57 protein-coding genes and 2 tRNA genes (2 of these 59 only partly in view) are annotated in these 57,457 nt (G+C 41.1%); 32 read left to right on the top strand and 27 right to left on the bottom strand.

Annotation, left to right across the window (positions count from 1 at the left end; all coding sequences use genetic code 11):
- The 10 genes in view from JWG41_RS03570 to ispH are tightly spaced (at most 48 nt apart) and all read right to left on the bottom strand, a layout consistent with a single transcriptional unit that may run on beyond the window.
- Positions 1–415, bottom strand: partial view of a protein-glutamate methylesterase/protein-glutamine glutaminase gene (locus tag JWG41_RS03570; protein ID WP_205268576.1) — the 5' portion only. Its footprint begins 638 nt before the window's first position; the window shows 415 of its 1,053 coding nt (coding positions 1–415); its start codon is at positions 413–415; its stop codon lies off the left edge, out of view.
- 4 nt (positions 416–419) lie between these two features.
- On the bottom strand, positions 420–908 hold the full coding sequence (locus JWG41_RS03565) for a chemotaxis protein CheD (protein WP_205268575.1): 489 nt from the start codon (positions 906–908) through the stop codon (positions 420–422).
- The gene (locus JWG41_RS03560) at positions 909–1,385 is read right to left on the bottom strand and encodes a chemotaxis protein CheW (RefSeq protein WP_205268574.1); all 477 of its coding nucleotides are present in this window, start codon (positions 1,383–1,385) and stop codon (positions 909–911) included. It lies immediately after the preceding gene.
- 13 nt (positions 1,386–1,398) lie between these two features.
- A complete protein-coding gene (locus tag JWG41_RS03555) occupies positions 1,399–4,113 on the bottom strand; it encodes a methyl-accepting chemotaxis protein (protein ID WP_205268573.1) in 2,715 nt (904 codons plus the stop codon).
- Positions 4,114–4,123: 10 nt separating this feature from the next.
- Positions 4,124–6,328 carry a chemotaxis protein CheA gene (locus tag JWG41_RS03550; RefSeq protein ID WP_205268572.1) on the bottom strand — a complete coding sequence of 735 codons (2,205 nt, stop codon included), beginning with the start codon at positions 6,326–6,328 and terminating at the stop codon, positions 4,124–4,126.
- Entirely contained in the window at positions 6,319–6,699 is a 381-nt protein-coding gene (locus tag JWG41_RS03545) for an STAS domain-containing protein (protein ID WP_205268571.1), read from the bottom strand. Before JWG41_RS03545 ends, JWG41_RS03550 begins: the two co-directional genes overlap by 10 nt.
- A 2-nt stretch (positions 6,700–6,701) precedes the next feature.
- Positions 6,702–7,067 carry a response regulator gene (locus JWG41_RS03540; protein ID WP_205268570.1) on the bottom strand — a complete coding sequence of 122 codons (366 nt, stop codon included), beginning with the start codon at positions 7,065–7,067 and terminating at the stop codon, positions 6,702–6,704.
- On the bottom strand, positions 7,060–8,367 hold the full coding sequence (locus JWG41_RS03535; RefSeq protein WP_205268569.1) for an ATP-binding response regulator: 1,308 nt from the start codon (positions 8,365–8,367) through the stop codon (positions 7,060–7,062). The genes JWG41_RS03540 and JWG41_RS03535 overlap by 8 nt, the downstream gene beginning before the upstream one ends.
- Before the next feature lie 48 nt (positions 8,368–8,415).
- Positions 8,416–10,038, bottom strand: a complete 1,623-nt coding sequence (locus JWG41_RS03530) for a sensor histidine kinase (protein WP_205268568.1) — start codon at positions 10,036–10,038, stop codon at positions 8,416–8,418.
- A gap of 1 nt (position 10,039) precedes the next feature.
- The gene (gene ispH / locus JWG41_RS03525; protein WP_205268567.1) at positions 10,040–10,987 is read right to left on the bottom strand and encodes a 4-hydroxy-3-methylbut-2-enyl diphosphate reductase; all 948 of its coding nucleotides are present in this window, start codon (positions 10,985–10,987) and stop codon (positions 10,040–10,042) included.
- 235 nt (positions 10,988–11,222) lie between these two features.
- On the opposite strand from ispH, the gene JWG41_RS03520 reads away from it, so the two are divergent.
- From JWG41_RS03520 to JWG41_RS03510, 3 genes are all read left to right on the top strand, one after another.
- Positions 11,223–12,071: a flagellin N-terminal helical domain-containing protein gene (locus JWG41_RS03520; RefSeq protein WP_002974229.1), complete on the top strand. Its 849-nt coding sequence runs from the start codon at positions 11,223–11,225 to the stop codon at positions 12,069–12,071.
- Positions 12,072–12,291: 220 nt separating this feature from the next.
- Positions 12,292–13,524, top strand: coding sequence for a threonine ammonia-lyase IlvA (gene ilvA / locus JWG41_RS03515; protein WP_205268566.1), 1,233 nt, complete (start codon positions 12,292–12,294; stop codon positions 13,522–13,524).
- Positions 13,525–14,122: 598 nt separating this feature from the next.
- Positions 14,123–14,968, top strand: coding sequence for an Lcl domain-containing protein (locus tag JWG41_RS03510; protein WP_232373651.1), 846 nt, complete (start codon positions 14,123–14,125; stop codon positions 14,966–14,968).
- Positions 14,969–15,040: 72 nt separating this feature from the next.
- On the opposite strand, the gene metW is transcribed toward JWG41_RS03510, so the two are convergent.
- From metW to JWG41_RS03495, 3 genes are read right to left on the bottom strand one after another with little or no spacing between them, the layout of a single operon-like run.
- Entirely contained in the window at positions 15,041–15,658 is a 618-nt protein-coding gene (metW, locus tag JWG41_RS03505) for a methionine biosynthesis protein MetW (RefSeq protein WP_205268565.1), read from the bottom strand.
- Entirely contained in the window at positions 15,655–16,791 is a 1,137-nt protein-coding gene (gene metX, locus JWG41_RS03500) for a homoserine O-acetyltransferase MetX (protein WP_205268564.1), read from the bottom strand. Before metX ends, metW begins: the two co-directional genes overlap by 4 nt.
- 8 nt (positions 16,792–16,799) lie before the next feature.
- A complete protein-coding gene (locus JWG41_RS03495) occupies positions 16,800–18,104 on the bottom strand; it encodes an O-acetylhomoserine aminocarboxypropyltransferase/cysteine synthase family protein (RefSeq protein WP_205268563.1) in 1,305 nt (434 codons plus the stop codon).
- A 157-nt stretch (positions 18,105–18,261) separates the two neighbouring features.
- On the opposite strand from JWG41_RS03495, the gene JWG41_RS03490 reads away from it, so the two are divergent.
- On the top strand, positions 18,262–19,860 hold the full coding sequence (locus JWG41_RS03490) for a hypothetical protein (protein ID WP_205268562.1): 1,599 nt from the start codon (positions 18,262–18,264) through the stop codon (positions 19,858–19,860).
- Here JWG41_RS03490 and JWG41_RS03485 read toward each other — a convergent pair.
- The 4 genes from JWG41_RS03485 to JWG41_RS03470 all read right to left on the bottom strand — a co-directional run bounded on the left by JWG41_RS03485 (position 19,850) and on the right by JWG41_RS03470 (position 23,286).
- Positions 19,850–20,578, bottom strand: a complete 729-nt coding sequence (locus tag JWG41_RS03485; RefSeq protein ID WP_205268561.1) for an RsmE family RNA methyltransferase — start codon at positions 20,576–20,578, stop codon at positions 19,850–19,852. The genes JWG41_RS03490 and JWG41_RS03485 overlap by 11 nt on opposite strands.
- Positions 20,579–20,581: 3 nt before the next feature.
- Entirely contained in the window at positions 20,582–21,028 is a 447-nt protein-coding gene (locus tag JWG41_RS03480) for a hypothetical protein (protein ID WP_205268652.1), read from the bottom strand.
- Between the two features lie 52 nt (positions 21,029–21,080).
- On the bottom strand, positions 21,081–21,914 hold the full coding sequence (gene fcpB, locus JWG41_RS03475) for a flagellar-coiling protein FcpB (protein WP_205268560.1): 834 nt from the start codon (positions 21,912–21,914) through the stop codon (positions 21,081–21,083).
- A gap of 121 nt (positions 21,915–22,035) precedes the next feature.
- A complete protein-coding gene (locus JWG41_RS03470) occupies positions 22,036–23,286 on the bottom strand; it encodes an AAA family ATPase (RefSeq protein ID WP_205268651.1) in 1,251 nt (416 codons plus the stop codon).
- A gap of 86 nt (positions 23,287–23,372) precedes the next feature.
- Between JWG41_RS03470 and fliN the strand changes: the two genes are divergently transcribed.
- The 3 genes from fliN to JWG41_RS03455 all read left to right on the top strand — a co-directional run bounded on the left by fliN (position 23,373) and on the right by JWG41_RS03455 (position 25,040).
- Positions 23,373–23,891: a flagellar motor switch protein FliN gene (gene fliN, locus JWG41_RS03465; protein WP_205268559.1), complete on the top strand. Its 519-nt coding sequence runs from the start codon at positions 23,373–23,375 to the stop codon at positions 23,889–23,891.
- Between the two features lie 35 nt (positions 23,892–23,926).
- On the top strand, positions 23,927–24,370 hold the full coding sequence (locus JWG41_RS03460) for a GNAT family N-acetyltransferase (protein ID WP_205268558.1): 444 nt from the start codon (positions 23,927–23,929) through the stop codon (positions 24,368–24,370).
- 202 nt (positions 24,371–24,572) lie between these two features.
- The gene (locus JWG41_RS03455) at positions 24,573–25,040 is read left to right on the top strand and encodes an RNHCP domain-containing protein (RefSeq protein WP_205268557.1); all 468 of its coding nucleotides are present in this window, start codon (positions 24,573–24,575) and stop codon (positions 25,038–25,040) included.
- A gap of 6 nt (positions 25,041–25,046) precedes the next feature.
- Here JWG41_RS03455 and JWG41_RS03450 read toward each other — a convergent pair whose 3' ends face one another.
- From JWG41_RS03450 to JWG41_RS03440, 3 genes are all read right to left on the bottom strand, one after another.
- The gene (locus tag JWG41_RS03450; protein ID WP_205268556.1) at positions 25,047–25,967 is read right to left on the bottom strand and encodes an SPFH domain-containing protein; all 921 of its coding nucleotides are present in this window, start codon (positions 25,965–25,967) and stop codon (positions 25,047–25,049) included.
- Position 25,968: 1 nt separating this feature from the next.
- Positions 25,969–26,889, bottom strand: coding sequence for an SPFH domain-containing protein (locus JWG41_RS03445; protein ID WP_205268555.1), 921 nt, complete (start codon positions 26,887–26,889; stop codon positions 25,969–25,971).
- Positions 26,890–26,979: 90 nt separating this feature from the next.
- Entirely contained in the window at positions 26,980–27,435 is a 456-nt protein-coding gene (locus tag JWG41_RS03440) for an NfeD family protein (RefSeq protein WP_205268554.1), read from the bottom strand.
- A gap of 92 nt (positions 27,436–27,527) precedes the next feature.
- Between JWG41_RS03440 and JWG41_RS03435 the strand changes: the two genes are divergently transcribed.
- The 7 genes from JWG41_RS03435 to JWG41_RS03405 all read left to right on the top strand — a co-directional run bounded on the left by JWG41_RS03435 (position 27,528) and on the right by JWG41_RS03405 (position 34,446).
- On the top strand, positions 27,528–27,956 hold the full coding sequence (locus tag JWG41_RS03435) for a heme-binding domain-containing protein (RefSeq protein ID WP_205268553.1): 429 nt from the start codon (positions 27,528–27,530) through the stop codon (positions 27,954–27,956).
- Positions 27,953–29,383, top strand: coding sequence for an argininosuccinate lyase (gene argH / locus JWG41_RS03430; RefSeq protein WP_205268552.1), 1,431 nt, complete (start codon positions 27,953–27,955; stop codon positions 29,381–29,383). Before JWG41_RS03435 ends, argH begins: the two co-directional genes overlap by 4 nt.
- A 2-nt stretch (positions 29,384–29,385) precedes the next feature.
- Positions 29,386–30,267, top strand: a complete 882-nt coding sequence (locus JWG41_RS03425) for a peptidylprolyl isomerase (protein ID WP_232373648.1) — start codon at positions 29,386–29,388, stop codon at positions 30,265–30,267.
- Positions 30,264–30,863: a hypothetical protein gene (locus JWG41_RS03420; protein WP_205268551.1), complete on the top strand. Its 600-nt coding sequence runs from the start codon at positions 30,264–30,266 to the stop codon at positions 30,861–30,863. Before JWG41_RS03425 ends, JWG41_RS03420 begins: the two co-directional genes overlap by 4 nt.
- 61 nt (positions 30,864–30,924) lie before the next feature.
- Positions 30,925–31,911, top strand: a complete 987-nt coding sequence (locus tag JWG41_RS03415; RefSeq protein WP_205268550.1) for a hypothetical protein — start codon at positions 30,925–30,927, stop codon at positions 31,909–31,911.
- Positions 31,908–32,933, top strand: a complete 1,026-nt coding sequence (gene fliM / locus JWG41_RS03410) for a flagellar motor switch protein FliM (protein WP_002974265.1) — start codon at positions 31,908–31,910, stop codon at positions 32,931–32,933. The genes JWG41_RS03415 and fliM overlap by 4 nt, the downstream gene beginning before the upstream one ends.
- A 67-nt stretch (positions 32,934–33,000) precedes the next feature.
- Positions 33,001–34,446, top strand: a complete 1,446-nt coding sequence (locus JWG41_RS03405) for an alkaline phosphatase family protein (protein ID WP_232373647.1) — start codon at positions 33,001–33,003, stop codon at positions 34,444–34,446.
- A 37-nt stretch (positions 34,447–34,483) separates the two neighbouring features.
- Here JWG41_RS03405 and JWG41_RS03400 read toward each other — a convergent pair whose 3' ends face one another.
- Complete coding sequence (locus JWG41_RS03400) at positions 34,484–35,152, bottom strand: type 1 glutamine amidotransferase domain-containing protein (protein WP_205268549.1); 669 nt, start codon at positions 35,150–35,152, stop codon at positions 34,484–34,486.
- Between the two features lie 127 nt (positions 35,153–35,279).
- Between JWG41_RS03400 and JWG41_RS03395 the strand changes: the two genes are divergently transcribed.
- Positions 35,280–36,164, top strand: coding sequence for a LysR family transcriptional regulator (locus JWG41_RS03395; RefSeq protein WP_205268548.1), 885 nt, complete (start codon positions 35,280–35,282; stop codon positions 36,162–36,164).
- 3 nt (positions 36,165–36,167) lie between these two features.
- Here the strand turns inward: JWG41_RS03395 and JWG41_RS03390 are convergent, their stop codons facing one another.
- Genes JWG41_RS03390 through queF form a run of 3 tightly spaced genes read right to left on the bottom strand, consistent with a single transcriptional unit; the run spans position 36,168 to position 37,039 of the window.
- The gene (locus tag JWG41_RS03390; RefSeq protein WP_205268547.1) at positions 36,168–36,386 is read right to left on the bottom strand and encodes a ferredoxin; all 219 of its coding nucleotides are present in this window, start codon (positions 36,384–36,386) and stop codon (positions 36,168–36,170) included.
- Complete coding sequence (locus JWG41_RS03385; protein ID WP_205268546.1) at positions 36,383–36,637, bottom strand: SemiSWEET transporter; 255 nt, start codon at positions 36,635–36,637, stop codon at positions 36,383–36,385. Before JWG41_RS03385 ends, JWG41_RS03390 begins: the two co-directional genes overlap by 4 nt.
- Positions 36,638–37,039 (bottom strand): preQ(1) synthase, encoded by a 402-nt coding sequence (queF, locus tag JWG41_RS03380; RefSeq protein ID WP_205268545.1) that lies wholly within the window; start codon positions 37,037–37,039, stop codon positions 36,638–36,640. It lies immediately after the preceding gene.
- A gap of 42 nt (positions 37,040–37,081) precedes the next feature.
- Between queF and guaA the strand changes: the two genes are divergently transcribed.
- Entirely contained in the window at positions 37,082–38,881 is a 1,800-nt protein-coding gene (guaA, locus tag JWG41_RS03375; protein WP_205268544.1) for a glutamine-hydrolyzing GMP synthase, read from the top strand.
- A gap of 30 nt (positions 38,882–38,911) precedes the next feature.
- Here guaA and JWG41_RS03370 read toward each other — a convergent pair whose 3' ends face one another.
- Positions 38,912–39,325 carry an LIMLP_04285 family protein gene (locus JWG41_RS03370; RefSeq protein WP_205268543.1) on the bottom strand — a complete coding sequence of 138 codons (414 nt, stop codon included), beginning with the start codon at positions 39,323–39,325 and terminating at the stop codon, positions 38,912–38,914.
- A 132-nt stretch (positions 39,326–39,457) separates the two neighbouring features.
- Here JWG41_RS03370 and JWG41_RS03365 point away from each other — a divergent pair.
- Both JWG41_RS03365 and JWG41_RS03360 read left to right on the top strand, forming a co-directional pair.
- A tRNA-Cys gene (locus tag JWG41_RS03365) sits at positions 39,458–39,528 on the top strand.
- A gap of 15 nt (positions 39,529–39,543) precedes the next feature.
- Positions 39,544–39,627 (top strand) — tRNA-Leu (locus JWG41_RS03360).
- A 310-nt stretch (positions 39,628–39,937) separates the two neighbouring features.
- Here JWG41_RS03360 and JWG41_RS03355 read toward each other — a convergent pair.
- Entirely contained in the window at positions 39,938–41,818 is a 1,881-nt protein-coding gene (locus JWG41_RS03355; protein ID WP_205268542.1) for an O-antigen ligase family protein, read from the bottom strand.
- A gap of 30 nt (positions 41,819–41,848) precedes the next feature.
- Here JWG41_RS03355 and JWG41_RS03350 point away from each other — a divergent pair, with 30 nt between their 5' ends.
- From JWG41_RS03350 to JWG41_RS03305, 10 genes are all read left to right on the top strand, one after another.
- The gene (locus JWG41_RS03350; protein WP_205268541.1) at positions 41,849–42,670 is read left to right on the top strand and encodes a glycosyltransferase family 2 protein; all 822 of its coding nucleotides are present in this window, start codon (positions 41,849–41,851) and stop codon (positions 42,668–42,670) included.
- On the top strand, positions 42,657–43,430 hold the full coding sequence (locus JWG41_RS03345; protein WP_205268540.1) for an LBBP_01157 family protein: 774 nt from the start codon (positions 42,657–42,659) through the stop codon (positions 43,428–43,430). Before JWG41_RS03350 ends, JWG41_RS03345 begins: the two co-directional genes overlap by 14 nt.
- Positions 43,420–44,007: a D-sedoheptulose 7-phosphate isomerase gene (locus JWG41_RS03340; protein ID WP_205268539.1), complete on the top strand. Its 588-nt coding sequence runs from the start codon at positions 43,420–43,422 to the stop codon at positions 44,005–44,007. Before JWG41_RS03345 ends, JWG41_RS03340 begins: the two co-directional genes overlap by 11 nt.
- Positions 43,994–44,749 (top strand): ATP-binding cassette domain-containing protein, encoded by a 756-nt coding sequence (locus JWG41_RS03335; RefSeq protein WP_205268538.1) that lies wholly within the window; start codon positions 43,994–43,996, stop codon positions 44,747–44,749. Before JWG41_RS03340 ends, JWG41_RS03335 begins: the two co-directional genes overlap by 14 nt.
- Positions 44,709–46,172 carry an FHA domain-containing protein gene (locus JWG41_RS03330; protein WP_205268537.1) on the top strand — a complete coding sequence of 488 codons (1,464 nt, stop codon included), beginning with the start codon at positions 44,709–44,711 and terminating at the stop codon, positions 46,170–46,172. Before JWG41_RS03335 ends, JWG41_RS03330 begins: the two co-directional genes overlap by 41 nt.
- Positions 46,173–46,184: 12 nt before the next feature.
- Positions 46,185–47,000 carry a hypothetical protein gene (locus tag JWG41_RS03325; RefSeq protein WP_232373646.1) on the top strand — a complete coding sequence of 272 codons (816 nt, stop codon included), beginning with the start codon at positions 46,185–46,187 and terminating at the stop codon, positions 46,998–47,000.
- A 77-nt stretch (positions 47,001–47,077) separates the two neighbouring features.
- Positions 47,078–48,475: a 3-isopropylmalate dehydratase large subunit gene (gene leuC, locus JWG41_RS03320; RefSeq protein ID WP_205268535.1), complete on the top strand. Its 1,398-nt coding sequence runs from the start codon at positions 47,078–47,080 to the stop codon at positions 48,473–48,475.
- A gap of 1 nt (position 48,476) precedes the next feature.
- On the top strand, positions 48,477–49,103 hold the full coding sequence (gene leuD, locus JWG41_RS03315; RefSeq protein ID WP_205268534.1) for a 3-isopropylmalate dehydratase small subunit: 627 nt from the start codon (positions 48,477–48,479) through the stop codon (positions 49,101–49,103).
- A 7-nt stretch (positions 49,104–49,110) separates the two neighbouring features.
- Entirely contained in the window at positions 49,111–49,488 is a 378-nt protein-coding gene (locus JWG41_RS03310) for an FKBP-type peptidyl-prolyl cis-trans isomerase (RefSeq protein WP_205268533.1), read from the top strand.
- Positions 49,488–50,489 carry a PLP-dependent cysteine synthase family protein gene (locus JWG41_RS03305; RefSeq protein ID WP_205268532.1) on the top strand — a complete coding sequence of 334 codons (1,002 nt, stop codon included), beginning with the start codon at positions 49,488–49,490 and terminating at the stop codon, positions 50,487–50,489. Before JWG41_RS03310 ends, JWG41_RS03305 begins: the two co-directional genes overlap by 1 nt.
- Here JWG41_RS03305 and JWG41_RS03300 read toward each other — a convergent pair.
- Positions 50,486–52,192 (bottom strand): patatin-like phospholipase family protein, encoded by a 1,707-nt coding sequence (locus JWG41_RS03300; protein ID WP_205268531.1) that lies wholly within the window; start codon positions 52,190–52,192, stop codon positions 50,486–50,488. The genes JWG41_RS03305 and JWG41_RS03300 overlap by 4 nt on opposite strands.
- Before the next feature lie 129 nt (positions 52,193–52,321).
- On the opposite strand from JWG41_RS03300, the gene recN reads away from it, so the two are divergent.
- The 4 genes from recN to JWG41_RS03280 form a co-directional block, all read left to right on the top strand.
- Entirely contained in the window at positions 52,322–54,031 is a 1,710-nt protein-coding gene (gene recN / locus JWG41_RS03295; RefSeq protein ID WP_205268530.1) for a DNA repair protein RecN, read from the top strand.
- Positions 54,032–54,106: 75 nt separating this feature from the next.
- Positions 54,107–54,724 carry a MotA/TolQ/ExbB proton channel family protein gene (locus JWG41_RS03290; RefSeq protein WP_205268529.1) on the top strand — a complete coding sequence of 206 codons (618 nt, stop codon included), beginning with the start codon at positions 54,107–54,109 and terminating at the stop codon, positions 54,722–54,724.
- Positions 54,725–54,730: 6 nt separating this feature from the next.
- Positions 54,731–55,162, top strand: a complete 432-nt coding sequence (locus JWG41_RS03285) for an ExbD/TolR family protein (RefSeq protein WP_205268528.1) — start codon at positions 54,731–54,733, stop codon at positions 55,160–55,162.
- Positions 55,163–55,166: 4 nt separating this feature from the next.
- On the top strand, positions 55,167–57,457 hold the 5' portion of the coding sequence (locus JWG41_RS03280; protein ID WP_205268527.1) for a BamA/OMP85 family outer membrane protein. Its footprint extends 586 nt past the window's final position; 2,291 of the gene's 2,877 nt are visible here — the first part of the coding sequence; its start codon is at positions 55,167–55,169; its stop codon lies beyond the right edge, outside the window.

Here is a 57,457-nt window from a genome sequence, read left to right as displayed (position 1 = left end):
GCAGTGACTTTAAAGAAACCGCTGCCGCTGCGATCACGGCATCGGTGAGTTCAATGGTTGATTCATGTAAAAAATCTTTTAATCCGATTTTTGGTTTTGTGATGATATCAATGGCCCCAAGACTCATCGCAAGCATGGCAGTATCTGAACCTTCTGTGGTCAAGGTGGAACAAATGACAACAGGGGTTGGTCTTTCCGACATGATTTTTTTTAAAAAAGACAATCCATCCATTCTTGGCATTTCGATATCCAAAACAATGACATCGGGCCAATCATTATTCATTTTATCTAAAGCAAAAATAGGATCGGAAGCGCTGCCTAAAAATTCGAAAACCGAATCTTCTTTGAAAATTTCAGCTAATACCTGTCTTACGACAGCAGAGTCATCGATTACAAAAACTTTGATTTTTTTCATAAGTTTATTTTTTTTCTACCCAAACTTCACCGTCCCAAACTGTAAAATAGACTTTTCTTGATAAAGTCCCGCCAGTGTCTTCTGAGATGATTTTGATTTCATTTTCTTTTAGAACCTTCTTCGCAAACTCGGCATTCCTTGTTCCAACAAGGGAGGTGGAATTGTCTTTTAGAATTTCTCTTTCTTCATGGAGGAACATATTTGAACCTCCGAAAATTTTAGCATAATACTCATTTGGTTTTGATTTATGTTTTTTAATTTCTGTTAAAAAAAATGCAACGGCATCTTGTCCATATTTATGTGTTTTTTCTGAATGAAGATCGGCAGGAGTGGGTAGGAGGTAGTGGCACATCCCTCCGATATGGCGATTGGGGTGCCATAAAACAATGGAAACACAAGACCCAAGTAAGGTACGAACTCTAAATTCTGCTCCGCCGAAAAAAATTTCTCCGGGGTTCAAAAACCGGTCTGTGACTTCCTTGGGAGATTCCATTTAAGTAACATTGGACGAAGTTTCTTGGATGGCTTGTAACTCAGAAAGCTCCAAAATTTGGTTCACCTTTAAAATAATCACAAATTTGTTCTCTAACTTTCCCAGTCCTTGGATAAAATCTAAACGGATTTTAGATCCGAAACTTGGCGGTTCTTCGATGGATTCAGGTACGATGTCTACCACTTCATTCACAGCATCCACAAGGAGCCCGACATCAATGATTTCTGTTTCTAGTTTGATTTCAGTGATGATGATACAGGTTTTGCGAGTGGTTTCTGTTTTTCTTTTGTAGAATCTGGTATTGAGATCAATGACTGGTACTACATTTCCTCTGAGATTAATTACCCCAGGAATGTAATCGGGCATCATCGGGACATGGGTCACCGATTCAAATTCGATGATCTCTTTGATGTACAATATTCCCAAACCAAAAAGTTCTTCCGAAATGAGAAAGGTTAAGTATTGGAGTTCCTGCATATGGATATCCTATTTAATACTTCTGAAACTTATCTGTTTCATCGGACGCACTGGACTTTCTTGCAACTGGTACTGGTTGCCGTCCCGAAGGTTTGGCAACTGGTTTTGATTGTTTCGATTCAAACGTTGGTTGGAAAGCCGATTGTTTTCCTAATTTGAAGAAACTAATGGAAGAGAGTAATTTCTCTGCTTGTGCTTGGAGTTCTTCCGCAATCGCTGCAAGTTCTTCCGAGGCAGTGGCTGATTGTTGAGAGACTTGGTCGAGTTGGCCCATGGCTTTATTGACTTCGTTCACACCAGAGGACTGTTCCTGACTTGCCGCAGTGATTTCTTGTACTAAATCCGCAGTTTTATTGATGGCTGGAACAATTTCTTCAATGAGTTTTCCCGCAGACTCGGCAATTTGTACGGAATTTCCAGCCAAACTTCCGATTTCATTTGCTGATTTTTGCGAACGTTCTGCGAGTTTTCTAACTTCAGAAGCGACAACAGCAAATCCTTTTCCATGTTCCCCAGCTCTTGCCGCTTCAATTGCAGCATTTAACGCAAGTAAGTTGGTTTGGTAAGCAATGTCTTCGATGATGGAAATTTTATCTGCAATCTCTTTCATTGCTGATACAGTATTTCGGACCGCTTCTCCTCCTTGTTTTGCATCTTTGGCAGATTTGGTGGCAATGGTATCTGTTTGTTTTGCATTCTCTGCATTTTGGTCAATGGAGGCTCCCATTTCTTCTAAGGAAGCGGATGTTTCTTCTACTGAGGCTGCTTGTTCGCTGGCTCCTTGGGAAAGAGTGCTCGCAGTAGATGCCACTTCGTCGGCGGCATTTACCAAAGCGTCCGTATTGGTTCTCACATCGTTAATGATATCCACAAGTTTTTTGGAAGTATTGTTAAAGGAGTCTCTAAGTTTTGCAAATCCTCCATCATATTCGTTCGTGATGAGTTGTGTGAGATCTCCACTTTCTAAAGCAGCAAGTCCAATCACAAGATCGTCTACAATGCGAGCTGTTTCGATTGCGATGTTTTTTTGATCAGTGATGTCTGTTGCAAATTTAATGACTTTATAAGGTTTTCCATTGAGATCAAGGATAGGGTTGTAGGTGGCTTGGAGCCAAACGCCTTTTCCTCCCTTGCCGATCCTTCTGTATTCTGCTGTTTGGTATTCACCTCGATTGAGTGTAATCCAAAATTGACGGTATTCTTCTGAGTTCACCATGGAAGGTTCCACAAACATTCTGTGGTGTTTTCCAGCAATTTCTTGTAAGCTGTATCCCATTGTTTTTAGGAAGATGTCATTGGCTGTGATGATGGTTCCATCCATATTGAATTCGATGGTTGCTTGCGCTTTGTTGATGGCTTCAATTTGACCGACAAACTCTCGAACCTGTTTTTTATTTTCAGTGATGTCTGTCGCAAATTTGATCACTTTATAAGGTTTGCCATTGGCATCCAGGATTGGTGTGTAAGTAGCTTGGAGCCAAACGTCTTTTCCATTCTTACCAATTCGTTTGTATTCAGCGACTTGGAATTCCCCTCGGTTGAGAGTCGCCCAAAATTGGCGGTAAGGTTCTGAGTTTGCCTCTTGGGTTTCCACAAAGAGTCTATGGTGTTGCCCTTTAATTTCATTCAAACTATAACCAATGACATTTAAAAAGTTCTCATTGGCAGTGATGATGGTTCCATCCATATTGAATTCAATGGTTGCTTGAGATCTTTCGATAGCTCTTGAGTTCGCGTTGGTCTCTGTAACATCGGCCCATTCCACAACACTTCCGAGTCTCTCTCCAGTAGGTGTAATGATGGGATTGGCGATCAAACTGAATTCACGGTTTCCAATTTTAATACTGGTTTTGTGTTCGGAAGTAAAAGATCCAAGAAGTTTTCTTTGGTGGCTTGGATCTTTATGGTAACCATCAATATTACTTCCCATTAAATCTTTCAGTGAGAAGTTTCTAATTTGCGTTTTGATATCTGCTTCCGATTTGGCGAACATAGTGTGAATGGCTTTATTCATATACACTACATTCAAATCTAAATCGGAGATCATCACATTGGTGGATACACTATCAAGGGCTGTTTTGATTTGGATGGCATCTTTTAAAGGTTTTCCCACTTGTTTTAATAAGAGAAATAGTAAAACTGCAGTGATCAAAATAAAGATTCCACCAGAAACTAATATAGGGAAAAATTTCTCTTGGGAAGAGTTCGTATTTTGGATCGATGCAGAAAGGTTATCCTTCGTTAGTTGTGTATTCCAACGAGAAATAGAGGTCGAATAAACTTTCCAAACTTGCGGTAAGATCGATTTGAGAAGCTCTTTTTTTGAAATATCTTCCGGTTCATTTAAGTAGGACTGAATGTTGTTTACATAGTCCTCTTTTTCTGTAGATAAAACTTTCAGAATAGTAGATTCTTCTTTAGAAGAGGGGAGGGTAGATGTCTGTTCAAAGGAAGAATTTAGTTTTTCCAAATCGTATTTTATTTTAGCGATTAAGGTTTTATCTAGTTCTTGGGATTGTAGGACTATGAAAAGATCGGACTGTATGGATTGGCTTAAATTCCAAACCGTTTCCAGTGTTTCCGATTTTTGAATTTGAATTTTTGTGGTTTCTTCTGAGGGCAAAGAGTTTGTCAAAGTTCCCCAAGAATAAACGGAAGTCCAAATCACAAATAGTAAACCCGTAAGGAAAAAAACTATCAGCTTCGTGTTTATCTTAAAATTTTTCATATCATCCTCTTCATTTATATAATCTTTCGTTTTCTATCGCTATGGTTCTTTCAAAAAGAGAAGGGATGTCTATGATGAGAGCCACATTTCCATCTCCTAAAATACTCGACCCACTCACACCTTTTACATGTCGAAATACAGAACCCATGGGTTTGATTACCGTTTGGTATTCTCCGAGAAGTCGTTCTACAACGATTCCCGCTTTTTTTTCTCCATTTCTCACAATCACAATGTTTTCACGGAATGTATTTCCCTCTGAGTTCGTTGGATAATAATCCCTCAATCGGAGGAAGGGAATTAATGTCCCGCGAAGGGCAAAGAACTGATTGGAATCGGTTTTGTGTTCATCGGTAAAATGCAAACATTCCAAAACCATATCCATCGGAATGATGAATTGGTTTTGTCCTACTGCTACTAAAAATCCATCGATAATGGCTAAGGTTAATGGCAACCTAAGAATGAAACGGCTTCCCTGGTTTGGAGTGGATTTGACTGTGATGGCTCCGCGTAAGGACTCTATATTTTGTAATACAACATCAAGACCTACACCACGTCCGGAAACATTGGTGATTTGAGAAGCAGTGGAAAGGCCAGGGTGGAATAGGAGTTTGAATACCTCTTCTTCTGAGTCAGGTATGGGGCCGGAAACAAGACCTTTATCGATTCCTTTTTGCCAAACCTTTTCTTTTTGAATTCCATTTCCATCATCTGTGATTTCAATGATCACACTTCCTGCTTCATGGTAGGCATTCAGTTTGATTGTGCCTTGTTTTGGTTTTCCTTTTTTTTCTCGTTCTTCAGGAGTTTCTAATCCATGATCACAAGCATTTCTTACAAGGTGGGTGAGAGGGTCACCTAACTTATCGACTATGTTGCGATCAAGTTCAGTTTCATTTCCTTCGGTAATGAGTTTGATATCCTTACCCAGTTCTTTTCCCAAGTCACGAACGGTCCTTGTATACTTTTGAAAACTATCTCCAATGGGAACCATGCGAAGTTTGAGAGAAATTTCCCGAACTTCATTGAGAAGCCTCATGGCAAGCATAGAAGATTCTTGTAAGTTAGAATCTTCAGTTGAGCCAATGAGTTGGTTCATGTTGGCACAAGAAACAACCAATTCACCTACTCGGTTGATTAGATTGTCAATTCTTTTGGAATCAACTTTGATGGTGGCAGATTTGTTTTGGTCTTTGTTTTGATTGGATAAAAGTCTTTCCTCTGTTTCTTGGATCTTTGGATCGATAGAAGGGAGATTGGATGGAAGTTTGGCCGCCGGAGAAGGGAGTCCGGTTTTACGAGATTTTAATTCTTCAAAGTAATGGATAAGACTAGCGTCTGTTAGGATACCAATTTCTTTCCAAGTATTTCCGAGTAGGATTTCTTCCTCTGGGAGTTGGCCGGAAAGATCAGCCAGATCTTCGACAGAGGCCCCTTCTGGTAAAACATGTAAAAAGGAATCGTTTTCAATGAAGTTAAATACTTTACGAACAGTTTCTAAATCCGATTCAGAAATAAAGTGAATTTCAAAGCCTAAATAACAAGATTCGGGATCAAACCCGTCCAAATGAGAAATGATTTCGGGAATTGTTTTTAGGGAACGAATGGTTCCTATTTTTTTTAAATATCCAATAAAAGAAATGGGATCCAAACCTTGTGAAAACACATTCCGGTTGGGGCGAAAGGAGATCAGGTAACCAGGGATCCTGTAACCAGAGTTTGGTTTTGACGCTACATTAACGGAATAAGTCCCGTCTTCATGGTTCTCCGTTTCATTTCGTGTATCGTTTTGATTTTGGCCTTCTTTTTCCTTCGAAAGATTGGTAATGTTTGCTTTCAGAAAAGGTTTCATCAATTCTAAAATCGAATTTCCCTGTATGATTTTGGATTCTGGGATTTTTCCTTTGGTTTCTTCAGAAACTAAATAAGAGAGATGGTCTTTGGCATTGAGTAGAATTTCTGTGAGTTTTTGTTGGAAAGGAATTTCGTGGGAACGCAAACGATCTAAAAGATTTTCTACCACATGGGTGAACTTTACAGTGGATTCGAATCCAAACATTCCCGCAGTTCCTTTGATGGTATGAACCGCTCGGAAGATGGCATTTAAATCATTATCGGATGGACTGGAAACTTCTGTACGAAGAAGGATCGATTCCATATCACGAAGAAATTCTTCGGATTCTACTAAGTAGGCATCGATAACCTCTGTTAGATCCATAATCCGACTTTCCTCGTCCCGTATCGAAATTCTACTTCGTTTGCATGTTCTTTCTTTACTTTCACTCGGTCGCCAAAAAAACTAACAAGACCCAGTAGGTCTAAAACTTTAAGCACAGCAAGGGAATGATTTTTGAGTTGGAAAGATTTGTGTTTTTTTTCGCTCAAAACTTTTAGATACATTAAAAATTGAATCCCTGCCGAATCAATTCGTTGGATTCCACTTAAGTCTAACTCTATGACTTTCCCCTTATTGTCTGTCCAAATTGTCGATAGTTCCTTCCATTCCTTTACAAAGGGTACAGTTAGATACCCTTGCCAAACGATTTCGAAACCAAGATTGGATTCTCGAAGGGTCTGGACTGGTTCCATGGTTAGGGAAGAAGTTTGGAAATCGTATCTAACAACTCTTCAGGAGAGAAGGGTTTTGTGAGCCATGCTTTTGCACCAGAATCAAATCCTTGTTGTTTTTTTTCCGGTTGGGATTCTGTGGTTAACATGATGATGGGAGTGAATTTATATTTAGGATTCTCTTTTACTTTTTTGATAAAACTAATTCCATCCATATTTGGCATATTCATGTCGGAAACAATCAAATCCACTTCCGTCGTTTCTAGTTGTTTTAATCCTTCCAAACCATCACCAGCTTCAATTAAATCAAAGTCAGCGTTCTTTAGGTGGACAGAGATGATCTTTCTAAATACTGCCGAGTCATCAATAATCAGGATTTTTCTATTCATTGTTTGATTCCTTTTCGTTTTGGATTGGTAAAAATATTTCAGCGATAATGCAGTCCGCTTTGACTTCCGTTGTGTGATCAATGGCATTTCTGATAAAAAACATTCCATTATGTCTATGGAGAATGAAATCAACCATAGTTAGACCAAGGCCTAAACTGAATTTTTCCTTTGAGTAAAAACTTTCTACAGGCGGATGGATTCGGTAAAATGGTTCCACTAATTTTTTTTCATAATGAGTTAATTGTTTTGCATATTCATCTTCAATGATATTGTTTTTTGCAGACAAACAAAAATATCCATCTACAAAAGTAACAAAAACATCAAAGTGAGATTTTTTTTTGGAATATTTTAGCCCATTGGTGAAAACTTCATGAATCGCTAGTTTCATCGCTTCAAGATCAAAGTCAAGGGATACCGATTGTTTGACTACTGGTAGGTTTACTTTTAGTTCTCGCTCTTCAATTTCATCTTTGAATGCTTCTACAAGAGCAGGTAACAGATTGAGAAGATCTTCGCTTTTTGATCTTACTAAGTTTGTATGATTTTGAATGATGTCAACGGCAAGATCAAGACCAGACATCATCGCCATATTATGTTCATGGTTCTCATACAACAAATCCCAAAACTCTTTGTTGATTGAATAATCCTTTCCTTGATCCACTTTAATTTGTTGGATGGAGTCAATGATGGTGGACATTGCACCAAGGCCAGAACCTTGCATGAGAGTCGTTTTTAAATTTAAGATAGAGTGGAGTTCGGAATTAATTTCGTTCGTTTTGCGATGTGACTCTTTGTAATTCAACCATTCCAATTGGCTTTTTAGTTCTTTCGATTCCTCATCAACGAGAAGATATTCCATTCTCTTTAAATAGACGTATTCTAATGCTTTTTCCAAACGATCGGATACAATTTCTACATGTAAGGGCTTTAAAAGATAATCATAAACACCAAGTCTCATCACTTCGATGATTTCCTCTGTTTGATCAATGGCAGTTTGCACAATGAATACGGCAGAGGGTTCTAGTTTTTTTCTTTCTTGGATGAATGATTTTCCATCCAGAACCGGCATCATCAAATCCACCAAATAAAGGCTATATGGTCGTTTTGCAGCCATCTCAAGAGCAATTTTTCCATCCTCGGCAATGTCTGTTTCCATACCGATTCGTTTGCAAATGGCCTCTAAAAGGACTTGGTTTTCCTTTTTGTCCTCAATGATGAGGATGGGTTCCTTGGGACGCCTAAGGTTTTCCTTCGTCCGAGTCGGAGAGGGATTCATTGGATTTACATTCGATTCCACCATATAGATTATCGGAAATCCTAAGGGAGAATTCTACAGGGTTCAATTCCTTTATTTTATAATTTCAGGTAACTGGAGTTTAAAATTCGATCCCTGTCCCACTTGAGAAACAAGTTCAATACTACCACCAAGCCGGATCGCAAGTCCCTGTGAAATGGAAAGTCCAAGCCCTGTTCCTTCTATATTTCCATCATCGTTTAACCGAGTGAAGGTATGGAAAATGCGATTTTGATCTTCTTCGGAGATTCCTGGGCCGAAATCTCTTACAGAAATAGTCAATAAGTCATGATTCCATTCACAATCCACTTCAATATAAGGTTGATTGGCGTATTTGATCGCGTTGGAAAGTAGATTTAAGAGGATTTGTTGGATCTTTCCAGAATCTGATGTTAGAGGTTTTGATTCGATGGGGGGACGAAAACGAATGTCCATACCTTTTGCATTGGCTTGTGGTTGGATTAATTCTAAAGTTTGGCGACATAGATCTTCTGGTTTAAACGTTGTTAATTGGATTTTAATTTGTCCCGATTCGATTTTCATCAAATTCAGGATTTCATTGATCATGTTTAATAGTCTTGTCCCTCCGGTATAAATATAATTTAAATATTCTTTTCCTGTTTCGTCTGTGTCTGGTAAGTCGATGAGTTTCGAAAATCCAATGATTGAGTTTAAGGGGGTTCGGAGTTCATGGCTCATATGTGCTAAAAATTCCGTTTTGGCCCTATAGGCTCTTTCCAACTCCTCTTTGGTTTTCGTGAGATCCAAGGTTCTTTCTAAGACCAAAGATTCCAGAGTAGATTTATACCGATTGAGTTCGGTAATATCCATATCCCTTTGCACAAAAAGTCCCATCCACCGACTCACACTTTGGTAAATCAAAAGATTCTCATGATGGATCGGAGAGTTCTGTTTGTATTTGAGAAAACCCATCACACCTAAAAATTGATTCTCAAAACGAACAGGAATGAGGAGGAGGGTTTCTGCTTTAGTTTGATCGAAAAACCATTGTTCTCGAGGTAAAGCTTTATCCCGAGTGAGGTAAATGGATTTTTCTTTTTTTAATTTATGAACCCAACGACTAAGTCCTAAATCATACCAATCGGTATTATGAATTTCCTTTGGGAGTGGTGGGTATTTTGTAGTTTTTCTTTCATTGACCCAAACATGGAACTTATCTTTATTTTCTGCCGGTTCATATTTAAGAAAAAAAATGGAATCCATCTCAGTAAAATATAAAAGTTGGTAAAGGGCATGTGGTAAACCATCTCGAATGGACGGTTGTTGGATGAGAATTTGAATGGAGGAGGCAACCCCGAGTTCAAATCGTAATCGCCATGCAATCTCTTCTTCTTGTCTTTGTTTGGTGGTGATGTCTTTGAGACAAAACTTTGTGTATTCTTTGTTTTTATTTTCTTCTGGGAGAGTAAACTTTCCAAAAGAAGATTCTAAAATGGTTTTGTTTTCTTTATAGATCAGCTCTCTAGAAAAATCAGAATTCTCTATTTTTTTCGAAAGAAAACCATTTAAGTCAAATCCAGATTCTAAGGATTCAAAAAGCTGATTCTTTAGAATAAATTTAAATTCTTTTGTGGTTTTATCAATGGATAGGATGCTGGTTCCAGAGTCGTCCCCTTCGAGAGAGGCTTTCAGAAGTGACCAAGGATCCAAATCCATACTAGTATTGTTTGAGTAGTTCTTTGGGCAGTCGGAAACTCATGGTATCTTCTCTGCTTTCAGGAAAAAGAGATACCTTGGCATCGGGGAAGTGTTTCAAAATTTCTCCGACGATTTCGTCTACTAATACTTGGGGGCTTGAGGCTCCGGCAGTAATTCCTAATATTTTGATTTTCGAATTTATGATATGATCAGGGTTCACATCTTCCTTTCTAGAAATTTGAAAGCTATCTGGTCTCGTTTTTTTTGCCAATTGGCAAAGTCGTACGGAGTTAGATGAGTTTTCGGCTCCAATCACAAGCATGGCATCCACTGATTCCAACATGGATTGGACTGCTTCCTGTCTTTCTGTTGTCGCATAACAAATATCATCTTTTTGTGGGTGTTCTACATAAGGGAAAACTTCTTCAATTTTTTTCACAATGCTCTTTGTATCAGCCACAGAAAGTGTGGTTTGCATGAGATAAGTGAGAGGTTTGTCTTTTACGATTTTACCTTTTAGGTTTTCTACATCTTCCGGAGATTCCACGAGAAACATCTCGGCTTCTCCCATGGTTCCGATGGCTTCGTCATGGCCTCTGTGGGCGATATAGATGATTTGGTGAGAGTCTTTGATGTTGCGGGCTTTTTTATGGACTCTTGTGACGAGGGGGCAGGTGGCATCCCCAATTTTCATTTTCCTTTCTGTGGCCTCTTTTACCACTTCGGGGGAGACTCCGTGAGCAGAAAAAACCACAGTCGCTCCATCCGGGACTTCCGAGAGTTCACTAATGAATTGGATCCCTCTTTTCTTCATTTCTTCCACAACTCTTTGGTTATGGACAATTTCTTTACGAACATAGAGGGGGGTGTCCGGGTTTTCCTGAAACGCTGTTTCCACGTAGGAAATGGCATATTTCACTCCAGCACAAAATCCGCGGGGGTTCGCTAAATATATGGTCTCTAACACGTAAAAAGCCTGCCTTTTTATGAAATCCAATTCCATAGAATTCCTAGGACATATTTTCGAAAAGGGGAAGTTCTATTTTTATTCAAATTTTATTTCTTTTTCCCTATTATCCTCCCTACCAGAATGACCGATCCTTATCTTGAAAGGGCCAAGGATGGCCTCTTCGAAAATTCATCAATTTTTCGGACTCAGTGAAAACTGGGTGGCGAAGGAACGGATTCAAGGAGGAACCCGGATGATTATCAACCACAACGTAAGTGCGATCTTTGCACACAGAACTTTGAAGTCTAACGACGCGAACCTGAGCAAAGATATCGAAAAGTTGTCTTCTGGTATGCGTATTAACAAAGCCGGAGATGACGCATCTGGACTTGCAGTGTCTGAGAAAATGAGAACTCAGATTGCTGGTCTTCGACGTGCAGAACAGAATACTGAAGATGGTATGTCCCTCATTCAAACGGCGGAAGGATATCTTCAAGAAACACACGAAATCGTTCAACGCGTTCGTGTACTCGCGGTGCAAGCTGCGAACGGTATCTACTCGGAAGAAGATAGACAACAGATCCAAGTCGAGGTTTCACAGCTAGTGGACGAGATCGATCGTATTGCTTCTCAAGCAGAATTCAATAAAATGAAACTGCTTACAGGAGCATTTGCTCGACTCAACCCAACTGCTAGTATGTGGTTCCATATTGGAGCTAACATGCACCAAAGAGAGCGCGTGTACATTGAAACAATGAACACTGCGGCATTGGGATTAAGAAACCCTACGGTTCTTACTTTCATCTCTCTTTCGACTGCAGGTAAAGCAAACTCCGTAATCGGACTTTGTGATGATGCATTAAGAGTGATCTCTAAACAAAGAGCTGACCTTGGTGCTTATTACAACCGTATGGAGCATGCTGCGAAAGGACTTATGAATGCTTATGAAAACACACAAGCTTCTGAGTCTCGTATCCGTGATACTGACATGGCTGAACAAATGACCAGCTTCACGAGATACCAAATCTTAACTCAGGCTGCAACTTCAATGCTAGCGCAAGCGAACATGAAGTCTCAGTCAGTGATGAGATTGCTCCAGTAATAGGATAAGAGAGACCAAAGGTTGGGCAGGGTGGTTGGGGCCCTTCCTCTGGTTTCTCGATTTTCTGAATTTCCATTCGATTGCAACTCAAGAACTCATCTCCAATACAATCCGTTTTCACTTTCCATCATTCTTCGGTTTTCATTTTTTTCGATTCAAAAGATAAATTCATTCTCCAAAAACGGAACTTAAGATTTATTAGAGATTGTGAGTATACTCTATGAAATTAGATATTGATTCCGCTTACAATGCAATCCATTCGATTGTTTTAAAAACTCCATTACAGTTTCATACAAAACTATCTGAAAGTTTTGGTGCTAGTATTTATATCAAACGAGAGGATTTACAAGTAGTTCGTTCTTATAAAATTCGAGGTGCTTACAACTTAATTCAGAGTTTAAGTTCGGAAGAAAGAAAACAAGGTGTGGTTTGTGCGAGTGCAGGAAACCACGCACAAGGTGTCGCTTTTTCCTGTAAACTTTTGAATCTCCATGGGGTGATTTATATGCCAGGGGTCACTCCGAAACAAAAAATCAACCAAGTAAAGATGTTTGGCGGGGACTGGATTCAAATTGTCCTTGTGGGTGATACCTTTGATGAATGCCAATCGGTGGCCCTTGAATTCGCTCGTGCTAATAAAAAAGTATTCATTCCTCCCTTTGATCATATCAAAATTATGGAAGGGCAGGGAACTGTTGCCAAAGAAATTTTAGAAGAAGAATCAAATATTGATTATGTGTTTGTTCCAGTCGGAGGAGGGGGACTCTGTGCAGGTGTTGGAAGTTATTTTAAAAATCACTCTCCAAATACAAAGATCATCGGTGTGGAACCGTTAGGTGCCCCTTCCATGACGGAAGCCCTGAAACAAGGGAAACCTGTTACATTGGAAAAAATCCAAAAATTTGTGGATGGAGCTTCTGTTAAAAAAGTAGGTGATCTCACTTTCCCGATTTGCAAGGAAGTGTTGGCAGATATGTTACTTGTTCCAGAAGGAAAGGTCAGTTCCACTCTTCTCAAACTATACAATGAAGATGCGATTGTTGCCGAACCCGCAGGAGCTCTCAGTATTTCGGCACTGGAGCAGTATGCAGATCAAATTCGTGGGAAACGGGTTGTTTGTATCTTAAGCGGTGGAAATAACGATATTGATCGGATGCAAGAAGTAAAGGAACGTTCCCTATTGTATGAAGGCCTAAAACATTATTTCATCGTAAGATTTGCGCAAAGACCCGGAGCTCTCAAACAATTTGTGAATGAGATTCTTGGACCAACTGACGATATCGTCAGATTTGAATTCATCCAAAAGAATAATAAAGAATCAGGGCCAGCCCTCATTGGCATTGAATTAAAATCGAAAGATGACTTCCAGACTCTATTGGAAAGGATGGATAACTTTCATCTCAATTACACCTTGGTCAACCAAGATGAAAATTTATTTGAATATCTGATTTAGTTGAATTCCTTTTCACATTTTTGTTGTTAGTTGGTCGTGTTGCCTCTTGCTGAATTGAATTTTTAAAGAATGTTTTTTATTGCTTTTGAAATCCGATCACTCCTTTGTTTTTTCAAATAATTTCAGGAAATCCCTAAAGGATTTTAGAATTCGTTCGATATCTTTACTGATTGAATGATCGCCGTACAGCTAAAAAGCCCGGAGTGATTGCCGGGCTTTTTTGTATAAATATGAACTTTTAAGAATAAAAAAACGTTTTGTAGGTAAAGGAATTTCCATTTAGGGGATAGTGTGGTAAACAGGCGTTATTGGGTGGCGGGTGGATAACCCCACCCAATTCGAATAGGGCGGGGATAGTATACCGTTGCCTCCCTCCGAACCAATCCAAAACCTCCTCCCTCCACTAAAACTATCATTGTATTCAAATCTTTCTCTGAAAGCATTGGCTCGATGGAGAAAGCTCTTGGTTCTAAACAATCGAATCCTTTTTGGTAATTGCTTTTTCATTTTAGGGATTATCCTTTCGATTCTTAGTTGCACACCCGATTGGAAAAAAAATGCGGGAGATCCCTATGCAAATGAGTTTTGGGAAACTCGATTGGTAGAAGAATGGATTGTTGCTCATCCCCGCGCTTTCATTATCAGAGGAACTGTAACCGGGCTTAACAATTCGGCAGTGGTGGTTCGTTCTCCCACTGATGGAAGTTTTACGAATGTTGCTGTCAATGGAACTTTTTCCTTGTCCGTTTTTGCCTCTCCTAAATACATCCAACTCGATTTTCCTACACAGCCTACAGATGTTCATTGTATGGTTTGGGATATGGGGGCTTGGACAGGAGAAGGTTTTATTAATGCTAAGATTACTTGTCCTTTTGTTCGCACTGTCGTTGGTGGAAAAACCCTCCTTTGGGATCGTTGTACCTATGGTTCTTCTTGGAATCCAGATGGAACTAGTATTGGTGTTGGGAAAGGGGATTGTTCTACTGGAGCTCCACAATCATTGAGCTTCTGTACTGCTGCCAATGGTTACAATGACACCACAAATCCCAATGCCTGTAATGGAGGATTGAATACGGAATTAGTGAATTCAGGACCAGTATATTCTTCCTGCGTTGCTAGAAATGTTTCTGTTTCTTATGGGCGAAGCCAATGGCGGCTTCCTTTCTATGCAGAGATGTTTTCCGTGATTCGCTGTAGCGCAACTAATACAGGAGTCATTACCGGTGAAGATGGCTGTGCCGGAGTAGGTGACACGACCAAGTATTCCGGCGCTACTGCCGACCCCATTCTATTTCCCAATGCGCAGGTGGCAAGGTATTGGAGTTCCCAAACCTTCCCTGCATTAGGTGATCAGCAAACTTATATGGTCGACTTTAATCTGGGAAATCAATCTTACGAATTTAAAGATGCAACTGGTTTTGTGCGTTGTGTTTCTGAAAATTGAATTAGTTTGATTTATCTTAAGTGATCTCGAAGTTATTATATTTATTCAGAATTATAACAAACGGGAAAGTGTTTAAGCCCGAATCACAAATAATGCTAAAGTCGCAAATAAATTGGGAAATAGTTTGATTTGTCTTGTTCGATTAAAGTAAGCTCTATGTAAAACTTTGATTCGTTCAAACCCGCAGAAATCCTCAAAGTCTTGACCTGACAAGTAATGTAGGTTCGGTGTGTCATACCAATGGAAGGGCATAAGTTCCGTCACAGGAGTTTTTCCACTGAGTAAGATCGAAGAACGAATTTGCCAATGAGAAAAATTTGGGAAAACAATGATGACTTGTTTCCCGATGCGCAAACATTCTTTAATGATCTCACCCGGATTTAAGGTCTGTTGGATGGTTTGATTCAGAATGACAAAATCAAAACTATGATCTAAGTGATGTTTCAATCCATCATCGATGTCGCCATGGTGAACATATAAACTTTTTTTTACACATTGGATGATACATTTGTCGTCTTTTTCGATTCCCTGAACACGAACCCCTTTATTCTTTAGGATTAACATCAGTTCACCGTAACCACAACCCAAATCCAAAACTCTTTCTCCCGGTTTGATTAAATGGGCAATATAAGAGATATCGGGGCGATTTTTTAAATCTAATCCAAGTGCTTCATTCGTATGGATATTCAAAGGAAAACTCCTTCTTCCGTAGAACTTAAAAAATCTCTAAGGATAGAATCCTGTTGTTCGCTTGGTAATAAAAAACTATCATGTCCAGCGGGATTATTCAATTCCACAAAACTAACGGGAACTGCATTGACTTCTAATGATTTTACAATTTCTTCTGATTGGTATGGAGGATAAAGCCAATCCGATGTGTATGCCACAACTAAAAATCGGCACCTAACCTTTGATAGAACTTTAGTCAGTTCTTTTCCTGTCCCCAAACTAAAATGATCCAATGCTTTTGTCACATAGATATAGGAATTAGCATCGAAACGGTCCACAAAGGACTCCCCTTGGTAGATCAGATAACTACCTACAGCAAAGTCAGTAGATTGGATATTCCCCTTGGGTGGTTTACGACCAAATTTTTCTCGCATCATTTCATCACTTAAATAAGTAATGTGACCCATCATCCGGGCAAGTGCCAGTCCCTTGGATGGCCTATTTTCTTGCGTGTATAATCCCTGGTTCCAATTGGGATCGGACAAGATGGCTTGTCTTCCCACTTCATTAAAAGCAATTTGTTGGGCCGAGTGCTCGGAAGAGGATGCCATCACAATACAATTTTTTAATCGGTCAGGGTAGGCCACTGACCATTGTAAGGCTTGCATTCCTCCCATGGAACCGCCAGCAACAGCAAATAATTTGTTGATTCCAAAGTGGCTGATTAATTTTTCTTGGGCACTGACCATGTCCCCAATCGAAACAAAAGGGAATGTTGATTGATAAGGTTTTCCGTTTTTTCCATTTGTTGTGAGTGGACCACTGGAACCTTTACAACCACCGATTACATTGGATGAGATAATAAAATAACGGTTTGTATCAAAGGCTTTCCCGGGTCCAATATAATAATCCCAGTAACCTGGACGTTTGTCCCCTTCGTGGAAACCAGCTGCATGGGCATCACCAGAAAGTGCATGACAAACAAGGATAGCATTGTCTTTTTTTTCGTTCAGAGTGCCGTAAGTTTCATAGGCAATTTCGAGAGGAGTGATGGTCTCACCCCCCTCTAAAGTCAAAGAGTCAAATTGAATCACCTGAGTGTATACGACGCCTACGGATCCGTGGGAAAACTCGTTCTGTTCGGAGGTAGGCATAGTCTTAATCAGATTTTTTTTAATGCCTCTTCCAAGTCTACCAGAATGTCATCAATGTTTTCAAGTCCTACACTCAAACGAACAAATCCAGGAGTCACTCCCGCAGAAATTTGTTCTTCTCCAGTCAACTGTTGGTGGGTTGTGGATGCTGGGTGGATCGCAAGAGATTTCGCATCACCAATGTTAGCAAGAAGGCTGAAAAGTTCGAGTCCATCGATGAATTTTTTTGCCTTTTCGACTCCACCTTTGATTTCAAAACCTACGATGGCTCCAAAGAGTCCACGTTCATGGTACTTTTTCGCAGTCGCATAGTTTTTGTCCGTAGGAAGTCCAGGGTAATTGACCCATTCAATCTTTGGATGTTTCGTTAAAAATTCGGCTACTTTTAAAGCATTCGCTGAGTGGCGTTCCATACGAAGAGGGAGTGTTTCCACACCTTGGATGATTTGCCAAGCATTGAATGGAGAGATGGCAGGTCCTAGATCTCTTAGGCCTTGCACTCTCGCTTTTAGAATAAAAGCAATGTTCACTCCACCAAAAGGTTCGAACTTTCCGAATACTTCCCAAAATTTCAATCCGTGGTAAGAAGGATCTGGTTCCGTAAAGTTTTTGAACTTTCCATTTCCCCAATTGAAACTACCACCATCGACGATGATCCCACCAATAGAGGTTCCGTGGCCGCCTAAAAACTTTGTAAGAGAGTGAACAACGATGTCAGCTCCATGTTTCAAAGGGTTCACTAAATAAGGAGATGGCATAGTGTTATCAATCACTAACGGAACTCCGACTTCTTTTGCAACTTTACTTACTGCTGCAATGTCGAGCGTGTCTAGTTTTGGATTTCCTAAAGTCTCTGCGTAAAACGCTCTTGTTTTATCATTGGAAGCTTTACGGAAGTTTTCAGGATCTGATTGGTCTACAAAGTGTACTTTAATTCCGAGTTTTGGAAAAGTATAATGGAGTAGGTTATAAGTCCCACCATAGAGGGAAGAGGAAGCTACAATTTCTTGTCCAGTTTCTACGATATTCAAAAGTGCTAAGAGTTCCGCACTTTGGCCTGATGCCGTTGCTAGAGCCGCCACACCACCTTCTAACGCTGCCACTCGCTTTTCTAAAACGTCAGTGGTTGGGTTCATTAGTCTTGTGTAGATATTTCCGAATTCCTGTAGGCCGAAAAGGCGGGCCGCATGGTCTGTATCCTTAAATACATAGGATGTGGTTTGGTACAAAGGGACCGCACGCGACGTCGTTGTCGGGTCTGGTTCTTGTCCTCCGTGGAGTGCGATGGTTTCTGGTTTAAAATTACGTGGCATGGTATCCTCCGATGGTCTGGCCAAATTTGACATCTATCTCTTAATAGTCAAGAAAATATCCAATAAAATAGAATATTGATCTGTTTTATTGGACGTTCTCGTTTGGAGATTATTTCTTATTTTCAGGGTAAAACGATACGATAATGATCGTATCGTGATGAAATACCGTCTGACCCAAACCCTTGGACTTTTATTGCTACTCCCACCACTATTTGCTCTGGAAGCGCAGGTGTGGGTGCCTACAGGGACAGAGTCGAGACGTGCTTCGGCCTTACAGTTTGATGCCGGTGGGTCGAGTTTTCAAAAAGACTATTATGGCTATGTATCACCCAATTTCACCTACAATCACGGAAGTAATTTCGGGTATTCCTTTTCCCTTCCCATCAATGCCCTCGCCGTTGACAAAGACCCTCTCCAACTGGATAGCAAAGTCGGAAAAATTCGTGAGATGGACTACAATAGTAAAAATGACTATTCCCGAGTTTTGAATTATATTTCTTACGGGACTTATAACCAACAAGTTCCCGGTAAAGTTACTTACTCAGCTTACGCAGGTAAGATGGTCGATGGATATGTTGGTCACGGAACCATAGTCAACAAATACCAAAGTTCTTCAAGGTTTGATTCCTACAATCCAGGTGTAATGGCAGATTTGAACACAGATTACGTGGGCGTGCAGTATTTTGCCAATTCTGTTGTAAACTTTGAGGTGAATGCCGCAAGGGTTTATATTAAACCTCTTGCCATCGGTAAATCATTATTCTCTTTATTTGATAAGTCTTCTGATTTGGTTTATTTAATGAATCTCAGAGGAAATGTTCTCGATGAATCTGGCCGTTTGAGTGTAGAGGAAGAAGCGGGAACCGAAGAATCCAAAAACAAAAAACTAGAAGAAGCTAGAAAAAAGGAACTTCGCCCCATTAGTAAAGATTCTCGGATGGAACTTGTGGACAATGATCCGTGGTACAACCGTTTGACGATTGGTTATACAAGAGCCTGGGACAGAGCCGCTCCTGTACAAATGTCCTATAATACGAATGGGTCCCCCGTCACAGAAAAGAATTTAGACAATCCCAAAACCGCACAAGTCACTCGGGCTTCCGTGGAAGGGATGGATATTGAATACCGATTACTCAATTTACCTTATGTGGAATTCACTCCCTATTTAGATTTTAATAAAATCAAGGGCCTTGACGGAGCACAAGGAACGCATTACGGGAGTATCTTCCGATTGGGTACTAAAGATTTGAATGTCATTTTAAAACCCGAATTCCGTCAAATGACAGCAAACTATGCACCCATGTATTTTGATAGTTTCTATGAAGTGGAACGATTTCAGAAATTCCCAGTTTCTGCACCCCTTCGCCCCAAATACGATTACTTAGATAACCAATCCAATGCAAAAGTCACGGGTTACTATCATACAATTTATATTAATTTTTATCATTTAGGTTTTGAATTTGCCGTTGAAGATTACGGTCTCAAAGGAAACAAACGTGTGTTTGCTGCCGCGTATATCCCACTCGGATCTTCCTTTTTAATGTCCTTTTATTATACAAAGAAAGGATATGAATCGCAAGGGAAAGCTTTTGAAATGGATAACAACACCCAAGCGGCAGCAGAGATTTCAAAATCCTTTGGCCCCATTGTCCTTAGGTTACAAAACTATCGTAAATACTATTTGGATAGCAGTGAAAAATCTTTTGTGAGTATTGATGAAATTCGATTTTTGGTTTCGGGTGGGATTAGTTTCTAATTCGAAACATTTGGTGTAAAAGGGCAGAATAAGCAAATTCTGTTCTAAGGTTGATTTTACCTAAACTTAAAAGAGGAAATTCATTCTCTTTAAAAAATAAAATATCATCTGGTTTCCATCCGGACTCGGGTCCAAATACAAAAAGAATTTCTTTTTCTTCTGTGAATCCTTTTTCTTCAGTAACATCCGAAGGGAAATTTCTTCCCTCCCTATCTAAAACCAAAACTTTTCCCGCCCATGATTTCAAAAATGATTTCCAGGCTGTGGTTCTTTCTAAGTGAAGAGCAGGGAGTCGGCTATTTCCTGTTTGGTGGAGTCCTGTTTCTAAATAAGAAAGACTGTCTTTGTTGTAAACGGGTGAAGTCCAATATTCCTTATTTTTTGTTTCCGTTGCAAAAAAGTAGAGTGAGTGAACTCCGTAGGCTCCGGCTAAATGCAAAAGTTTTTTTCCCGTTTGTGGTCTTGGGAGAGAAAAGAAGGTATGGACATCCAGAGGTTTTAGAGCTTCAGGAAGTGAATTTTCTTTCTTTAAGGTTGTTGAATCGTTTATAGTGGATTGGATTTGAAAGAGAAAATTTCCCGAACCTGGAATGACAACTTGAACCGTTTCTCCCACTTTTTTTTTGAGAATGGTTTGGATATGTTCGTGTCTATCTCCAGTTAGTTGGATGACCTGATTTGTATTTAGTTCTCTTTCATAGACAAGGATCCAATTCAATCGTTAGATCTCGTATGTTGGTTTGGATGGCCGCGGGACTATTTCTTCCAATGGATCTATCTCTATGGGTTCCGGCTCTGGATTTGGTTTTTCTGGAATCGGAATCTGGTTCTGTATTTCATTTGAATCAGTATCCAATCTTTGCGACTCGGGTCGCGACCATTTCCAAAAATATAAAAGTAAAATGGTAAAGAGTAAAACAGGAATTAAAGGAAACTCGCGTTTCTTTGGTCCGCGTTTTGATTTTAAATAATCAATGGGTGCATAGAGCAAATCTAGAAATAGTTCTTTATAACTTTGGAAAGAAGGTTGGAAGGTAAAGGATGGAATTGGTTCGGAAGGATGCAGTGAATCATCCACCGATTCCAAATCGGGTACAAATGTAAATCTATGAGAACAAACAGGACATTGAACCAAAATGGTTCCCTGTGTGGCAGGGAACCTTAACATCGTGGAACAATTCGGACATTGTTTGACGAGATTCAATTAAGAACCTTCGTTCTTAGTATTTTAAAGAACCTTTCAATGCTTCTACGTTTTTCTTGTAATGTTTATTGGAATCTCGATCGTTATAATCGAAAAGTTTTGTAAACAGTTTGTCGAAGTAATCCAAGTTTTTGAAATAGAATTGTTTTTTGAAATTATTTCTAATTGGGTTGGATTTTGTGTTCTCAACATTTGCGAGAATGTATTTACCAACACCTTTTTCAGAAGGAGTTTCTGGAGTTCCCCAAACAGGATAGTCATCATGTTGGTAGAACAATTCAAGTTTATCGTCATGAGCAGCAGCGCCGTTTGGTGCAACGTCTGCAATCACAGAAATAATTTTATCTTCTAACAAAAAGTTATTTTGGTAGATATAAGTTCTTATCTTTGTTAGGTTCCGTGGTTGTTCTTTTCTTGGGTCTGGATCAGCGTTATTTACACCTTCATAAAAAAGTTCCATTTTTTTGAATTTGGCACCCAGGTTTCTTCCTGATCTTCCATCTTCACTTCCAACGAAATCAAAAACTTCTAAATGCAAACAAGTGTTTTCTTGTGCTTCTTGTTTGTCAGTGGCTTCACATCTTTCTCCATCAGCACTTGGTTTTCCTTTGTAAAGGACAGTGCGGTGTGGAAGAGTTTTCACTCTCATTTTAAATAGAACAGTGTGCAAACGAAGTCGTTTGTTCACTTCAAAGATATTATCATCTAGTTCTTTTTCCGTCACAGTGATGGACTTGCCGGATTGAGTGGAATCAATTCCTGCAGAAGTTGAGCCTGTTTCCGAGCTACCAGTTTGAGCGAAAACCCCAAAATTGAGCAAAAGGATGGGGAGAATTAATTTTATTTTCATGTCCGAATCTTCCTAAAAGGTTAATTTGAGGATACCAAGGAACGACCAATGGTCGTAAACAACTATCCTGTAAAAATTATCGGTAAATCTCCTAGAAGATTGAAGCCGAAACTCTTACTTTTTAGCGTTTCCATCCAAAATCCGGAAAGGATTCCAAATAAAAGGAAATGGTCGGAGCGTGCAATCCTTCCGGTTTTTCCCAATTTTTGGTGATCCAACGACGTTCTACATAGTCACAGTAGTCTTTCAAATTTCTGCCGGAGGCTCCTTCTAAGATTTCGGCGAGTTTTTGGCGGTCGTTTAGGTTTAGTTGTTTGGCATACCCTTCTAAAATTTTGGCACGTTCTTCTTTGTTTGGCAAAGGAAAATAAATCTTTCTGTCAAAACGCGATAAAAGTGCGGAATCTAAGTCGTGTTTTCGATTGGTAGCACCAATCGTGATGGTTCCGCTCCGTTCGGCAAACCCATCCAACTTTCGGAGAAGGACGCTAAGCAGGTTTCTTGTCGCTTCAAAGAGTCCATCTTCCCGAGATGTGGCTAGGGAATCGATTTCATCCAAAAATAACATACATTGAGGGAATAGGGCCGCTGCATCAAAGACCATGGCCAGGTTTTGGGAAGATTCGCCGTAGTATTTACTTAAGATGGATTCGATCGGCACATAGACCATAGGAACTCCACAGAGATGGGAGACAATTTTTGCCATACTGGTTTTTCCAACCCCTGGCTCGCCTTCAAAGAGAACGGCGCGGGGAAGGTTCGGACTTGGTTTCTTTCGGGTGAGTTTAGTAATCTCCAAAAATGGTTCTGGTTTCAAAAGAGGGAAAACCAAACTCTCTAAGATTTGGGCCTTCACCTGGTCGTAACCGAAAACAGAATCAAAACCTAAATCATTTCCTTTGGCTTTTTCTAAATGGGGGTCATAGACTTCGGCTCCCAGCTGGTGGAGGAGGATACGAGGATCTTTGGCTGCCTGGCCTTCCGCTTTTAAAAATTGGAAGAGGCTAAGGATGGTTTGGATTTCTTTTGTGGAAAAATCGCCCAGTTTGGAACATTCCACTTTTAAGTCGGATTTGAAAGAAAAACGAATTCGGAATTTCCCTGTTAGGTTCTTCTGGGGTTCAAACAGATTTTCCCCTAAGGTTTGGAGGCTTAAATACCCTTCTTCAAAATTGTAGATGCGAAAGTTTTCGATATAATTTCGCACAATTCCCAAACAGTCCAAAATTCGGTCTTTGCTTGCACCCTCTGTTCGAAACCGAAACAGGGTCTCTTCCTTTTCGTGAACGAACTGGTAATTGGCATCTTTCAGTTCGGTGGCAAAGAGCTCCTTGGCTTTAAAGTAGTCTGGGTGGGGCAGAGAATTGGACATAAGGAACAAAATGCGGAACTTTCCCTTTTTTTTCAAGGAAGGAATTTGATTTCCTCCGACGAATACATTGGAGAGGTTGTACTCAAATGGGTGAAGGTTCACTATCACAAGAAGATATAGATGCATTACTCGGCGGATTTAGTGGCGGAGGCAATGCTCCTGCAGGTGGTGGTTCCGGAGGCGGAGGCGGTCTAGACGATTTGGACGCTCTCGTTGGCGGAAGTGGCGGGGATGACAACGGTCCTTCCTTTGCAGACATCGCAGCAGCCCTTGGTCCTAGTGCCACTCCTTCTCCTGCAAGATCTGGCGGAAAGTCTCAATCCAGTCCAGGAAGTAATACTGCAAACCTCAACTTACTTTTAGATGTTACCCTTCAACTGACCATTGAGCTGGGTCGCACTACCATGTTTATCAAAGATGTCCTCCAACTCACAGAAGGAACTGTTGTGGAACTGGATAAAAACATTGGAGAAGAACTCGATATCCTCGCCAACGGAAAACTAGTCGGTCGTGGGAAACTCATTATTTTGGATGACTACTATGGTGTTCAGATCACACAAATTGTAGATCCAATGGAAAGACTGGGTGGTCCTGCCTTTTTATAAGCGGATTTCCCTTTCCCAAAGGAATCGATAAACTTATGGAATTTGAATCTCCTTATACACTCGAACGGATCGAAAATCCTTCCGAAGATTTACAAACAGATCTTTGGAATCGGCTCCATGAATTCAGCGTATCGAAGTTAGGTGACCCTTGTCTGGAGAAAAAAGAGTTTTTCGCCATACTCATTAAAGAAGGGGAGACCCTCATCGCAGCCTCCCTCTGTTATTTATTCTTTAAGGGACTAAACCTCCAACTCCTTTGGGTGGCCGAAGAAAAACGGGGGATGGATCTCGGAACCAAGTTACTCAAACAAATTGAAGAAGAAGCAATCCGACTTGGGGCCACTCTTGTGTTTGGTTATTCTTTTGGGTTCCAAGCTCCCAAATTTTATACAAAACTGGGTTATGAGGAAGTGGGAAAAATTCCCAACTACCCAGAAGGTCAGAATTGTTATTTCCTTTGTAAAAAAATTTCCAACTGATCTCACTTGACAGCATTTCACTTTCTTTCCAATTTGGATTATATGTTAACTCTAGCCATTGTGTAGACCGCCAAAACGGTGAACTTGTTTTGGATTCCCCCGCCTAAAATTAATTAGGAGGCGGCTATCTTCGCGCAGGCGGTCTATTCCCTCTCATCCACTGTTTTGGTTTCCTCTTTTTGTTTTGCCGCAAAAACTGGATATGTCACGTGAATCCGATTTATCTAAATTACAAAAGTTCTCTAAGAAAAAACGTTTTGATGACGAAGACGAGGAGCATTCCTTCTCTCATTCCCAAACGAAGTCTTTTCGTTTCCGTTCCGATCCAGGTGAATTTCGCTGTGTGGAATGCAAACAAATGGTTTTTCCTCCCGGGTATGGTACCGGTCAAAGAAATCATTGTCCGAACTGCCTCACTAGTTTGCATATAGACTCTGCCCCAGGTGACAGATCAGCGAACTGCGGAAGTAAAATGGAAGCTATTTCCATTTGGGTTCGGAAGGGAGAATGGGTGATTTTGCATCGCTGTAAGGGATGTGGAGTGATCCATGCCAATCGCATTGGACCGGATGATAATGAATCTTTGTTATTGTCACTCGCGGCCCAAGCTATGGCCAAACCAAGTTTCCGATTGTTTGAAGAAAATCCGGTGGAAGTTCCACCGGATTAAGGTTGGTTATGCTTTTGGTTTTCTTGGTTCTGTTAGGTTGGCAATGAGATTTGGTAAATTCATTACATCGGCAGGAACAAGAATTTCCGTATTCTCTTTGGCTACGTGGAGGAAGTTTTGGATGAAAGCCTTTGTGATCTGGAGTTTGATCGCAGAAGCTCCCCCTTGGTCAGAGATGGCACCGGCGATGGCTTCAATTCCTTTCGCTGTCGCCACGGCAAGGGCTTCAATTTCTGTTGCCTTTCCTTCCGCAGAGTTGATCCTTCTTTGTTTTTCCCCTTCGGATTTGTTCACAGCTTCTTCTTTGAAACCGAGGGAGCGGTTGATTCTTGAATCTCTTTCCCCTTCGGAGAGAAGCACCTGCGAACGTTTGGCGATCTGAGCTTTTTTCTCTTTTTCCATGGCATCCAGTACAGACTTAGGTGGAACAATATTGAGGATCTCATATCGGTTCACTTTGATTCCCCAAGGTTCCGAGGCTTGGTCAATGGCGGCTACAATTGTGGAGTTGATTAAATCTTTTTCCCCAATTGTTTTATCTAGTTCCATCGTTCCAATCACAGAACGCATTGTAGTTTGTGCGAGTTGGATGGCGGCAAATTGAAAGTCTTCAATTCCGTAAGAGGCACGGACAGGATCAATGATTTTTAGATAAATCACTCCGTCCACTTTCACCTGCACGTTGTCATGCGTAATACAAATCTGTGGTTGCACATCAATGGATTGTTCTTTGAGAGTGTGATAATACGCATCACGATCCATAAAAGGGATAAGGATATGAAATCCTGCCCGTAAACTGCGAGAGTATTTTCCAAGTCGTTCTACAATAAGAACATCCTGTGCGGGAATGATCCGAATGCAGCGAAAGATATTGTAGATCAAATAAATGGCAACAATCGCCCAAAATGCTAAGTATACGAATTCCATACTATTCTCCTACCTGCGGGATTTTTGTTGTGATTTTGGAAAGGCCTTCAAAAACTCCACCGATGTTGGCTAGGGTTTCTGGAACCACTGTGGTTTTCGAAATTTTAAAAATTTGACCAAGGGCATCCATATACTCTTGTGTGATCTGTAAACTCACGGCTTCCTTTCCGCCTTTTTTGCTAATGGCTTCGGAGATGAGTTGTAAACCCTTTGCTGTCGCATTGGAAATCACAGTGATCTCTAAAGCTCGTCCTTCGGCTTCGTTGACTAATCGAATTTTTTCCCCTTCAGAAATGTTGATGGATTCTTGTCTTTCACCAATCGAGTGATTGACCCGAGATTCCTTTTCTCCTTGGGAGATGGTGATCTCTGCTCGTCTTTCCCTTTCGGATTTCATTTGGTTTTCCATCTCGAGAAGGATTTGTTTGGGTGGAGTGATATTTCGAATTTCGTATCTTGTGACTTTGATTCCCCAAGGATCTGTGGCACGATCAATATTGGAAACCACGCGACCATTGATTTCATCTCTTTCTGAAAGTAGATTATCAAAAATTAATTTTCCAATTTCGGAACGGAGAGTGGTTTGTGCCAGTTGAGTGGTCGCTAACATAAAGTTATCGATCCCATAAGATGCCTTTTCTCCATCCACAACTTTTAAATACAATACACCATCCACTTCAACGGATACGTTATCCTTGGTAATACAAACTTGTGGATCGATATCAATGGTTTGTTCTTTTAGATTTTGTCGGTAACGAATTTGGTCTACGAATGGAATCATAAAATAAAATCCCGATTTCAAAACACCATTCAATACACCTAATCTTTCTTTTACATAAACACTTTGTTCTGGAACAATGATGATTGTTTTTTTAATAATATAAACAATGACCAAAAATACAACGATGACGGTTGCGCCCATAGTTTCCTCCTCTGTGACGTTTGACCCTATTGGTAGAGGAAAAAGAGAAAAGGTTTTTTTATTTGTATTTAAAAAAAATGAAATCTTTCGTTAAGATTCCACTCGTTCCACAGTGAAGGTAAGATTTTCCCGAGAGAGAATACGAACAAAGTTTCCTTTAGGGATTTTGGAACCAGTGGAGATGGCATCCCATAATGTACCTTGGAACTTGACCTTTCCCCCATGTCTTTGGACAAGGATGTCTGTTTCTACAGGAACAATTTGATTGAGAAAGTCGTCCTGGATAAAAGGATCTACCGAAGATTCTGATTTAAAAAACCGTTTCACAGCAGAACCACCCACAAGGATGGAAACAAGACTAGATAGTACCCAGACCACAACTTGGGTGTAGAATTCGATGGGCACCAAACGGGCAAAAATACCGGTAAAAATGGCTCCAATTCCTAAAAACATCACAAAAGTTCCGGGAAGGAGAAACTCGGAAAACAGTAAAGTGATTCCAAGGAAAATCCATAGATAGGGTGTGTTTGCAAAAATAAAATCCAAAGGGAACCTCTACAGAAAAGGAATACTGGATTCTAGATAAGGCAAGAAAAATAATACTTTGATTTCGGAGGAAGGCTTAGAACCTGTCTTGTGTGAAACGAATTTTTCTCATTCTTTTGGGAGTTTTTCTCATACTCCAATTTTTTCCTGTCTCTAGAACCAATCCTCCCATCACTTCGGAAATCCAAACAAACGCAGAAGTGAAAGATGTCCTCAAACGAAGCTGTTATGACTGCCATTCGAACGAAACCGTTTGGCCTATGTATTCTTATATCTTTCCTGCTTCCTTACTGATTTCACACCATGTAGAGGAAGGACGAGGAGAATTGAATTTTTCTGAGTTTGGACAACTTATCGAAAGAAAACAAAACAAAAAAATATATGAAGTTTGGGAACAAGTTGAGGAAGGTGAGATGCCTCCGAAAGATTATCTTTTACTACATCCCAGTGCTCAGTTATCAGAAAAAGATAAAGAGATTTTGAAAGTTTGGGCGGATACTTATAATAAGGAATCAGAATGAAAGAAAAAAAATTATGGGGTGGGCGTTTTGATGCACCACCATCTTCGCTGATGATTCGCATTGGAGAATCCATTAGTTTTGATAAAGAACTTTATGCCCATGATATCGAAGGTTCTATTTCGCATTCCCGAATGTTGAAACGAATTGGGATTTTATCGGAATCGGAACAAAGAAAAATCGAAACAGGTCTCATCCAAATCAAAAAGGAAATTGATTCCGGAAAGTTCGAGTTTAAAATTGAAAACGAAGACATCCATATGTCTGTGGAATCTCGCCTAACGGAACTTTTGGGAGATTTGGGAAAAAAACTCCACACGGGTCGCAGCCGTAATGACCAAGTTTCGCAAGACGTTCGTTTGTATATCAAATCGGAAGTGGAAGCTGTCCTTGTTTTGCTACTTGATTTACTCACTGCTTGGGTGGGAAAGGCGGAAGCCCATACCAAAACTATAATCCCAGGATATACCCATCTCCAGATTGCCCAACCCATTCGCGCTTCTCATTATTTTTTATCCCATTTTTGGGCGAACGTACGCGACTTCGAAGATTTTCTTGATGCCTACGAAAGAGCCGATGAATTGGTGTTAGGTTCTGGTGCTCTTGCTGGGGTCAATTACGCCACCGATCGGGAGTTTCTAAAAAAAGATTTGTCTTTATCCAAAATCTCCGAAAACTCCATCGATGCGGTAAGCCAAAGGGATCATATTTTTAAATTTCTATTTGCGGCATCCCAGTTTATGATCCATGTATCTCGTTTTTGTGAAGAGATCATTCTCTACACATCCCAGGAATTCAGTTATTTCAAACTCCCTGACCACCTCACCACAGGATCTTCCATTATGCCTCAGAAGAAAAATCCTGATGTGGCCGAACTCATTCGTGGAAAAGCTGGCCGGGTGATTGGAAGTCTAACCCATTTACTTGTGATGGTGAAAGGAACCCCTCTTTCGTATAACAGAGATTTTCAAGAAGACAAACTTCCGTTATTTGACACAGTCAAACAAATCAAGTTGAGTATCGAAGGGGTGCGTGACATGGTTCTTGGAATCCAAGTATTTCCAGAAAATGCACTCCGTAGTTTGCGTTCTGGATTTTCCACGGCAACGGATCTTGCTGACTGGCTTGTCAGTGCGAAGGGAATTCCTTTCCGCTCTGCGCATGAAATTGTTGGGGAACTAGTGAAACATTGTTCGGCTAAAGGCTATGATCTTTTTAATATCCCTAGTGGGGAAAGGGGACAAATCCATGCCGTCCTCACAGATCCCGGATATGATGCTGCCATTTCCCTTGAAACATCTTGTGACAAAAAAGATGTGATGGGGGGAACTTCGTTTTCTCGTCAAAAAGAACAGATCAAACGTGCGAAGGCCAAGGTAAACGAATTGACCAAAAAACTAAAATCGATAGAATCCAAAGGTAAAAAATAAATATGAAACCAAAGTTTTTTCACAAAGTCCCTTTCTTCGCATTTCTCTTTTTACTCGCATCGCAAACCATATTTTGCAGTGACCAACGATTTAAAAAAATCACTTACGAACCTGTTTCGTATTCTCCATCCAAGGTGATTGTCAAACGTGTTGACCAAACTACAGCCAAACTTCCGGAGAAACCAGCCGTTTATGCTGTGTTTTCTACAACCGCTGGTGATTTGGTTTTAGAACTTTATGATACGGCAGCACCAAAAACAGTGCAGAACTTTATTGATCTAGCCCAAGGCGAAAAAGAATTTCAAACGGACAAAGGTTCCGAAAGACGCCCGTTTTACGATGGCCTCAAATTCCACCGAGTCATTGAAAACTTTATGGCACAAGGGGGATGTCCTAGAGGTGACGGAACCGGTGGGCCTGGATACCAAACCGAAGATGAGATCAACGGGAAAGCTCTGGGACTTGACAAATTAAAAATCAAAGACGCCCCACAGTACCAAGCCCAATTGCAACGAGCTGTCCTTGCCGAATTCAAAATCCAATCCCGTGCTGAGTTTGAAGAAAAAAGAACTGAAGTGGAAAAGGCCTACCAAGAGGCTATGGAATTACCGGTTCTAGAAGTTTTGCACCGAGTGGGTTATCGTTACAATGAAGCCCTTCCTAGTAAAAAAGCCCTTCGCGGATCTTTGGCTATGGCCAATGCCGGTCCTAATACCAACGGGTCGCAGTTTTTTATCAACCAAGTTGATACTCCTCATTTGGACGGCCTCCACACCGTGTTTGGATTTTTAGTTTCTGGATTTGATGTACTTGACCGAATCATTGAAAAAGGGAACCTTCAGACGACAATCCGAAAGGTTGTCATCATAGACAAACGACAATGAACTACTTAGAAGGAATCGAAGTCATCCAAAAATACACATCGGGGTCCTCCGTGGAACCGGTGTTAAAATTCATTATGACCGTACCTCATAATGAAGAAGCATTTGCGAATGCCTTGGATGAGATCGGGGGGATCAATCGTTACCCTGATACCTTTGTCGGACTCCTTAGTTTTATCAGCTTCATCCTTGGCCAAAAAACAAAAATGAGCCAACTTTATGAAACTTCTTTGGAAAGGTATGAATCCCTGAACCAAGTGACTGCAAAACGCCGTCCTACAGAAGAAGAATCTAAAATCAAACGAACGTTAACTGATTTTATTTTAAAAATTGAAAAGGTATTTGAAATCCAAGATCTCACTGACGAGAGTTTGGTAAAAGAACTGAACCGCTTTGTTTCCGAAGCCAACCTTTACGGGGTCACAGACAACGAGATCAAAAACTTAAAAGTGTCCTCCAAAACTGTGGCCCTCGTGGAGCCCCATTTGGACAAACAAAGGGAAAACTACTACCAATACAAAAAACTAGGTAGTGTTATGACCCGGCTCATTCGGATTGCGGATTATATCCTTGCAGAAGCCAAAATGGGTGCCAGTTAATACGTTTTATGTCCTAAAAATTCTTTCGTAAATCCCAAGTCCTGCCGAAATCTTTAAGTGTATGCGGTCTCTCCGAACTTGTATCATATTTGGAATTCTTTTGGTGGATTCTCTATTCGCATTTCCTGACCGGGATGCTCGGGGAGAACGAATTGATAACTTTGTCTCTTTACAGTCAAAAATCAGTTTGTCTTTAACGAAACGGAATTACCAGTCAGGGGAAAGAGTTCCCTTAACTTTTACTGTCACCAATACCGGTAAGGAAGTGGTTCGCATCTTTCCTTCCTTTGATTATCGTTATTCTTTCCAAATCATTGTGAAAGACGAAAATGATCGTATCCTCACTCCTATAGAAGATCCAGAATTTCCAGATCCCATCCTGAAACGCAGGACCACCATCGTGAATTTAGTGGGAGATGAAAACAAAGAAGTAAGCCTTCACCGCAACGAATCGTTTTCCAAAACCATCTATCTGGATGAACATTATAGCTTTTTAGCAGATCAAAAATTCTATGTGACTGGGTATTTTTATCCCAATTACACAGAGGACAAATCTGCCTTTCTTCGTTCCCAGAATACCTTAGGTTTTTTATTCCAGAATCCCAAAGCCGAAAGAAAGGAAACTGTCACTCGCCAAATTACTGAAAACGGTGGCCTCTCTCCCGAAGAGACCATCTTCCTTTTCCTAGGTGCCGAGATGAAAAAACATTGGGAATACCACTTTAAGTGGATCGATTTTTCGGAATATATTTTAGCCTATGATCGTTACAGTAGCGCCTATACCGAAGCTGGTGTAGGGGAGCGGGAAACCATCATCGAGGATTTCAAAGAGTATTTGACGGAGACACCCTCTGGTGTTTTAAAATACTTTAAGGTCATGAATGTGGACTATCCCTCCAAACGGGATGCAAGAGTCCAGGTCTATGTAGAAAGAATGATGGGTCGGTTCAAAACAAGGTACGAATATATATACACCTTGCGACAAGAAGAAGGAAGCCGAGTTGGATTTTGGCAGATTAAAAACTTACTCGTAAAGGTAAAAAAATGACGGAAATCCTTTCCCAAGACGAAATTGATGCCCTGTTAAACGCCATCTCCTCTGGGGAAGTCTCTGAGGATGAATACTCATCGGTTGGGGAACAAAAGAAAGTCAAAATCTACGACTTCAAACGTCCGGATAAATTTTCAAAAGACCAAATCCGCACGCTTCAAATGATGCATGAGACCTTTGCCCGTTTGGCAACTACGGGTCTCTCGGCACAGCTTCGCGCCCTGGTTGTAGTGCATGTGGCATCGGTAGACCAGTTGACCTATGAAGAATTCATTCGTTCCATTCCCAATCCCACAACCCTTGCCGTAATCAATATGGATCCTCTTCGCGGGTCTGCGATTCTAGAAATTGACCCTTCCATTTCCTTTACGATCATTGATCGTCTGTTTGGTGGTAAGGGAGAGTCTTCTAAGGTCAACCGAGAACTTTCAGATATCGAGCTTTCGGTAATGGAAGGGATTATTGTAAGGATTCTAGGGAACTTACGTGAATCTTGGTCCACGGTAATTGACTTACGTCCAAGACTTGGAAACATTGAAACGAACCCACAATTCGCACAAGTCGTTCCTCCCAATGACATGGTGGTATTAATTACTCTCGAAACCAAAGTGGGAGAAGTGGAAGGGATGACAAACCTTTGTATTCCCTACATCACCATTGAACCAATTATCAATAAACTTTCTGCTCAGTATTGGTATTCCTCGATTCGTAAAGGGGAAGTGGACGAAAACCGTGCTGTCATCCAAGAACGACTCGACCAAGTCAAAATCCCTCTGATTTCGGAAGTGGGAAGTGTGGACATCTCTCTCAATGATCTCATGAATTTACATGTTGGCGATGTGATCAAACTAGAAAACACTCCGATCAAAACTGACCTTATGGTAAAGGTGGGAGACCGTAGTAAGTTTAAGGCCACACCGGGAAGAGTGGGAAACCGTCTCGCCATCCAAATTGGTGATAGTATCGAGGACATTCCAGACGAACTCCTTGGCTCCACTCGTTCGGAACAAGAATACTAATCTTTTTCGCTAAACAGTCTTTATGCGAAGAAGGAATTCATTGATTGATACATTCTCCTCTTGGGGAATGTTCTCCCATTTTCGATTGCCTTTTTGGATTTTGGTTCTTGTATTTTTTTGCCTATCACTAGAAGCAAATCCCAAAGGGAAATCCGAGAGCCGAAAATCAAAACCTTCTAAGATTCGCCAAACTATTGTTTTATCTATTGATGGATTCCCTGCTTACTACTGGTCCGATCCTAAATACCATTCCTATTTTCCGCATTTGAGCAAACTCTTTGAGAAGTATGGTGTAAATGAGATTGCCACGGTCAATCCTTCTGTAACTTATCCGGCTCATACCTCTATGGTAACAGGTTTGGATCCGGCCGAACATGGAATTTACAACAATACGCTTTCTGACCCTTTTGAGAAAAACGATGGGGGATGGATGTGGTATGCCGAAGACATCAAAGTTCCCACCCTTTGGGATTTGGCAAAAGCAAATCGGAAAACTACGGCTAATATTTTCTGGCCCGTGACTGTGGGGGCAAGTATTGATTGGAATCTCCCTCAGTATTGGAGAAAAAAAATCCCAGAAGATGACAAACTCTTGCGAGTTCTTTCCACAAAGGATTTACATAAGGAAGCAGAACTTGCCGTAGGATCTCCGTTAAATGATGTTGCCAAAGATGAAATCAAATTAAAAACAGCGACCTGGCTTTTTCAAAATAAAAAACCGGATCTTATGTTTGTATACACTACAGATTTGGATACAAACCACCACGGATTTGGTCCCGGTTCCGAAAAAGCTTTGCAGCGATTGGTGGAGATAGACAAAGCCATTTTCGAATTTTTACAATCGGTAGGGGCCTTTTCTCCAAAAGGGCCAACTCTTGTGATTGTTTCCGATCACGGTTTCCATTCGGCAGACTCTGTTTGTGCACCCAATGTGATTTTAAGACAAAAAGGTTATATCAGCGATGAAGCGGGAACTTACCGATTAACCTTTAAAAGTTCAGGGGGCACGGCCATCCTTTTGCCTGGTGCTAATTCCAATGTTTCGGAGGAGGAGATCCAATCGATCGTTTCTGAGATTCAAAATTCCTGCCCTGGGGCTGAATGGGTTTCGGCATCCAGCAAATTGTTAGGTGAAGAGGGACGTCCTTTAGAGATTGCTAAGATTCCTTCAGAAAGGATTCCAACCGTTTTGCCTGGATATGCAAACGCTTTGCATATCCATTGGATTCAGTCCCAAATCCATCCCCAAGCCTTGGGACTCCTTCGAACCTCTCAGTCCATGTTCTTTAGTGGGACAAGAAAGGGAGAGGTGTTTACTAAATCACAAACCCCGATTCACGGGCATGGGTATTGGAATGCAAACCCGGAAATGAAAACCATTGGTTTGGTATATGATCCGCGAGGGAAGGAACATTCCTTCCAATCCGTCAAAGATGTATTTGGAATCGTGAAAGACCTTTTGGGGCTCAAAGAAAAGAAAACCAAAGGGCCTCGTGTTTCCACAAAGCCCTGATAGCAAATGGTAGCGATTCTTTAGAAACCGGTTCTGATTATTTTTTTAATAAACTAAGAATGGCTTCTCCTACTGCCTTTGCTGACTGCGGATTTTGTCCCGTCACCAGTCGTTCATTGACTTCTACATGAGTATTCCAAGGTGCTGATTTCGAATACTTTCCCCCTGCGGCAATCAATTGGTTTTCCAAAAGAAAGGGAACCACTCCCTCTAGTTTGACAATCGCCTCTTCCTCATTGGAAAATCCATTCACTCGTTTTCCGGCAATGAGTTTCGTTCCATTGGATAGTTTTACATTCACAAGAGCCGAAGGGCCGTGACATACCGCTCCCACAATCCCACCTGATTCGTAGATGGTTTTAGTCAGCTCTTGTAACTCGGCATTGTCTGGAAAGTCCCACATCGTTCCATGTCCTCCTGCAAAGTAGATCGCCGAATAATCACTTGGGTTGATCTCTTTTGGTGATTGGGTATGGATGCGTTTTTCTTTGTAAGTGGGGTGGTTCCAAAATTCCATGTTCGTTGGATCTTCCAAATCAAATCCATCGACTGGTGGCTCGCCCCCCTTAGGACTCATGAAATCCATCTCCACACCGGCATCGTGAAACACCTTCCAGGGATGAGAGACCTCTCCCAAATGGTAACCGGTGGAACCTGCATTTCCTTTTTCTCCATGGCTTGTTAAAACAAATAATACCTTTTTCATTGAATCCTCTTCTTTAAAAATCTTTCTTAGAGATGATTTCCAACTCTAATCATTTTTTAGACAAGAGAAAGTTATTATTAGAAATATGATGGTGTTCATTCCTTGGTATTAAAAATATTATATCAAAATGAATCCCATCGAACTCTACCAAAGCTTCTATTGTATTTACAGAGAGAAAAACCTAACCAAGGCGGGAAAAATCCTCGGTCTATCGCAGCCCGCACTCAGTTTGCATTTACAGTCTTTGGAGCGTCACAGGAAAGAGGTTCTTTTCCTTCGGACATCCCGGGATTTGATTCCGACAGATGCCGCCAAACGGTTGTATGTTCAGATTGCAGGCCCCATGGAAGAATTAGAGCGAATGGAAGGCCAAATCCATCCGCAAGTGAAATCAAAACGCCTACGGATTGGTTCTGCGAAGGAGTGGTTTCAGGAAAAAATTTTACCAGATTTCACGAAGTCGGGAGAAAGTTTTCATGTGCAGTATGGGTATCCTGCGGATCTTCTGGAAGCATTGTCAAACAAGGAAATTGATCTTATGGTCGCCAATCAAAAGTTAAATGTTCCAGGCATTAGTTATGAAGACTTGTTTGTTGAAACCTTCGTTTTTGTGGCTTCCCTTAGACTCAGCCGCGATTCTCATTTTCCCTTTCTTGGAAATGCCAAACCAAAACCGGAGATTCTTAAAGAATGGATGGAAGCACAACACTGGTTTGTTTATAGCGAAGACTTTGCCATTGTCAGACGATTTTGGAAGGTAAATTTTGAATCTCGCCCCAAACTGAAAAATTACACAGTCCTTCCGAACCTTCATGATATCAGAACGGCATTGGAGTTGGGGCAGGGAGTATCAGTTCTTCCTACTTATTTACTGGGGAAAAAATCACCCTTATATACAAATGAAAGGGAATGTCGGAGTTTCCAAAACCAACTGTATTTGGCTTATCGAGTGGGGGAGAGATTGTCTTTGGAAAATCATATCCAAAGACTTGTGGACGGCGTAAAAACTTAAGAGTTAGTGTTTTTTCCAGTGAATGCATTCGCCTGGGCATTCATCCATTTCCTTTTGCACTTTTTTCTCGTCTTCCTCTGGGATGACCGCATCGTTGATGGAAGCTCCTGCAATATGAGTTTGAGAAACATCGTCCTCATCCATCATAAAATACTTTGGCATATTATCTGCACATTGGTTACAAGAAGTACAATTGTCTTTGTCTACATAAGCTTTTCTCATGTTTTCTCCTCTTTTAGTTTATAAAATAGAATGATCGATACGAAAAAAATGGTAACGATGTTTGCGAGGATGATGGGAAAATCCGATCGTAATACCCCATAAACAAACCACAAGAGTACACCCAAAAAAAACATAATGTACATATTGCGACTGATGTCCCGGGTTTGTTTGGTCATGACCACTCGTAAGACTTGTGGAAGAAAGGAAACTGTCGTTAAAAAAGCAGCAATGTAGCCAATCAGGTTTTCCATTTAGGCCTTAAACTCTCGCCTAACTATGGTTTTTACCCCACCCCGAACATTGTAGTCACCCACCACTTTCACATAGATCGGATTTACGGCTGCCACAAAGTCTTCTAGGATTTTGTTCACTACGTTTTCATGAAAAATCCCTATATTTCGGTAGGACATCATGTATTCTTTCAGGGATTTGAGTTCGACACAGCGATCCCGGGGGATGTATTCGATAAAAATGGATCCAAAGTCGGGAAGGCCAGTTTTTGGGCAAACGGCGGTGAATTCCGGGATGGTGAATTCGATATTGTATTCTTTTCCAGCGTAGACATTGGCAAACCATTCGATTTCCGGGGTTTTCCAGGACGGGATATGGTCTTGTTTGTCCTCGTAAGAAGATTCTGATTTTTTTTCCGACATTTGTTTACCCCGACAATTGCAAAATTATTTTGGAATCATCCCATGAAAAGTGATAAAAAAATTGCAGTCGTCGATTTCGGCGGTCAATACGCTCACCTCATCGCTTCCCGAATTCGAAGGCTTGGAGCCTATACGGAAATCCTTTCCAATGAAGAACCATTGTCTGTTTACGAGTCCTATGCGGGAATCATCTTGTCGGGAGGCCCAAGCAGTGTGTATGAAAAAGGGGCTCCACTCTTGCCAGAAGGTTTTTTTAAAACTTCCGTTCCGATTCTAGGAATCTGCTATGGCCACCAGCTTTTAATGAAAGCTCTAGGTGGAGAGGTAGTCTCTTCCAATTCGAAAGAATATGGTCCGGCCATTCTAGAGATTCAAAATTCCAATTCTTTACTTTCTAAATCACTATCTTCTAAAACAAAAGTTTGGATGAGTCATGGGGATGAAGTGGTCCGAATGCCTGAGGGATTTCAAGTGGTGGCATCTTCGGATAATTGTCATTATGCGTTTGTTTCTAATGAATCTAAAAAACAATTTGGAATCCAATTCCATCCCGAAGTCACTCATTCCGAAGAAGGCGAAGTTCTACTGAAGAATTTTGTGGATCTTTGTGATGCTGGATCGAGCTGGAGCATCTCACAATTCCTCGAAGAACAAATTACGGAATTACAAAAGAAAGTCCCTGTTGGCAAAAATGTATTTTTACTCGTATCCGGTGGTGTAGATTCTTCTGTTGCTTATTTACTTCTAGCAAAAGCTCTTGGGAAAGACCGGGTGAAAGGCCTTCTGGTTGATACGGGGTTTATGCGTAAAAATGAAGTAAAGGATCTAATGGATAATCTCCATCAAGTCGGTTTTGATCTCACCATTTGGGATGAAAGTGAAATCTTTTACAAACACCTCGAATCAGAATTTGAACCAGAAAAAAAACGACGCATTGTCGGAGATCTATTTTTAGAGGCACAAGGCAAAGCCACAAACTCTCTTGGATTGGATTCCGAGCATTGGCTTCTTGGCCAAGGAACCATTTACCCAGACACTATCGAATCTGGGGGAACCAAACATTCTCATAAAATCAAAACCCATCACAACCGAGTTCCTCAAATTGAAAAACTCATCCAAGAAGGAAAGATCGTGGAACCGATTGCAGACTTGTATAAGGATGAGGTGAGAGAACTGGGGCGCCTTCTCGGCCTACCGGAACGTTGGATTGAAAGGCATCCCTTTCCAGGACCTGGACTTGTGGTGCGAATGATTGCAAGCCCAGAAACCCATCCCCCTAAGATCGATTTTTCAGATTTGGGTCTTGGGGTAAAGAAGGCGGAAGTCAAAATTCTACCCATTCTCTCTGTTGGAGTACAAGGGGACCAAAGGAGTTATGCCCACTGTGCCGTGTTAAATGATTTTACCACTGATTGGAATGAATTGGATAAGTGTGCTGTGGACATTACCAACTTCAAAAAAGAGATCAACCGGGTGGTTTTTGCCCCAGGGATCTCTACTTTTTCTGGTTCTTTTCATTATACCAAACTTACATTAGACAAAGCCCATTCGGATATTTTGCGGGATGCGGATTCAATAGTGAACCGAATCCTTTACGATGAATCGATTCATACTTCTATTTGGCAAATGCCTGTGGTTTTGGTTCCCGTAGGATTACGTGAAAATTCTTATGGAGTGGTATTAAGACCTGTGGAATCCACGGAAGCAATGACTGCTAATTTTTATGAGATGGACCGGAATATCTTGGAACGAATCACCAAAGAGTTGTTAGCATTGCCACAAATCTCTTTGGTTTTGTATGACCTCACTCACAAACCACCGGGAACAATTGAATGGGAATGATCCGTTTTGATTTTTAACTGGTTGAACTAATTAAGGAAGTATCAACCAAAGGAGAGCCATTCCGCCCATCGCGAGCTCAGGGAGTTTTCTTTTAAAAAAACTTTGGTTCTCTGGATTTTCTTTTGTTTCCTCAGGCTTAGCTTCTTGAGGATTTGTTTCTTCTTTTGTATTTTTTGCGGCAAATAGGGAGCCAAAAAATCCAGGTTTTGTTTCCTCCTTAGGAGCTTCCCAAACAACGGGGAGAGAAACCACATCCACTGCATTCTTTTTAAACGCTTGTTTGGTGCCATCCTTAGATTCTACCAAAACATAATTGGCAGTAGGAGAGGAAGTTTTTACGTTTTCCAACACCTCTTTGGTTGCTTTTACAGTTACAGTGTCAGCATACGAAACTTGAGATAGAATCATTAAAATGGATACGGATAATATGGTCTTTACGTTCATATTTACAGCGCATCCTCTTAGAAAGCTTAGGCAATTTGATTTTCCTCTGAAATGTTACAATCTGATGAAAAGTGAAAACAGTTTCCATTTGACACGAAGCCTTCCTATTTTAGCCTATCCAAAGTCACGCTTGGCGTCGTGGCCAAGTGGTAAGGCATGGCTCTGCAAAAGCTTGACCGCCGGTTCGAATCCGGCCGACGCCTAGTCAAGCATCATTCGCCTGGATGGTGGAATTGGTAGACACACAGGACTTAAAATCCTGTGGGAGTAATCCCGTGCGGGTTCGATTCCCGCTCCAGGTATAATCGAACGATTGCGAGTCAAAAAAAAAAGTAGCGACCGATAGGGAGCGTACACGTTAAGGCAGGATGCCTGAGGTGACGAGTAGGACGGGCTGAGAACGAAAGGCCAGGATGGCCGAAGATCGAAGCGATTTCCGCGGACTTTCTAACCACATAAAACCTGAATTAACATCTCTTAACTCTTATCCTAGCGACCCCGCGTAACCTCTCAATAAACAAAACCAAAATCTCTTCTCTTAGCGATTCCCGCTCATCGACATCTAAGATTTTATTATGCCTTTAGTGTCCTAACCAATGCCCTTTCTTTCTCTCACTGACAATTTCCTGAAATCTCAATCACGGGAAGAAATGATCTCTCCCCCTTCCAGGAATACAAAAATCCAAAATCAATGAACTCTACATCGGAACCTATAAAGTCTTTGGGGTTTACTTGGATCGTTACTAACTTTCCTGGATTTCGGATGGTTTCCTTTTTCACAATTCTTTCTGGCTGCACTCGGTATTCTTTGTCTTGATCAAAGCTTTCTCGTTTTCTTGTCTCAAGAACTAAAGAGTCAGGGAATTCTCCCTCGGGTATTTCTTCCCAATGGATTTGGAACTGAATTGGTTTTTCTCGCACTTGGGCCTTGGTATCAAAATTTAGATCGTGATCCAAACAACCGGAAAGTTTGAAATACATTTCCTTAGTTCCTAAAGGAAGGACAACTGGGCCTTTGGCATTGATGGTGGACTGACCGAGAGGTGCAGGGAAGTTGTGTTCTGTGCGAACTCTGTGAATGAATAAATCTTTTGCCGAAGTTTTTGTTAAGTAAAGAGCACCCAGACTCGAAAGGAAAATCCAAAAGAGTAAGAGTCTATACACTTTGTTTAAATTCTTTTTCGTTGCTGTTTTGTTTAATGTGTCACTTGGGAGTTTAGTTTTCGGCAGTAGGCATAAAATTCCAAGAAAAGGAAAAAGAACTTCATCATCTAACAAAAAACATTGGAAACTACCAGCAAAAACAATCGCAAAAAAACCTAAATAGAAAAGGGTATATCTCGGAACTTGTAATATATTTTTTGTGACCAAGTATAAAAAACTAAAAAAAGAAAATATACCGAAAACCCCTCCCAAAATCCAGAAATGCAGAAAATCAAAATGGGCATGAGATTTGGGTGTGATGGATAAATCATAATACAATTCGGGAAGTTCTCGAACGAGGGGAATCGCCTTTAGAATGAATTCCCCAGGATAATTGCCACTTCCAATCCCGAATAAAAATGAATCCTTAAGAATGGCAAAATTCATTTTATGAATCCAGACTCTTTGGTTCTCTAACGATCGTTTAGCGAATAAATCATCAATGGCTCTTTGGAATAACCAATTGTTTTGGTAGAGTAGAAAAAAAAGTAAAATGAATCCAAGGAGGCCAAACCCCATCCATGGAAGGTATTTTTTAATAGAAAATTTTTTTTGGAGAGAAAGAAGAAGAATACCAAACAATAACCCAAACCAAATCGACCGGCTTTGGTTGAGAAAGAGAAGTACAAACCCAAAAAAAGACAAACCAAGAAGGGAGGCAAAATGGATTTTATATTGGGATTCCCTTCGAACCAATCGTTGCATCCGAAAGGTTCTCTCCCAGAGAGAAGGCAAATACAGGGCAAGCAAACCCCCATAGGTTAGGTGGGTACTCTGAAATCCAATAGGTAAATGGAGGGGAATTCCCATAAGACTTGCTAACTGGTGGGGAAGGCGGCGACCTTCTACATACTGGAATCCATCCATCACAAAGGGAGCTAATCGATAAGGAGAAAGAAGGGAAAAAATCCCGCAGATGATGAGAAAAACGGCTCCGATGCTAACCGCTCGTTTTATTGATTTTTTTTCGGTCCTCGAGAGGCGGAATTGGTGTAAGAGTAAAAACCCCATCCATACATCTCCAAATTCCGATTTCAAAAGGATAGGTTTCCAGTGTTCTATATCCCAAGTGAAAAGGGGGGTGAGTAAAAAACTCAAATAGAGAAAAATCCAAAAAAGAAACGGAGATTCGAGTTTGGGAAACTTTCTTTGAAAGATCTGGTCCAAAAACAAAAAGAAAAGAGAGGTCCCCGCAAAAATTTGGCAAAGACTGATGGAAAACGGAGAGAGGACAAAGAAGAGGTATAGAAAAACAACGGAAATCTTATGAAATGTTTCTTTCCCAATCATATTTGGTTCTAAGAATAGGTTTTAACTCCTATGGAAGGCAAGAGAAAAAGAAAATTGTCGGTGGCCATCATCACCTTCAATGAAGAAAAGAATATCGGAGACTGCATCCGCTCCGTCGAATCGGTAGCAGACGAAATCATTGTTTTAGATTCTCTAAGCCAAGACCGCACGAAAGAAATTGCGACGTCTTTTCCCCAAGTAAAATTTTATGAATCTCCATTTCCCGGTCATGTGGAACAAAAGAACAAAGCCATTGGTTTTTGTTCGAATGATTGGATCTTGTCCCTTGATGCTGATGAAAGGGCCGATACAACTCTCCTCCATTCCATCGAATCTTTTTTAGAATCGGACTCGGTTTCGGCTGATGGGTTTAAAATTGCCAGGTTAACCTTTCATTTGGGTCGGTGGATTCGTTATAGTGGTTGGTATCCTCTTCGTAGGTTTCGGTTATTTCAGAAACATGCTGCAACCTGGGTGGGCGAAAACCCACACGATTATATTGAATTAAAACCGGGGTCTGTGGGCCGTGTGATGAAAGGGGATATCCTACATTATAGTTTTACAGATTTTAGCCACCAAATCACTACCATCAATCAGTTCTCCAGTATTGTTGCATATACCCGTTATGCGAAAGGAGAAAGGTTCTCACTTGCCAAAACCATATTCAAACCTTTTGGAAAGTTTTTAGAAATTTATATTTTCAAATTTGGATTTTTGGATGGAATCCCTGGACTTTGGATTGCCATTGCTTCCGCATTTTCTACCTTTCTTAAATTTGCAAAATTGTATGAACTGGGTCGTAAACAGATAGAACGACCGTCCAATATAAGAAAAGAGTATGGCAAAAACTAAAAAAAAGTCCCAAGGGAGTTGGTTTGATCGTATCTTATCTTTTTTTGGATCCAAAAGGAAAACAAAGGATGAGGATCTGGGAAAACGAAAGAAGGAACCAAAATCCTTTGCTATGGAATGGGCGCAAGGCCTTGAAAATTGGAAAAAGAAACTTCGCACGAAACAAATGGCCACAGGGGTGGTTTTAGAAACACCTAAGTTTCGCTTAACAAAAACAAACGATAAATTGTTTCGAGCCGAAGGAACCAACTATTCCGTGATTTTAGCTACAGGAAATCATCTTTATAAAAATAAAGAAGAGAAATGGACAGGTGTTTTATTTGTGGATGAAGGGGACTTAAACAAAAACCTATCCAAGGATCTTTCCCATTTGGATGGATTACTTGAGGCCCTTTCTGTTCCTAAGTCTGATTTATTTTTGGATGCAGATTCCCCGAAAGAAGATTGGCGGGTGGTTCTCACTTGGGAGCGGTTTTGGAAAGAACAATTGGTTTTACAAATGAAACCAAATTCCATGGCTCTTGTTCTCCTTGCCATCGGAGAAGAATGTCGGATGTTTTTTGAATCAGTTGCCACAGAAAGACAGAAACGACTCGTTCGGGACGAACTATTTTATTTGAATTTGGGAAATGCAGCCGAGAACAATCCCTATTCCAAAGCCAAAAACTTATTCGGATTTGGGACAGCCCTTCTCGAATTTGGAAATACGATTAACCATATCAAAGAAAAACGGGAAAAGGAAGAAAACCATGGATCATAAATCACTCATCCAAACACATATCGAAGATTCAATTGCCGTAAAACAACAGTTATTACCAGTTCTTTTGCCATCGATTGAATCGGCAGGAAAGGTCCTTGTTGAATCCTTAAAACAAAATGGGTTATTGTACTTTTGTGGAAATGGTGGGTCAAGTTGTGATGCATCCCATATTGCCGCAGAACTTGTGGTGCGATATAAATCAGGGAATGAAAGAAAAGCGATTCCGGCTCTCGCTCTCAATAGTGACCAGGCGGTTCTCACTGCTTGTTCCAATGATTATGGTTATGAATATGTTTTTCAAAGACAAGTCCAAGCCTTTGGAAAACCAACGGATGTATTTGTTGGTCTAACCACTTCAGGAAATTCGCAAAACATCATTTTGGCGGTAGAAGAGGCGAGAAAAATTGGAATGAAGGTTGTCCTCTTTCTCGGTGGGGATGGGGGAAAACTAAAAGGCAAAGGGGATGTGGAAATCATTGTCCCTTCCAAAATCACCGCCCGGATCCAAGAGTGTCATATCCTCATTGGTCATATCCTTTGTAGTATCATTGAAAAGGAATTGTTTGGCCTCGACTGATTGCAACGTAGTCCAAATCGAAAATGCCACCATCGAAACAAAGGGGGGGCAAAAGATTTGGAAGGGAATCTCTTTAGAGATTCAGAAGGGAATTGTCCACGGAATCATAGGGGAATCGGGATCTGGTAAGTCCACACTTGGTTTTTCCTTGTTTGGAATGGTTCCTACAGGCTGTCATTTGTCTTATACAACCTTTACTGTGCTAGGCGAAGATGTTCTAGACAAAAATTTGGGTTCGAAATTATTTATGGTGCCTCAAAATCCAAATAGTGCTTTCCATCCCTTCCGAACCATTGAAGCCCAGACCAAAGATTTTTTTAAACTATCGGGATTGAACTCCGTATCCTTCGAATCTTTGTTTTTGATTTGGGACCAGTTGTCCATTCCCAGAAGCCACTGGAAACAATATGCGAGAACCCTCTCTGGGGGTGAGAAACAAAGAATCCTACTTTCCTTTGCTTTTTTACGAACTCCGGAAATTTTAATTCTGGATGAACCGACTACGGGACTCGATGCCTTTTCTGAAAAAATTGTCTTAGAAACCGTGCAAAACCTTGCAAAAACAGGGATGTCAGTTGTTTTTATTACACACGAGCTTCGGATCGTCGAAAGTCTGGCCTCCCAAGTTACGATAATGAAAGAAGGGGAAGTCGTAGAAACCATTCCGGTTCTAAACCACAACCTGGAGCCAAAAACAGAATATGGAAAACAACTTAAGGAAGCTTCTCTCCTCTTTTTATAAAGGAACTTTCCTCTTCCTGATTCTTATGCCAGGTTTTCTTTTGGCAAACCCGGGATTCAAACTTAGGTCCGTAGACATTCGCTCTTATCCGGAAGTCAAAATCCGATTCCATTCCAATGCACCCATAGATCCCAAAGGATTTGTTCTTTCCGAAGAATTGGATTCTGTCGCAAGACTTACAGAATCCTTTCAGTTCGAGCGAACCGAATCCAAAAATCCCATCCACTTATACATATCCATTCCGAGTTATACAAATGCAGAAGACAGAAGGTGGATCATCCAGTTGGCAAACCAATTGGTAAAGACCTCCGAACAAAGCGGCGGAACTTCTAAATTACAAATCCAATCCGATGCGAACAAACATTCCTTCGAACGAATCCGCTCTCAAGTCCTAGATATATCATTTCCTTTTCCGAAAGAACCAGCCCCCATTTATCCCATCCGTAATTGGGAGAATTTCCTGGATGGGATTCCCAAAAATCAATCGGCCGAAGATCATATTCTAGTCCTTGTAAGTTTTGCTCCAGAATGGCAGGACCGTTTTGAAATTCCGGAACTGGCAAAACGAATTCGGGATAAGAACCTACAATTGATTGTCCTTGCCCCCAGTTCTTTGGAAGCTACGAAACTTGCCAGTTATGCGAACGGAAAACATTACCCCGTTTCCAAATCGGATAGTTATTCCGATTTATTTTCGTATCTCCGTGCACTTGGCGAGGAAGACTATGAACTGATTTATATTTCTCCATGGAAACTATCCCGGTGGAAAACCAATTTTATTTCCGCAGGATTTGTTTCCGTAGATCAGGGCATTCGGTTTGCCTTCCAGTATGAACTTTCTTTTTTCCGAACCTTATACTTACAATTATCAGATCCATTATTCTTTTTTCCTGTGAGTTTGTTTCTCATCTTTCTTTGTTTGGCTGCTTTGTATTATTTGCGTGGGTATGAAGAAACAAATCAAAGTTTGGTGCCTGTCACTAATCTTGAACCAGAATATTCGGAACGGAAAGAAGAACTCCAAGTTTATGACAGGATGTATGGAGAGACGATGGAGAAGGCAGCCCGTGATCGGGAGATTGCCTTGGCCATTGCAGAAAAAGCCTCACCGACAGGAACATCGTATTCTTATGCCGTCCTTATGTTTCGAGATGGGAACCAGAACCCAGACCAATTTCCGCTACAGTTTGATGAAGTGACGATTGGTAGTTGGGAATCAAACCATCTTGTCCTGTATGATCCGAATGTCGCAGGCCTTCACGCAAAGATAAAAAATAAAAAGGGAAAGTATATATTGTTTGATTGTGTATCCGAAACAGGGGTATACTTAAACGGTAAAAAATTACTTCGCCCCAAAGTTCTCCATAACTTGGACGAAATCCAAATAGGAAAAACAATTTTGTCGTTTCGAGGAAGGTCGTAGGATATGGTTCGGATGATAGGAAAGAAATTTGTTTTTTTATTGGTACTCGGATTACTTTCAGCAAGCGTTCATTGTTCGGGAGAGACCTCTGATGATACGGCAACCTCTTCCCTTTTACTTGCAAAAGAATCGGGGGATAATGGTTGTACGGTCGCAGGCCTAGGAACACAGATTAAAGCAGGGTATACGGGAATCACGACTACTTCCAAATCGGTATCCTTTTCTCTCGCCGGAGATACCTATTATGCGGTGATGCAAATTGCCGGAGCCCAAATCGGAACTCGCGTCGTACTTTCACGTTATGCGAAGGTTGCCACTTATGTGTCTACCAGTTGTCCTTTGGATCTTTCCTCAGCAGTACTTGCCAAAGAGGGAACTGAATATTCCAAAGTGGATGCACCCGCCACAATCATTACTTTCACAAAGGCCGGAAGTTATTTGATTTATCTTTACCAAAAAGAAAGTGCCACCGCCAATCCCTTAACCGTCCTTACGGATGGAACTCCCGTTCAGACCATTTCCGATTCTGACCTTTCTGACCTTCTGAACGGTGGATCGATTAAGACCTTTAAATTTGCTTGTGCGGTCGGCGGCGGTGTCTGCCAAAATTATTACGGATACCTAACCAGTTGTCTAACGGGAACCAAACAAACGTCTAAATGTACAGAGACCAGTGTTGTGGGATCCTGCAAAGTAACTCAGTCCAGTGTTGGTTATATCATCAGTGTCTATACAGCACCTCTCACGGGGGGCGCAGGAACTGCTGCTGCTCACTGTTCAGGGATTTCAGGAACGTATGTAAACGGTTCTACTGTGCAAACCCCGTAGAACTGCTCTATTTTTCCAAATTCCCTGGACATACCACCCCGTGTCCGAGTTATGACTGGAAGTGGGGGAGTCTAGTTATGAAAACCATGTTTGAGAAGATTTGGAATGACCATTTGGTCCACGAGGATGATGGTGGGACCTGCCTCATCTATATCGATAGACACCTAGTCCATGAGGTGACAAGCCCACAGGCCTTCGAAAGTTTGAAATTAACCAATAGAAAAGTGCGTCGTCCCGATGCGACTTTTGCTACTATGGATCACAACGTTTCCACAAGAACTCGCGACTGGAAATCTGTTGATCCCATCTCTGTCCTTCAAATGCAAACGCTGATGGACAATTGTAAAGAAAACGGAATTACATTATTTGATATCAACCACCCGGACAATGGAATTGTTCACGTGGTGGCACCAGAACTTGGACTGACCCATCCGGGTATGACCATTGTTTGTGGGGATTCCCATACAGCCACTCATGGTGCTTTTGGGGCACTCGCTTTTGGAATTGGAACTTCGGAAGTGGAACATGTTCTTGCCACACAAACTCTGGTCCAAAAGAAACCAAAAACTTTAGAGATCCGAGTGGATGGAAAACTATCTCCTCTTGTTTCTGCGAAAGACATTGTCCTTGCGATCATTGGTAAAATTGGAACTGATGGAGCCACAGGTTATGTGATTGAATTCACGGGAGAAGCAATTCGTTCTCTGAGTATGGAAGGCCGTATGACAATTTGTAATATGGCAATTGAAGCCGGCGCTCGTGCAGGCCTGATTTCCCCAGATGACACAACCATAAATTATATCAAAGGAAGAGATTTTGCTCCTAAGGGAGAGGCTTTTGACATAGCAGCTGCTAAGTGGAAAGCTTATGCAACAGATGCTGGGGCTACGTTTGATAAAACAGTGACACTCAATGCTAGTGAAATTGCTCCTATGGTTTCTTGGGGAACATCCCCTGGCCAAGTGATTCCTGTGACTTCTCCTGTCCCAGGACCTTCGGATTTTACCGACCCCATTCAAAAAAAATCCGCAGAGTCCGCTCTGGCTTATATGGATTTAAAACCGGGCCAAAAACTCATCGATGTCAAAGTGAACAAAGTGTTTATCGGATCTTGCACCAACTCTCGCATTGAAGACCTCCGCGTGGTGGCAGACACTGTTAAGGGTAAAAAGGTAAGTAAAGAAGTTGAGGCCATCATTGTTCCCGGTTCTGGTCGAGTGAAACGACAAGCAGAATCGGAAGGACTGGACCAAATCTTTTTGGAAGCTGGTTTTCAATGGAGAAACCCTGGTTGTTCTATGTGCCTTGCGATGAACGATGATGTTCTTTCCCCTGGGGATCGTTGTGCTTCCACTTCGAACAGGAACTTTGAAGGAAGACAAGGGAAGGGCGGACGCACCCACCTTGTGGGACCTGCTATGGCTGCGGCAGTGGCAGTAGAAGGTCATTTTGTAGACATTCGGGAGTGGAAATAAGATGAAAGCATTTACGAAATTAAAAGGAATCGCAGCCTTATTAGATAAGGCAAACGTAGATACAGACCAAATCATTCCGAAACAATTCCTTCGTAAAATTGAAAGATCAGGTTTTGGCCAACACCTATTTCATGACTGGAGATTTTTGGATGATGCGGGAAAAAAACCAAATCCAGAATTTGTTCTCAATGCAGAAAGATACCAAGGCGCCAACATTCTTGTCACTCGGGACAACTTTGGTTGTGGGTCGTCAAGAGAACATGCTCCTTGGGCTTTAGAAGATTATGGATTTCGTTCCATCCTTTCTCCGTCTTACGCAGATATCTTTTATAATAACTGTTTTAAAAATGGAATGTTGCCCATCGTTCTACCGGAAGCTCAGATCGAAGAGATCTTCCAAACCATCGATAAAAAACCTGGTGCTAACCTAGAAATCGATTTAGAGAACCAAGTGGTGATTACGGAAGACGGGAAAAAATATTCATTTGAAGTGGACGGCTTTCGTAAACACTGCCTTCTCCATGGTTTGGATGATATTGGACTCACTCTTCAAAAGGCCGATTTTATTCAAAAATTTGAGGAAAAGAACCAAAAAGAAGTTCCCTGGTTATACGCAAAAACTGTATAATCGCTGTATGAAACTGTTTTCTCTTTTTGTCGGATTTTTATTTGTAACCGCTGGACTTTTCGCAGAAGAGCTTCTCATCCAAGACACCAAACAAGGGTTAGGGAGAGAGGCCATTCGTGGAACGACAGTTGTCGTTCATTACACAGGAAAATTAACCAACGGTAAAGTATTTGATTCTTCTGTGGATCGTGGGGAACCTTTTAGTTTCCAATTGGGCCAAGGCCAAGTGATTCAAGGTTGGGAACGAGGGATTGTCGGAATGAAAGAAGGTGGAAAACGAAAACTCACCATTCCTCCTCAGTATGGATATGGTGCTCGTGCGATCGGACCCATTCCTGCAAATTCAACTCTTATCTTTGATGTGGAACTGATTAAAGTAAAATAATGATAGATCCAATTTCCAAAGGCATCGATGACCTCGGCAACAGTCTACTGCAGGCTCTTAACAATGTACAAGGTATCTTTGGAAAGGAACTTTCCGTTGCCAAACCCATTCAGGACAATATCCTCCAACTCATTGGAAACACTCCTCTCATCCGATTGAATCGAATTGGATCGGAATATACAGGAGTGCAATTTTACCTCAAAGCCGAATTTTTAAATCCTACTGGTTCTGCCAAAGATCGCACCGCTCTTGCAATGTATTTGGATGCGGAAAAAAGAGGAAAACTAAAGAAGGGAATGTCTGTTGTCCTTGTGGGTGCTCGTTCTTCTTCGGTAAGTTTTACTTGGATCGGAAAGGTAAAAGGATACCCGGTATTTTGTCTGGTTCCTCTGCATACGGCTCCCGAACGCATCCAGCTCCTCCGTAGTTATGGGGCCGAAGTTTCCGTAAGCAATGAATCGGATCTCGGAAGGCTAACAGAGATTGCCGAAGAAAAAGCCAAAAAAATCGGTGGCTGGATTCCGGACGAAGCCTCCAATCCCGCAAATCCCAATTTCCATTTCAAAACCACAGGGCCTGAGATTTGGAGAGACTTACAAGGAAAAGTGGATGCTGTCATTTCCGCTCCCGGATCCGGTGGGGCCATTACTGGAATCGGTCGGTATTTAAAATCCCAAGACCGTAGAGTGAAAGTCATCATTGCGGGAAAACAAAACTCGCCCTTTATGGAATATGGAAAAACAGATAACCCGAAAGAAAGGGAAAGAATCCAACTTCCAGCAGTTTATGATCCGAAACTCATTGATCATTATTTCCATGTCACTCAAGACGAAGCCTTGCACCTGCAAGCTGACCTTTATGAAAAAGAAGGAATTTTTGCGGGTCTCACGACAGGTACGGTGATTACCGGAGCCCTTCGATTTTCTGAATCCATTCCAGAGTCAGAAAGAAACGAAAGAAATCCGATTAATATTGTCATCCTCTCGCCAGATAGAGATTAAGTTTTTTCGCTAAACAGCTGTTGGATTTCCTCTAGGGAACTTTTCACAACGGTTTCCCCTAGTTGGATGAATTCCGCACTCCTCCAAAACTCAAACCAATTGGAATTGGGGAGGATTGGATTCAAATACACATCTGCTTCCTGGGCGCTGTACTTTCCAATTCGGTATTGGAGGGAATACAAACTATTCACAATGATATCTAAAACATTCAAATTCAAAAGTTTGTTTGTTTTCATTTCATCTTTGGAACTCGGCATGGAATTGATGGCGATGATCTTTTGCACCCCTTCATGAGTGAGAGCCGATACCGGGAGCGGGTTCACAATTCCCCCATCCACATAGGTTTTTCCATTTTCTTGGGGTTGGGGAACAAAAACGCCAGGGATCGAAATACTTGCCATCACCGCATCGAGCACCTTTCCTTCGGAAAGAACAATTTCCTGTCTAGTGGAGATATCACAACTAATCAGTCTGAGTTTGATGGGTAAGTCTTCAAAATACAAATCTCCCAAATATTTTTCGAGAAGGGTACGAACATGTTTTCCATGAAGTAGTCCTTGTCCAGGGAAAGACAAATCCACAAGTTTAAACATTTTGAAGATACTATCAATTTCTGCAAGGAGAGGTAAGATTCCTTTGTAACCAAGTCCACTGGCCCAGAAGGCTCCAATGACTGCCCCGATACTCGTTCCCGCAATCATATCAGGAACCATCCCTTCTTCTTCCATCACCTTCATGATTCCGACTTGGGCAAGACCGAGGGCAGCACCTCCGCCGAGAGCCACACCAATTTGTACTCCAGAAAGTTCTCTTGCCTTTCGTCTGATATGGATCTCCCATTTTCCATGGTCGATCAAATCCCGAATATTGGTTTCGTGATAGAGAATTTCATTTTCCTTGGATTCACTGGTAATGGAATCACAAAGATTGATTTTTTTATCAGGAGAAAGATAATTTTCAATATGGTCGGATTCATCAATTAACAGACGTTTGAGTTCTTCGTCCGTGTCAGGAAACACTTCCAAAAAAATAAAGGAATGGCTTGCATAGTGTTTCCCAAGGGTTTCTTTGATGCGGTCAGAATCTTTGAATTTATAAGATTTTAGATAAGGATTTTCTGTTTGTCCATTTTGACCAAAGTGAAGGACTACCGATTTTTTTCCCGATTCTTCTTCTATGGATGCCACTAAATCTTTTGCCAAATGATCACTGGCAACGGGGTCGGAGTGCACAAGACAAACCACCGAATTACGAAAGTATTCCCTTCCTCCCAGGAGTTCGCCCCGGAGAGACTTGGTGAGCATTTTAGAGAAAGTGATGGAGAGATAAGGAATTTTTTGGATTAACTTTTGGAATCCAGATTGGGAGAGAACAAGAAATCTTGAATCGGTAACAGTAACAGCTGTATGGCTATGTTTTTCGCCAGTGAGTAGGGATTGGATTCCGAAGTATTCGCCTTTTTTGAGATATTGGACTTCTTCTTCTCGTTTTCCTTCTCCTTTTTTGGGGAGAAACAATTTGATCCCACCAGAGAGAATTAAAAATAAACTCCGGTCGGCGTCCCCGGCAGTGAATAATACTTCATCCCGTTCGGATTCGACAATATGGACCGATTCGGCCACCCAAACCTTTTCTTTACGAGAGAGACTTCGAAATAAGGGAAGGCTCGAGACAAGGTGGATTTTTCCTTCTAGATCTTTCATTAGGGCCTCTTCCACCAAAGTTTCAAAAACGGAAGGGAGAGAAATTGCGTTTTTTGTGTATTTCTAAAAAATTTTATTGACTACTTGTTTGTTAAGTAGTAGTTGTATGTGTAGCAAACAGGAGTCTATATGATTACACATTTGAAAATTAAAGATTTTGCACTCTTCGAATCCCTAGAACTTTCCCTTTCGGATGGTCTCACTGTCTTTACCGGCGAGTCTGGTGCAGGAAAATCCTTAATTTTCGATGCATTGGCTTCCTTATTTGGAGGGCGTTGTTCTACAGCCAATATCCGCCAAGGGAAAGAGAGGTATTCTTTACAGGCAGTCCTTTCTCTTACCGGTCAAAACCTAACCAAAGACTATTTGATGGAACAGGGCTTTCGTTATACCGGGGATGAAATTCTCATCACTAAGGAACTGATGAAGGATGGAAAGGCTCGGGTGAAAATTGGAGAAAGTTTGGCCTCCACCACTCATTTACGAGAGCTTGGAAAAACAATGGCCGAGATCCATTGCCAAAATGAACAACTCTTCTTACTTGAAAAATCCAACCAATTGGAATTTTTAGATCGTTACGGCAATTTGGAATCCTTGAAATATAAATTCAAATTAGCCTTACAACAGTATCGCCATTGGAAACAGAAACTCATCGATTTTGAAGAAACAAGACGTACCATGCTCAAACGAAAAGAAATCCTTGAGTATGAAATTGAAGAAATCGAATCGATTTCCCCTAAAGAGGGAGAAGATGATACTCTCTCTACCGAAGAATCTCTTTTGGCCAATGGGGAAAAACTGGCAGAGAACTACCGTTTGGTGTTAGAGGAATTGACAGAAAAGGAAAATTCCATTCTGAAAGTGTTTCCGACTCTCATCCATGCCATTCAAAAAGTATCCATTCTCATTCCTGAAAAAAAGGAAATGTTGGAAGAATGGGAAGAAGTTTATGACAGATTAAAATCTCTCAAATCAGTCATCAGAGAAGAAGAAGAGGAATTATTTTTTAGCCCAGAACGTTTGGATATGGTTCAGTCCAGACTCCAGGACATCAAAAAACTCAAGAAAAAATACAATGTGAGTTTGGCCGAAATCAATCTTTTACTCGAAGAGAAAAAATCGGAACTCGAACGTTGGAACGAACAAGCAGGGGATGAAGATTTTTTACGAATCAAAAAAGACCAATGCCTAACGGAGATGAAGGAACTAGGATTTCAACTTTCCAAATTACGCCGCAATGTGATCTCTCAGTTTGAAGAGGATGTCCAAAAAGAAATGGCAGATTTGGGACTTGAGGGGGGAAAACTCCAAGTGGTTCTTCGTTGGGAAGAGAATCCGGAAGGGGAAGTAGAAGAAGGATCCAAATCCTATTTCCTTTCGGAATCGGGCCTAGACCAGATTGAATTCTATTTTAGTGCCAATCCGGGAGAAAAACCGCGTCCGCTTCGCAAGGTAGCATCAGGTGGTGAGTTGTCACGAGTGATGCTTGCCCTTAGGAGTGTTCTCGGGAAACAAGCGCCTTCGCCGCAAATGTTGGTTTTGGACGAGGTGGATACAGGTCTTGGTGGGGAAGCAGCGGAAGCAATGGCAACAAAGCTTAAAAAACTAGCAAGAAACTCACAAATTCTCCTCATCACACATACCCAACAGGTGGCAGCCTCTGGGGATCACCAAATTAAGATCGAAAAACGCCAAGAAGCTGGCAGAACGGTTTCTCATGCTTCGCTTCTTGACTTTGAGGAAAGAAAACGGGAGCTCGCTCGGATGATCGGTGGTAAACAGTTGACTTCTGCGGTCTTAAAAGCAGCCACAGATTTACTGATGAAAAAAGCAGGTTAGTGTCGTAAAAATAGTATTTGGCGAAAAAGGGAAGACTGAAAACTCTATTCGTAATCCTTCAATGGGGTCCCATTCATGTCTTTTCCTTTCGCTAAATCAGATTCAATCATTTCCTCGGTTCCTCCGCAAACCATTCCCATTTTAATCATCTTTGTATCCATCGTTGGTTTTACCATCATCGTGGAACGACTTGTTTATTACTGGAGATTAAAAGCCATCCCTCAAGACCATTTCCGAAGAGTTCGCGAACTCGCTCGTGAACAAAAATGGGATGAAGCAAAAGATGTGCTCGGCCAAGACGTTCAGTCTCCTGCAGCAGTTCTCCTTCGAATGGCATTTGATCTCAAACGTCGTGGAGTTCAGTTTTGGGAGGAAGACATCCGCCAAGAGGGCTTTCGCCAAATCTATCTAATGGAACGTTATCTAACTGGTCTTGGTACCATTGCAACAATTGGTCCTTTACTCGGAGTTCTTGGAACCGTAATCGGAATTGTGCGTTCCTTTGCAGAAGGCGCAGGAACTCAAGGTGCTGAAGTCGGAATTTCAGAAGCATTGATTACCACTGCCATGGGTCTTGCCATAGCCATTCCCGCTTACGTTTTTTATAATATTTTTTCTCGAATGAAAGAAGAAAGAATTATAGAAATGGAAAACGTAACTGATTTGGTGTTACCTCACCTAAATAAACGATAAATCTAAATGAAATTTCGCAAACCGCAAAAATCATTTAATAACATCGAGCTTGCACCTCTCATCGATGTTATCTCCTTTATAGTGATTTACTTTTTGATGAATGCAACTTTGGAAAAAAACACAGCATTGAAAGTGGAGTTGCCACGTTCATCCAGTGTTGCAAAAGAAAAACAAAAAGATGAGCTTGTGATCACTGTGGACAAACAAGGGAAAATATATTTGGATCAAAATTCGGAACCGGTTGCTCTGGAGGGACTCACTGAAAAAATCAATGGGTTCCTTGGTCCCGAAAAAGAAAGAGATCCTAAAAAGAACAAAGTCATTATTCGTGGAGATGGTGGTGCGTCCTACCAAGTTGTGGTTAAGGTAATCGATGCAGTCAATGCTGCGGGTGTTAGTCGCTTTAACCTAGCAATGGTAAAAGGCACATCTAAGTGATTTTTTGAATATTCGAAAAAAAATAAAGTTTTTAAGTCTTTTTGTTTTATCTCTCCTTTTACTGGTTTCGGCAGAGTGGGTATCCCTTTGGTCGAATCGAACTGTATTCTTAGATAAAGTCATTACTAAAGTTGAGTTTAAGGGGAATATCAATACTTCCTCTGATGATATTTTAGATTTAATGGACATGCGTCCCGGGATGCAGTTGTCTCAAGGTTTACTCAATGCAGATATGCGTGCTCTATTTGTTTCTGGATTCTTTTATCATATCGATATCCAAGGAGAAGCGGATGGGGATGGTGTTAAAATCCTTGTAGTTGTCAAAGAAAGACCACGAGTGAAGGACATCGATTTTATTGGCGCCGACGAAGTTTTCCCTTCTGACTTACGCGATAAAATTCCCTTAAAAGAAAACGAAGTCATCACTCCGAAAAAAGTCACTCTATCGAAGGAAGTGATTTTAAAGAAATATAGGGATGAAGGTTTTTTTCTCGCTTACGTTCGGTTTGAAACAGAACCCGTCAATCCTGATACAAACACGGTAAAAGTAAAATTCATCATTGATGAAGGGGAAGAAATTCCCGTTAGTAAAATCAATATCTTTGGAAATAGCGAAATCGATACCTATGATCTCCAAGGGATCATGGACTTAAAAGAAAGTGGGATCATTGAATCGGGTGTATTTAAAGAATCTGCTTTTGAGTCGGACAAACAAAAAATTGCCGCCTACTTGAAATCCCGAGGTTATGTCGATGCGGAGCTCAGTAACGAAGGAACTAACTGGGAAATTCGTTGGGAAAATCCTCAAAAGAAAGACAAACGAGTCGTTATTGTTAACTTTAAAATTATAGAAGGCGAACAGTATTTTTATAACGGTTATTCGACAAGTCATGATATGACGATCGCTCCCAGTGGGATGCCTCAATTTTTAAACAAAGAAAATAACCCAATTGGAACTCCGAAAGAAGAATGGTCTCCTGTTTATCCTGTTAAGTTTTTAGAAGATCAATTTGAATTTGCCCCGGCCGATGTGGGTGAGGTTTTTGATGAAAGCAAATTCCAAAAAGACCGGGCCTCCATCAACGAAGCTTATTCTGCGAAAGGATATTTGTTTGCTCAGGTCATTCCTCGTAGAAAGGTAATCGAACTGAGTGATGCTGCCTTGGCACGTTATGAAAATTGTGATAAACGAGGTAGTGCGGATGCAACCTCCGATTGTAATGAAGAATACAATCGCCTAAATGTTGCTAAATTAAGAAAGGTTTATGAAGACCAACCCAAATTAAGGGGTAAAAAGTTCATTCACGTAGATTTTACCATTCGTGAAAATAACTTAGCTTTTATTGAAAATATCATAATCAAAGGAAATAAAAAAACTCAAGACCGGGTGATTCGAAGGGAACTCCTTTTCAAACCGGGTGACCTTTTTAATTCCACTCTTGTAAACCGATCTCGGGAACGTATTTTTAACTTAGGATACTTTAAAGAAGTAAACTTTAATATGAGGCCGGGTTCTGACGAAACCAAAATGAACCTCATCATAGAACTTGTGGAGCAACCAACAGGTACTGTTTCCATGGGGGGTGGTTATGGAACCATTACCGGATTTTCCATCTTTACTCAGTTAGGTGAAAATAACTTAAATGGATCTGGGCAACAAATCACAGGTCGTGTGGAGTTTGGACCAATCCGACGTTATTTGCAAATATCTTGGACAGAACCTTGGTTTATGGACAAACCTTGGTCACTGACTCTTTCCGCATTTTATTCTTCCCGAACTTTGTTTGTGGGAGCCACCTCCATCACAGAAAACAACAACCAAGGGATTAAGGAAGTTGCTTCCTATGAACGTTCCGGGGTGGGTGTGAGTGCGGGACTTGGCCATAGATTTCTCATCAACTGGACTCACTTCCATCGTTATTCACCGTCTTTTTTCGCATCGACAAGACCGACGTCACTTGTGTCAGACCAAGTACTTGCGGAAGTGGATCGCGGATGGCAATTTCGTTCGCAACTTACGAATGGTATTGCTTATGATAGTAGAGATAACGTATTCAATTCAACCCAAGGTTTTAATTTAATTTTCTCTGTGGACAATGTGGGGCAGTTCCTTGGTGGAGAGTCGCATTTTGACCAATTCAGTCCCATTTTAGAATACTACCATACTTGGTTCGATTATACTTTTTTTGGACTCATTCGCAAAAACGCACTTAGGCGATGGCGAGTCGTACAACAATTCAGAACTTCATCTGTGTTTACTTTTGAAAGAACACCTAAGTATAAAAATCAGGACAA

The organism is Leptospira chreensis (assembly GCF_016919165.1).
Lineage (GTDB): Bacteria > Spirochaetota > Leptospiria > Leptospirales > Leptospiraceae > Leptospira_A > Leptospira_A chreensis.
This window is presented reverse-complemented; position numbering and strand designations above follow the sequence as displayed.

Excerpts from the sequence above, each read along its gene's own strand:
- JWG41_RS03390 (WP_205268547.1), bottom strand. The coding sequence starts at position 36,386 with ATGAGAAAAGCTTATGTAGACAAAGACAATTGTACTTCTTGTAACCAA.
- metX (WP_205268564.1), bottom strand. The coding sequence starts at position 16,791 with ATGCCTACCTCCGAACAGAACGAGTTTTCCCACGGATCCGTAGGCGTC.
- JWG41_RS03325 (WP_232373646.1), top strand. The coding sequence starts at position 46,185 with ATGATAGGAAAGAAATTTGTTTTTTTATTGGTACTCGGATTACTTTCA.
- JWG41_RS03400 (WP_205268549.1), bottom strand. The coding sequence starts at position 35,152 with ATGAAAAAGGTATTATTTGTTTTAACAAGCCATGGAGAAAAAGGAAAT.
- recN (WP_205268530.1), top strand. The coding sequence starts at position 52,322 with ATGATTACACATTTGAAAATTAAAGATTTTGCACTCTTCGAATCCCTA.
- leuC (WP_205268535.1), top strand. The coding sequence starts at position 47,078 with ATGAAAACCATGTTTGAGAAGATTTGGAATGACCATTTGGTCCACGAG.
- JWG41_RS03405 (WP_232373647.1), top strand. The coding sequence starts at position 33,001 with ATGTTCTCCCATTTTCGATTGCCTTTTTGGATTTTGGTTCTTGTATTT.
- JWG41_RS03345 (WP_205268540.1), top strand. The coding sequence starts at position 42,657 with ATGGCAAAAACTAAAAAAAAGTCCCAAGGGAGTTGGTTTGATCGTATC.
- argH (WP_205268552.1), top strand. The coding sequence starts at position 27,953 with ATGAAAGAAAAAAAATTATGGGGTGGGCGTTTTGATGCACCACCATCT.
- JWG41_RS03310 (WP_205268533.1), top strand. The coding sequence starts at position 49,111 with ATGAAACTGTTTTCTCTTTTTGTCGGATTTTTATTTGTAACCGCTGGA.
- JWG41_RS03520 (WP_002974229.1), top strand. The coding sequence starts at position 11,223 with ATGATTATCAACCACAACGTAAGTGCGATCTTTGCACACAGAACTTTG.
- JWG41_RS03420 (WP_205268551.1), top strand. The coding sequence starts at position 30,264 with ATGAACTACTTAGAAGGAATCGAAGTCATCCAAAAATACACATCGGGG.
- guaA (WP_205268544.1), top strand. The coding sequence starts at position 37,082 with ATGAAAAGTGATAAAAAAATTGCAGTCGTCGATTTCGGCGGTCAATAC.
- JWG41_RS03415 (WP_205268550.1), top strand. The coding sequence starts at position 30,925 with ATGCGGTCTCTCCGAACTTGTATCATATTTGGAATTCTTTTGGTGGAT.
- JWG41_RS03340 (WP_205268539.1), top strand. The coding sequence starts at position 43,420 with ATGGATCATAAATCACTCATCCAAACACATATCGAAGATTCAATTGCC.
- JWG41_RS03555 (WP_205268573.1), bottom strand. The coding sequence starts at position 4,113 with ATGAAAAATTTTAAGATAAACACGAAGCTGATAGTTTTTTTCCTTACG.
- JWG41_RS03300 (WP_205268531.1), bottom strand. The coding sequence starts at position 52,192 with ATGAAAGATCTAGAAGGAAAAATCCACCTTGTCTCGAGCCTTCCCTTA.
- ilvA (WP_205268566.1), top strand. The coding sequence starts at position 12,292 with ATGAAATTAGATATTGATTCCGCTTACAATGCAATCCATTCGATTGTT.
- JWG41_RS03330 (WP_205268537.1), top strand. The coding sequence starts at position 44,709 with ATGGAAAACAACTTAAGGAAGCTTCTCTCCTCTTTTTATAAAGGAACT.
- leuD (WP_205268534.1), top strand. The coding sequence starts at position 48,477 with ATGAAAGCATTTACGAAATTAAAAGGAATCGCAGCCTTATTAGATAAG.
- JWG41_RS03550 (WP_205268572.1), bottom strand. The coding sequence starts at position 6,328 with ATGGATCTAACAGAGGTTATCGATGCCTACTTAGTAGAATCCGAAGAA.
- JWG41_RS03530 (WP_205268568.1), bottom strand. The coding sequence starts at position 10,038 with ATGGATTTGGATCCTTGGTCACTTCTGAAAGCCTCTCTCGAAGGGGAC.
- JWG41_RS03450 (WP_205268556.1), bottom strand. The coding sequence starts at position 25,967 with ATGGAATTCGTATACTTAGCATTTTGGGCGATTGTTGCCATTTATTTG.
- JWG41_RS03290 (WP_205268529.1), top strand. The coding sequence starts at position 54,107 with ATGTCTTTTCCTTTCGCTAAATCAGATTCAATCATTTCCTCGGTTCCT.
- JWG41_RS03490 (WP_205268562.1), top strand. The coding sequence starts at position 18,262 with ATGAAATACCGTCTGACCCAAACCCTTGGACTTTTATTGCTACTCCCA.
- fliN (WP_205268559.1), top strand. The coding sequence starts at position 23,373 with ATGGGTGAAGGTTCACTATCACAAGAAGATATAGATGCATTACTCGGC.
- JWG41_RS03495 (WP_205268563.1), bottom strand. The coding sequence starts at position 18,104 with ATGCCACGTAATTTTAAACCAGAAACCATCGCACTCCACGGAGGACAA.
- fliM (WP_002974265.1), top strand. The coding sequence starts at position 31,908 with ATGACGGAAATCCTTTCCCAAGACGAAATTGATGCCCTGTTAAACGCC.
- JWG41_RS03285 (WP_205268528.1), top strand. The coding sequence starts at position 54,731 with ATGAAATTTCGCAAACCGCAAAAATCATTTAATAACATCGAGCTTGCA.
- JWG41_RS03370 (WP_205268543.1), bottom strand. The coding sequence starts at position 39,325 with ATGAACGTAAAGACCATATTATCCGTATCCATTTTAATGATTCTATCT.
- JWG41_RS03445 (WP_205268555.1), bottom strand. The coding sequence starts at position 26,889 with ATGGGCGCAACCGTCATCGTTGTATTTTTGGTCATTGTTTATATTATT.
- JWG41_RS03305 (WP_205268532.1), top strand. The coding sequence starts at position 49,488 with ATGATAGATCCAATTTCCAAAGGCATCGATGACCTCGGCAACAGTCTA.
- JWG41_RS03545 (WP_205268571.1), bottom strand. The coding sequence starts at position 6,699 with ATGGAACCAGTCCAGACCCTTCGAGAATCCAATCTTGGTTTCGAAATC.
- JWG41_RS03350 (WP_205268541.1), top strand. The coding sequence starts at position 41,849 with ATGGAAGGCAAGAGAAAAAGAAAATTGTCGGTGGCCATCATCACCTTC.
- JWG41_RS03480 (WP_205268652.1), bottom strand. The coding sequence starts at position 21,028 with ATGTTAAGGTTCCCTGCCACACAGGGAACCATTTTGGTTCAATGTCCT.
- JWG41_RS03535 (WP_205268569.1), bottom strand. The coding sequence starts at position 8,367 with ATGGTGGAATCGAATGTAAATCCAATGAATCCCTCTCCGACTCGGACG.
- JWG41_RS03425 (WP_232373648.1), top strand. The coding sequence starts at position 29,386 with ATGAAACCAAAGTTTTTTCACAAAGTCCCTTTCTTCGCATTTCTCTTT.
- JWG41_RS03540 (WP_205268570.1), bottom strand. The coding sequence starts at position 7,067 with ATGAATAGAAAAATCCTGATTATTGATGACTCGGCAGTATTTAGAAAG.
- JWG41_RS03460 (WP_205268558.1), top strand. The coding sequence starts at position 23,927 with ATGGAATTTGAATCTCCTTATACACTCGAACGGATCGAAAATCCTTCC.
- fcpB (WP_205268560.1), bottom strand. The coding sequence starts at position 21,914 with ATGAAAATAAAATTAATTCTCCCCATCCTTTTGCTCAATTTTGGGGTT.
- JWG41_RS03455 (WP_205268557.1), top strand. The coding sequence starts at position 24,573 with ATGTCACGTGAATCCGATTTATCTAAATTACAAAAGTTCTCTAAGAAA.
- JWG41_RS03560 (WP_205268574.1), bottom strand. The coding sequence starts at position 1,385 with ATGCAGGAACTCCAATACTTAACCTTTCTCATTTCGGAAGAACTTTTT.
- queF (WP_205268545.1), bottom strand. The coding sequence starts at position 37,039 with ATGTCGGAAAAAAAATCAGAATCTTCTTACGAGGACAAACAAGACCAT.
- JWG41_RS03355 (WP_205268542.1), bottom strand. The coding sequence starts at position 41,818 with ATGATTGGGAAAGAAACATTTCATAAGATTTCCGTTGTTTTTCTATAC.
- JWG41_RS03565 (WP_205268575.1), bottom strand. The coding sequence starts at position 908 with ATGGAATCTCCCAAGGAAGTCACAGACCGGTTTTTGAACCCCGGAGAA.
- JWG41_RS03470 (WP_205268651.1), bottom strand. The coding sequence starts at position 23,286 with ATGTCCAATTCTCTGCCCCACCCAGACTACTTTAAAGCCAAGGAGCTC.
- JWG41_RS03385 (WP_205268546.1), bottom strand. The coding sequence starts at position 36,637 with ATGGAAAACCTGATTGGCTACATTGCTGCTTTTTTAACGACAGTTTCC.
- JWG41_RS03395 (WP_205268548.1), top strand. The coding sequence starts at position 35,280 with ATGAATCCCATCGAACTCTACCAAAGCTTCTATTGTATTTACAGAGAG.